The sequence below is a fragment of the Streptomyces sp. NPDC059788 genome, assembly GCF_042732265.1.
GTDB lineage: Bacteria > Actinomycetota > Actinomycetes > Streptomycetales > Streptomycetaceae > Streptomyces.
The window spans coordinates 1-56360 of the sequence record NZ_JBHWHY010000018.1 but is presented as its reverse complement, the minus strand read 5'-3'; the positions used below and the strand labels follow the sequence as shown (position 1 = coordinate 56360).

Below are 56360 nucleotides of genomic sequence, written 5' to 3'. Positions count from 1 at the left end.
ATGTTCGGGAATCCGGGGGCGGGCCCCCGGGTGAGCGCCGCGCCGCGCGCCGGCGCGGGGTGTCCGGCGCGGCATCGGCGTTGGGGGCGCTGCTGCTGCTCTCCGGGTGTTTCTCGTCGTCCGACGACGGCGAGGGCGACGGCGCGTCCGCGTCCACGCCGCGCCAGCAGCCCAAGTCCACCGTGCCGTACTGGGTCAACCCGGACGGCAAGGCGGCCCGGCAGGCCGCCGCGTACGCCAAGGACGGCCAGTCCGACGACGCCCGCCAGATCGAGAAGATATCGGCGCAGCCGGTGGCCGAGTGGCTGGGCGTAGAGGACCCGCAGGGCCAGGCCCGCGGCTTCACGGAAGCGGCGGCCAAGGCCGACCGCGAGGCGCTCCTCGTCCTGTACAACATCCCGCACCGCGACTGCGGCAGCTATTCCAAGGGCGGCGCCTCGGACGGCAACGCCTACCGTGCCTGGCTGGACGGCGTCCTCAAGGGCATCGGGGACCGCCCGACGACGGTCGTGCTGGAGCCGGACGCGCTGCCGCACATCGAGGACCAGTGCACCCCCGAGCAGTTCCACGAGGAGCGCTACGCCCTGCTGACCGAGGCCGTCGGCAAGCTCAAGGCGCTCCCGCACACCAAGGTCTACCTGGACGCGGGCAACCCGCACTGGATCAAGGACCCCGGCCGGATGGCCGAGCCCCTCAAGCGGGCCGGCCTCGACCGGGCCGACGGCTTCGCGCTGAACATCTCCAACTTCCAGACCACCGAGGAGAACAGGAAGTACGGCAAGCGGCTCTCCGCGATGGTCGGCGGCAAGCACTTCGTCATCGACACCAGCCGCAACGGCAACGGCCCCGCCCCCGGCGGCGACGACCCGGAGAACTGGTGCAATCCGCGCGGTCGGGCCCTGGGCGCGACACCGACGGCCCGCACCGGCGATCCGCTCGTGGACGCCTACCTGTGGATCAAGCGGCCCGGCGAGTCCGACGGGACGTGCAAGGGCGGTCCCAAGGCGGGCGAGTGGTGGCCCGAGTACGCGCTGGAGCTGGCCCGCAACACGAAATAGCCGTACGGGACAGCCGTACGGGCCGGACCGCCGCCGCCCCGGCCCGTACGTATCGCCGCAGACCGCCCCGCCCCGTACGCGACGGCGCGGGGCCCCGGCCCGTAGGGAACGCCGCGGGGCGCCCCGGAGTACCCGGAGCGCCCCGCACCCGTCACCGGCTCAGTTCAGGCCCAGCCCCTTCAGCTCGGCCGCGGACGCCGTCGGCACCTTCACCCACACCGCCTCGGACGGCGTGCCCTGGTCGTCCACGGCGTTGAGCATGTACCAACCGGGCGGCACCAGCGTCGGGTCCTTCGGCAGCGTGACCGTGACACCGTCCTTGGACGCGGTGAAGTCCAGCGCGACGGACCGCTGTTCGATGTTGGTGACGTGGGTGAACGAGCCCGGCCGGATCAGCCGCATCTTCTTGATCGACGACGCGTGCCTGGTCCCGTACGTGGCCTTGCCGCCCAGCTTCACCGTCTTCGGCCCCGGGTCCGTCAGCTGCGGCCGCGAGTCCCGATAGCGGTACGGCGGCGTCCAGATGTCGATCTGCTGCTGGAAGACGCCGGGCTTGGTGTTGTCCTTGTCGGCGAACAGCGAGTCGGAACCGAACGTCATCACCCGCCCGTCCGGCAGCAGCAGCGCCCCGGAGTGGTAGTTGCGCCCGACCAGCGGATCGGCCACCGCCCGCGAGGTGTTGGCCTTCGGGTCGTACAGTTCGGCGCTGAGGACGTTGCTGTCGCTGCGCCCCCGGTAGTCGCCGGAGCCGTTGGTGGTGAGCACCGTGTCGTCGGGAAGGATCACGCTGCTCGGGTAGCGCGCCTTCGCGTACAGCGGCGGGCCGTCCTTGAAGCGCGGCCGGTCGGCGTGCAGGTCGACCAGCCGGGTCTTGTCGGTCGCCTTGGGGTCCTCGCCGACCCCGCCGCCGCCCAGCACCATGTACCGCTGCTGCTGCGCCGGCGGCAGCAGCACGGACATCGAGGTCTCCAGCACGTCCGGGTCGCTCATCCCGGGGATGATCTGGAACTTGTTGGTCTTCAGGTCCCAGATGCCGGGGGTGCGCCCGATGTTGTCGGGCCCGTACCCGGCGTTGGACCCGGTGTAGAGCAGCCGGCCCTTCTCGGTGAGGAAGAGCGCGGGGTAGGTCGGGAAGAAGCGCTGCTTGGGCAGGTACGTCCACTTCTTCGTCTTCGGGTCGTAGATCTCCTGCTTGCCGGGGACGACCTGCCCGATCTCGTCGAGCCCCGAGGTGGACAGCACCTTGCCGTCCTCCAGGCCGGTCAGCGTCGGATACCAGCGGGCCTCGTTCATCGGGTCGACCGGGAGGTAGCGCTCGGCCACCGGGTCGAACTCGAACGAGTCCTTGATCCCCTGGAAGTCCTTCTTGTCGAAGGACAGCTTCTGCGCGATGCCGTAGAAGTTGCGGGCGTCGGCGCCGGTCAGGCCGTGGATACGGTAGTTGTCCTGGGCGCCGGTGGAGTACGCGCGGCCCTCCTTGAGCGCCTCCACGTAGACCCGGGCCTCGCTGTGGGTGACCGTGACCTTGCCGGTCCTCGGGTCCGCCTTCTTCTTGGCGCGCGGGACCACGACCGGGTCCTTGGACGCGAAGGTCTTCCCGTTCTTCTTGCCGGTGAACAGTGTCCCGGCCGGGAACGTCTTCGGCGCGTCCGGGTTCTCGTTGTAGACGATCATCAGCCCGCCGGCCTTCTTCACGTCGCCGCCGAGCTTCTCGTAGCGCTGGGTGCCGCCGGCCACCAGCAGCTTGCCGTCCGGCAGCTGGGTGTGGCCCGCGCAGAAGAGGTCCTTCGGGGTGGGGATGTTCTTGAAGGTGTTCTTCCGCGGGTCCCACAGGACGGTACGGAAGGACTTCGCCGCGAAGTTCTTGGCGTTGTTCCCGGACCCGGCGACCAGCAGCACCTTGCCGGTGTGCAGCAGCGCGGCGTGAATCGTGTTGATCTTGTACTCGGGCGGTACGTCGACCACGTCCCAGTGGCCGTTCGCCGCCTTGTACTCGGGCTGGTTGATCTTGTACTGGTGGTACTGCTCCGAAACGAACCCGAACAGCGCCGGGCCGTTCATCCCGGCCAGCGCGGCCACCACCGCCGCGCCGATCGCGATCCTCCGGGTGCGACGGCTCGGACGGTACTTCATGTGTGGCGTCCCCCAAGGGCGATCTGCGCGGTCTGGTCGGCGGAGGCGGTACGGCGGCCCCGGTCGTCAGGGGCCGCGTGCCCGCCGGGCCCGGCCCGGCCGCCCGGCGCGGCGGAGCCCGGTGACGAGGCCGCCGGACCCGGTACGACCCGGCCGGAGCCGGTGCCGTCGTCGGCCGCCCAGCTCGGCTGCCGCTGCGGATGCGGTGCCTGCTGCGGCCCGTCGCCGGACGCCGGCGTGTCCCCGCGCGACTTCCCGCGCCTTTCCTGCCGGATGCCCCAGCGCCAGGCGAAGACGGGCGCCGCGGTGATCAGCAGGGCCAGTACGGCCCAGGTGACCATCGCCGGATGGCTGTGCCCGAAGTAGAACGAGGCGCTCAGCGAGCCCCCGAAGACCAGGATGAAGAACAGGTGCACCCGGAACGTGCCGAAGAGGGTGTCCGGGCTGGAGGAGTCGCCCTTCGGCGTCACCACGAACTTGCTCTTGCGGCGCAGCGCCGCGTCGAACAGCGACCGCGCGTAGATCGGCGCGGAGAGCGCGGACATCACCATGCCGGCCACACCGCCGGAGCCCTCCGGCTCGTGCGGCGAGACGTTGTGCCGGCGGTTCCACACGTACAGCCCGATCTGGAGGGCCGAGGCGTTGCCGTACAGCATCATCCACACCGACGGGTCGATCTGGACACCCGAGGCGCCCAGCCCCAGGAACAGCGCGCAACTGAGCGCCGCCAGAATCCAGTTCATGGCGGACATCGGGTAGAAGATGACCATCATCGTGTAGTTGAAGAACGTGCCCGGCGGCAGCGTGAAGGGCGCCTTCCAGAACTGCTTGAGGAGGGTCTCGTACGTCCCGCGCGACCAGCGCAGCTGCTGGGTGAAGAAGTCCGTCCAGGCGGTGGGGCCTTCGCCGACCGCCAGCACGTCCGGGGTGTAGACCGAGCGCCACTTCTTCCCGGTGTCCGGGTTGCGGTGCCGGTGCATCTCGAAGCCCGTCGCCATGTCCTCGGTGATCGAGTCGTACAGGCCGCCGATCTGCTTCAGGGCCTTGATGCGTACGGCGTTGGAGGTGCCGACGAACATGGGCGCGCCGTAGCGGTTGCCGGCGCGCTGGATCAGCGCGTGGAAGAGGAACTGCTGCGACTCCGCCGCCTTGGTGACGAACGTGTCGTAATTGCCGTACACCTGGGGGCCGATGACGAAGCCGACGTTCGGGTCGCGGAAGAAACCGAGCATCCGCTCCAGGTAGTTGGGCAGCGGCACATGGTCGGTGTCGACGGAGGCGAAGTAGTCGTAGCCGTCGCCGTGCGCCTGGAGCCAGGCGTTGTAGTTTCCGTGCTTGGTCTTGGCGCGGTGCGGCCCCTTCTTCCGGTTCCACTGCGGGATGCCCTTGCGGGTGAAGTGGTGTACGCCCAGGCGTTCGCATACCGCTTTGACGTCCGGGTCGTCGCCCTCGTCGAGGAGCCAGACGTGCAGCAGGCCGCGGTGGCGCACCTTGACGGCCGCCTCCAGCGTCTTGGTCACCATCTCCAGCGGCTCCTTGCCGGGCACGAAGGAGGTGAGGAAGGCGACGCGGGTGCCGTGTTCGGGGACGACCGGGATGGGGTCGCGGGCCACCAGGGTGGCGTGGGCGTTGGACAGGACGTTCATACACCGGAAGAACTCGATCAGTCCGATCGAGACCAGCATGACGATGTCCAGCACCGGCAGGAAGTCGTAGGCGGGGTGGTCGCGTTCGGTCCAGTGGGCCGGCTGCATCAGCCAGGCGAGCAGGCCGAGCGAGAGCAGGGGAGCGGCGCCGAGCAGTAACGCCGCCCGTATTCGGTGCGGTTCGTCCGCCAGCAGGCTGCGGTAGCGCACGGTGTAGGGCTTGTCGGGGTCCGGCTGGGTCAGCGGCCCGGCGAGGCGGCTGTAGTGCTCGTAGTCGTAGCGCGGCAGCGGTTTGCGCTGTGGCCGGCGCTGCCAGTGCTGGCGCGGCACGCGCAGGCGTGTCGTCGTGGACGGGTCGTACTGGTGCTCCTGTCGGGCGCCGGTAGGCGGCGACGTCATGAGTCCATCCCCCCGGCACGCTTCTGGCTGCGTGCCCGTCTTCTCATGGCCCGGGCCCTCGGTCCCCCTCGACCGGCCCGGGCGCAAATGGTGTCGGCCGCCTACGTCTTGGACGCGTGACGGCCGCCTTCCGGTTGCATGATTCCCGTTTGCATATGCATTTCATGCAGCGGGGTCCCCACTCCCACACTCATCGCAACCGGTGTGTCGTCCAACATGAGCGTGCACAGGCTCAGTTGGGCTCCAGTATCCCGTCAGGGTCCCGAACCTCAATCTTGATCGCAAGGGTGAAACGAGGTGTTTACCGGGCATGTGAGTGCAATGATGGACGGGTTGGGTCGCAGGGGGCATTACTTCGGTCCTGAACTGCTCAGCCGCCGGCGGATGTTGTCGAAATGGCTGCGTACGGCCCGCTCGGCCCGCAGCGCGTCACCGGCCCTGACCGCCGCGAGGATCTCCGCGTGCTGGCGGTGGGTGACCCGGGGATCGGCCCCCAGTCCGGCCAGGTCCGTACGTACGCGGTGGAACGCCTCCCAGAACGCGTCCAGCACCTCGCTCAGCAGCCGGTTGTCCAGCCCCCGGTAGAGCGCGGCGTGAAAGGCCCGGTCGGTGTCGGCCCGCACCGCGCCCCCGGCGGCCTCCGCCGCCATCCGCTCCACCAGCTCGTCCAGCTCCGCGAGGGCCGCCCGCGGCACCTGGCCCGCCAGCCGCGCGATCAGCCCGGTCTCCACCGCCTCGCGCAGCTCCAGCAGCTGGAGCAGGCTGTCCTCGCCGCGGTAGTGGCCGGCCACCGTACGGAAGGCCAGCCCCTCGGTCATCGGGGCCATCGACATCGGACCCACGTACGTGCCGAAGCCGTGCCTGATCTCCACGATGCCCATCGCCTGCAACGCCTTGAGCGCCTCGCGGACCGAGTTCCGGCTGACCCCGAGCAGCTCCATCAGCTCCGTCTCGGTGGGCAGCGGGGCGCCGGGGGCCAGCCGCCGGTCGATGATGAGCTTCTTGATCCGCTCCTGGTTGTCGCGCGCCATTGTGCGACTGTGCACCTCGACCACCGTTTTGACCAGCGATACACCGGCCCGGCGCCGGGAAAACGGCGGGGGAGTGGCGGCGGGGGCCGGGAGGGGCGGGAGGAAAAGCACCGAGGCCCCTCGCAGCTGCGAGGGGCCTCGGTGTGACGTGCGCCGCCAGGGACTCGAACCCCGGACCCGCTGATTAAGAGTCAGCTGCTCTAACCAACTGAGCTAGCGGCGCGCGCTGACGTAGAAAACTTTACACGAACTCCAGGGGTGCTCCTGACCACCTGCCCGGCCGTACGAACCCGCCGAATGTGTGACCTGTGTCACCGAAGGGGTGGAGCTCCGGGGGTGTTGCCGCCGCCCCGGAATATCCGGCCTTCCGGGGCGAAAGTCCCGTGACCTCGGGACCTTCGTCGGGGCGGATGTCCCATTTGGTCTGTGAGTATGCTTTCGTATTGACTGATCATCAGTTGCCCCGTCAGCATGCGATATCTCCTATCAGTTGAGAAGCTGTGGCAGGTGCGAAGGCGAACGGGAACGGATCGGACCTGGAGGGGAACTGGAATGACAGTGCCGGGATTCGTGGAATTCGACCCCGCGGGCGGCTGTCCCTGCGGTGGCTGCGCCCAGGAGCGGCGCGTACTCCAGCACGCGCTCGCGGTGCGCGACGGCGGACACCCCGGCGCGCACGGCGCCCGCCGCGCGCTGGTCCTCATGGCGACCGCCGGAACGGTCCTGAGCAGCGGTGTTTCCGGGCCGGGAGCCGCCGTGGCGCTTGCCGCCGGGGCCGGTACGGGCACGCCGGGCGGCTCCGGACGGGCCCTCCTCGCGCCCGCGGCGGGGCACGGGACCGGCCTCACGAAGGCCCCGGGGCCGGCCGCCGGGCCGGACCTGTCCATGACATCCGGGGCGACCCCGCAGGGGCAGGTCGGCGGGCTGTTCGGAGGCACCGGCAGCGGACGGGGCCTCGTCACGGCCGCGTCCGCCACCCGGTCCCTCACCCGGGAGCAGATCATCGCGCGCGCCCAGCGCTGGATCAGCGCCCAGGTCCCGTACGACATGAACCGCTACTGGTCGGACGGCTACCGCCAGGACTGCTCCGGATTCATCTCGATGGCCTGGAATCTCGGCCGCAACCAGTGGACCGGAAGCCTCGCCCAGTTCGGCATCCGTATAACGAAGAGCGAGCTGCGGCCCGGCGACATGCTGCTCTTCCACAACCCGGCAAATCCGGGTGCCGGGTCGCACGCCACCATCTTCGGCGGCTGGACCGATTCCTCCCGTACGCGTTACGTCGCCTACGAGCAGACCCGGCCGCACACGGTGAAACGGCCGACTCCGTACGCCTATTGGAGCAATTCCACGCGGTACGTCGCCTATCGCTACCGCGGGCTGGCCGACGGCGGGGACCCGGGCGACGGAACGGGCGACACCTCGGCGTTCCCCGGCGCGGGGAAATTCGGGCCGGGCGCGGACAACGCGTACGTCACCCGGCTGGGCCGGATGCTCGTGGAACGCGGCGGCGGCCGGTTCTACACGTCCGGGCCGGGCCCGCGCTGGAGCGAGGCGGACCGCCGGGCCACCGCGGCCTTCCAGCGCGCCCAGGGCTGGAGCGGCGCGGCGGCGGACGGCATCCCCGGCCCGTCGACCTGGTCCTACCTGGTCAACGGGACGGGCCGGGACATCGGCGGCGGGACCTCCGGCGGCGGTGGCGCGACGGCCTTCCCCGGCACGGGCTGGTTCCGGCCCGGCCAGTCGAACGGATACGTCACCAGCCTCGGGAAGCGGCTGGTGAGCAAGGGCTTCGGCAAGCACTACACCTCCGGCCCCGGACCCCGGTGGACGGAGGCGGACCGCCGCAACGTCGAGGCCTTCCAGCGGGCCCAGGGCTGGACCGGCCGCGACGCCGACGGCTACCCCGGCCCCGAGACATGGCGGCGACTCTTCCGATGACGGAGCGCACGATGGCAACGAAGACCCAGACGACGCACACCAGGAACAAGATCACCGACACGGGCGCGAAGGCCGGGGCGGCGGGCGCGGGGAGCGGCACGGGGGATGGCGGCCGTCCGGGCGGGGAGCCGGAAGCGGTGCCGGGCGCGCCGCGTGAGGAGGCGGAGCAGGAGGCCGACTCAGGGGCGGGGGCGCGAGGTGATGCCACATCAGGCAGGCCCCGCGACGCCATGCCTGACAAGGCATCAGGGACTGGAGCGCCACCCGGGCCCGCGGCCGACGCCGCCCCGGAACCGGAGCACGCCCGCGCCCCGGCCTCCGGCGCAGCCCGCACCTCTGGGCCGCCCCTGTGGTCCGCGCGCCTGCGCCCCGCCGGGCACGGCGACAGCATCCCCATGGACATGCTCTTCCGCGCCGAACAGGACGCGGACGACACGCGGCGCCCGGACGACACGCGGCGCCCGGACAGCACGCGCCTCCCGGACGCCCCGCCCCGCGCCACCGGCGTCACCTCCGGCGAGGCGGACACCGCCGAGCAGCCGCGGCTGACGGTCCCGCCGCCCGACCCGCAACCCGCCCGCATCACCCCCGCCGACGCCGCCGTGGCGGGCATCACCGCCGCGACCGGCCTGCTGGGCACCGCCGAACGCGCCGTGCTCGACGGCGCCCTCGGGGTGGTCGACGCGGGCAGCCGCTGCCGTACCGACGACGGCGCCGCCCCCCGCGGCGACCGGGACGCGGAGCCCGGCACGACCGCCGACGGCAGGCCCCTGTGGTTCCGTGAGCCGTCCGGGCCGGCCGAGCGGCGGGCTCCCGACGAGGACACCGGCGTCGCCGAGCGGCGCGGCTTCTCCCTGTCCGGGTGGCTGGCCCTGTTCGCCGGCCTGCTGGCGATCGCCTGCTCGGTGGCGTTCCTGTGGTGGCGGGGCATGCTGCCCGCCTCGGTGGTACGGGCCCTGGGCCTGCACATCGGCATCCGCCCCGCGCCGCACCTGTGGGAATGGGCCCTGGCCGGGCTCGGCGGCGTGATCGCGGTGTACGCCTTCGGCGGGCTGGCCCGCGGGCGGGTCGGCAGCGCCTGGGTGCTCACCCTCTTCGGTCGCTACCGCGGCAGCGTACGCCGTACCGGACTGGTGTGGATCAGCCCGCTGGTGCTGCGCCGCCGGGTGGACGTACGGCTGCGGCACTGGCGCAGCGAGGCGATGCCGGCGGTCGACGCGCAGGGCATCCAGCTGCGCGTCGTGGTGCTCGTCGTGTGGCGGGTCAGGGACACCGCGCGGGCGCTGCTCACCCTCCACGACCACACCGCCTACCTGCGGGAACAGGTGGAGTCCGCGATGGCGCGGGTGCTGTCGCAGCTGCCCGCGGACGCGTTCCACGAGGAGGCGCCGACCCTGCGCGACGCACAGGCGGTCGGCGAGGCGCTCACCCGCGCCCTGTCGGCGGACTGCCGGCCGGTCGGTATCGAGGTCTTCTCCGTCCAGCCGACCCGGATCGAGTACGCGCCGGAGGTGGCGGCCGCCATGCAGCGCCGGCAGATCGCGGCCATCGACGCCAAGCACCGGGACAGCGTGCTGACCTCGGTCGTGGACGCGGTCGACGACACCGTCAACCGGCTGACCAGCAGAGGCCTGGTCGAACTGGACGACTACGAACGGAAAGCCCTGGTCAAGGACCTGACCGTGGCCTTCTACACGGCGCGCGGCAGTGCCGCCGCCAAGAGCTGACAGATACAGCGGAGAGGCAGGCAGAACATGCGGACACCGGTCTTCGTCGACGTCACGGCGGCCGACTGCGGATGCGCCTTCTGTAGCGGAGCCGCGGTCGAGTCCGCCCCGCGCAACGGCGGCAGCCCGCAGCGCTGCACGCTGCGGGGCGTGGTCGCGGCAGCCGTGGGAGCGGTGACGCTCGTCGGCGCGGCGGCCGGTTCGGCGGGCGCCGAACCGGCACCGAGCCACGCGGGCTGGGACGGTGCGAAGTACTGGTACCAGGACGCCACCGGCTGGTGGCGGTGGACCAGCCACTACGAGAAGTACGTGCGGCACGCGGCCGGTTCGGGCGGCGGTTCCGCCACGCAGTCCGCGCCGTCCGCCGCGCCCACCTCCGGTACGGCCACGCGCGGTCACAACCCCAACCCCACCTTCCGCGGCCGCTCCGGCTGGGACGCCACCGACCGGGTGTACTGGTACCAGCAGGGCGGCAGCTGGTGGTGGACCAGCCACCGGGACCGCTACCAGGCCCGCACCGGCAGACCGGGCGGGACGGGCGACGGCGCGCCCGCCGACACCGCCCCCACCGGCGGCGGGAGCGGCGAGGGCACGCCCACCCGGTACGGCACCGAGGCCGCGATCCGGTGGGCGATGGCCCAGCTCGGCAAGCCGTACGCGTGGGGCGGCAACGGCCCGTACGCGTTCGACTGCTCCGGCCTGGTCCAGCAGGCGTACCAGCGCGCGGGCATCTCGCTGCCGCGGGTCGCCGACGCCCAGTACCGCGCCTCGGCCCCGATCACACGCTCCCAGCTGCGCCGCGGCGACCTGGTCTTCTGGTCGTCCGACGGCACCTCGTCCGGCGTCCACCACGTGGCGATCTACCTCGGCGGCGGTCAGTACCTGGAGGCACCGCGCCCCGGCCGGACGGTCCGGGTCGCGTCCTTCGCGTCCTACCACCCCACCTTGTACGGACGGGTCGGCTGACCCCACGCCTGCCGCCGGCCCGCGCACCGCCCGCCGCGCGGGCCGCCCCCGAAGAAAGGTCGACCGTCATGACGCCGACAGTGCCCGCCACCCTCCCGGCCCCGCCCGGCGAGCCGTCCGTGGGCCCCGCCACCGCCATATCGGACCCCGCCGTACCCCACCCCGCCACATCCGGCCCCGCCACACCCGAATCCGTACGGGCCCCCGACCCCGGGGAGCACGGCTTCCTGCCCGAGCGGCCCCCCGTACGGACCATGACCGGCACCTGGGCGCGGCTGAGCGAGCTGGCCGGCGCGGCCGCCATCGCGCCGGACCGCGACACCGCCCGCGGCCTGGTCGCGCGGGCGGGCCGGGACGGCGAACTGGCGGCGCTGCGCCAGCGCGTCTCGCGCCTGTCCCCGCGCAACGCCGACGCCGCGTCCCTGCGGGTCGCGGTGATCGCGGCGGCCTGCGGCTGGAACGCCCTGGACCCGCTCGCCCCCGCCTCCCTGCGCTCCGCCGACGAGGCTTTCCTCGACCTGTGGTCGGCCGTCGCGCACCGCGTCGACCACCAGCAGTTCGTGGCGCTGCCCACACTCGCCCTGCTGAACTGGGCACCCGAGCGCAAGCCGCGCCGCCACCTGCCCATCGACCAGCTCGCCCGTACGGAGGCGCTGGTCCCCGTCGTCCGCTGGTCGCCGCAGGGTCAGCCGCTCGCCCGGCTGGACCGGCTGATGCTCGCCACGACCCGGCTGGAGGCGCACGGCATCTGGCTGTTCCGGCTGGCCGGGTCGCTCGCCGGGCGCGACCCCTCCGACGCGTCCACCCGTACGGCGCTGCGCCGTCTGGTCCGTATCCAGCACGCGCTCCGTGCCCAGCTGCGCGGCGAGGCGGCAGGGCTGCGGGCGGCCCCGGCGCCCGTGCGGCACTGCGCGGTGCTCGCCGGGCTCGCGGCGCAGGGCGCGTTGGAGCCGCCGGTGTTCCAGGCGGCCGACGCGGTGCTCGGCACGGGGCGCCGGGCGGGGGACGTCAGCCGGCACCAGCTGCGCCGCCATCTGCCGGCCGCGCACCGCGCCCGGCTGGCCGCGCTGGACCGGCACTGCGCGCCCGTACGCACCCTCGCGTACCGCGGCGGTCCGGACGCCGCCGTCTACCGCGAGGCCCAGGAGTCGCTGATCGCGCTGCGGCGTACGTACGCGGGCCTGGTGCGGTGCGCGGCGCATCCGGACGGGGGCCGGCTGAGCGCTGTGGCCTGAGCTGTGGCCTGTTCCGAGGGGGCCGGTGGGGGGCCGGGGTGCTCCGGGGAGGGGAGCGAGGGGGCTGCCGCGGCCGGTGGGGAACCAGGGGCGGGCGGCCGGTTGTTGGGGCGGCCGTATGGAAGCGTCAACCGACCGTCCGCTTGTTATTGGTCTGGACATGTCCAAGCGGCGTCACTAGTCTTCGCTTTGGTCTAGACCGCACAGCACGCAAGTCAGCAGCTCAAGGAACACCCCCCTCGTTCTTCAGGAGCACAACATGCGTAAGAAGCTCAGCGCTGCCGTGGTCGGTCTCGGCATCGCCGGAGTGTCCCTGTTCGCCACGGGCAGCGCTTCCAGCCACGGCTACAGCGATGCACCCCCCAGCCGTCAGGCGCTCTGCGCCAAGGGCACCGTCAAGAACTGCGGCGCGATCCAGTACGAGCCGCAGAGCGTCGAGGGCCCCAAGGGCTTCCCGGCGGCGGGCCCCGCCGACGGCAAGATATGTTCCGGCGGCAACAGCGGGTTCAAGGAGCTGGACGACCCGCGCGGCGGCAAGTGGCCCGCCACCAACCTCAAGGGCGGCCAGGGCTACACCTTCCAGTGGCGCCTGACGGCCCGGCACGCCACCACCGACTTCCGGTACTACATCACCAAGGACGGCTACGACCCGAGCAAGCCGCTCACCCGGGCGGACCTCGAACCCGAGCCGTTCGTGACGGTGCCGATGGGCGGGCGGCAGCCGGCCGCGACCGTGCAGCACCAGGGCACGGTGCCGACCCAGAAGACCGGTCACCACATCATCCTGGGCGTCTGGAACATCGCCGACACCGGTAACGCGTTCTACGCCTGCTCCGACGTCAACCTGTCGTAACCGGCGCCGGAGCCCGAACGGGCCTCCCCGCCCTTCCTCCGGGGAGGCCCCCTCCGGCGGCGCGTGCACCGGCGCCCGCCCGGAGGGGACACCCCTGCCGGGGAGGCCCCGTCCGCACCATCCGCTCCCGCCGCACCCCGTCCCCCTCCCGCTTCCCGCCGCACCCCCCGTCCCCTCACCGCACCCCCTCCCCGCCCCCGCCGCATCCCGTCCCCATCCGCCGGTCCGTTCCCCTAGGCAGCGCCGAACGGCGGGAATATTCTGCTGGTTGGTCTGGACCGCAGTGCACTCGGCTCGCAGGAAACCCCCTCATGTTCCGGGAGCGACCTATGCGCAAAAGGATCAGTGCGGCCGTCATCGGCCTGGGAATCATCGGCGCGTCCGTCCTGTCGACGAGCGGCGCGAGCAGTCACGGTTACACCGATTCCCCCATCAGCAGACAGAAACTGTGCGCGAACGGCACGGTGAAGAACTGCGGCGCCATCCAGTGGGAGCCGCAGAGCGTCGAGGGCCCCAAGGGCTTCCCGAACGGCGGACCCGCGGACGGGAAGATCTGCGCCGGCGGCAACGGCCGCTTCAAGGAGCTGGACGACCCGCGCGGCGGCCAGTGGCCGGCGACCAAGGTGAGCGCGGGCTCGTACACCTTCTCCTGGCGCTTCACCGCCTCGCACGCCACCACGGACTTCCGCTACTACATCACCAAGGACGGCTGGAACCCCAACCGGCCGCTGACCCGAGCGGACCTGGAGCTGACCCCGTTCCTGAAGGTCCCGTACAACGGACAGCGCCCCCCGTACACGTACACGCACCCCGGCACGCTGCCCAGCGGGAAGACCGGACGGCACCTGATCGTCGGTGTGTGGACGATCGCCGACACCGGCAACGCCTTCTACGCCTGCTCGGACGTACAGTTCTGACCGGGCGCGGCATGGCGTGCAAAACACGAATGGGTCTCCCGAAGCTGTGCTTCGGGAGACCCACTCCCAGGTGCGCCGCCAGGGACTCGAACCCCGGACCCGCTGATTAAGAGTCAGCTGCTCTAACCAACTGAGCTAGCGGCGCGCGCTGACAAAAGAAATACTACCTGGTCCGGAGGGGTGCTGATGACCACCGCCCGGCCGACCTCCCCCGCAGGGGCGCCCGGCTCCCCCGCCGCCCCGGGATCAGAGCGTCAGCGACAGCAGTACCGGAGCCGCCCGCCGGTTCAGCGCGTCCGCGGCCTGGCGCAGCCGGTGGGCGTGCTCCAGCGGCATCGACAGGGCCAGGCAGCCGACCGTGGCGCCCGCGGTGATCGGTACGGCCGCGCAGACCGTGCCGACCGCGTACTCCTGGAGGTCGAGCATGGGGACCGTCGGCGGCTGGCTGTCCAGCTTGTGGAAGAGCACCTTCTCGTTGGTGATCGTCCGGGAGGTCAGCCGGGCGGTCTTGTGGCGGGAGAGGTGATCCATCCGGCCGTCGTGGTCCAGCTGCGCCAGCAGGCACTTGCCGACCGCGCTGGCATGTGCCGTGCGGCGGAATTCCGCCCACTCGTTGACCTTGGGGGCCCGCGGGCCGTCGGCGTAGTGGAGGATCTTCACCTCGCCGTCGATGTAGCGGCTGATGTAGACCGCGGCGCCGACGGAGTCGCGCAGCTCGACGAGGGTGCGCTGCAGTTTGTCGTGCAGCGCTTCCGCGCGCTCGCCGCCCGAGCCGAGCAGTATGAGCGACTCGCCGACGACGTACGCACCGTCGGCGACCTGCGCCACGTAGCCCTCGCGGCGGAGCATCGCGAGCATGTGGGCGAGGTGTCCGGTCGGCAGGCCGGTTTCGCGCGCGATCTGGACGTCCGTCACGCCGTGGGCATGGCGGGCGATGGTTTCGAGCACGCGAAGGGCGTACTGCACCGAGTGGAACGGCGCGGTCGGCTCGGGCTTCAGCGCCACGGTGTCCCCCTAGCAGGTTGTGACCGTTTGCGTCGCTGCCGTCGCTGGCGGTCACGACCGTCGAACAGTACCGGCCGTTCCCGGGCAGCGGGGCACGTACCACGATAGCGGTCAAAGCCGCCCGCCGGAGGGGGTCTTGACCGAAAAGGGGTGCCGGGCACGCACCTGTACTGGGGCGTGGTCCGAAGGCATATGCCTACGTCATTCCGGGGCGCTTCCGGGAGGCGCGTACGCCGCCCGGTGCGGCGCCCCGGCCCGGCCACGACCGTGCCCGGGGCGCCGCGCCGCGCCGACCGCGCCTCACAGGAGCACCTGCGGAACCGCGCCTGACGGAACCGCGCCTTACAGAACCGCGCCTTACAGAACCGCGCTCAAGAACTCCCGCGTGCGGTCGTTCTCCGGCTCGCTGAAGATCTTCTCCGGCGACCCGAACTCGATCACCCGCCCCTGGTCGAACATCATCACGCAGTCGGAGATGTCCCGCGCGAAGTTCATCTCGTGGGTGACGATGAGCATGGTGATGTCCGTGGTGTGCGCGATGTCGCGCAGTACGTCGAGCACACCGGCCACCAGCTCCGGGTCGAGCGCGCTGGTCACCTCGTCCAGCAGCAGCACCTGCGGCCGCATGGCCAGGGCGCGCGCTATGGCGACCCGCTGCTGCTGGCCACCGGACAGCTGGGACGGGTACTTGTCGATGTGCTGCGTCAGGCCGACCAGGTCCAGCAGCCCGCGGGCCCGCTCCTCGGCGGCGTCCTTGCTCAGGCCCAGGACGTGCACCGGCGCCTCGGTGATGTTGCGCAGCACCTTCATGTTGGGGAAGAGGTTGAACTGCTGGAAGACCATGCCGATGTTCTTGCGCACCTCCCGGCAGTGCTTCTCGCCCGCCGGCACGAGCTTGCCGTTCTTCTCCTCGTGGGTGAGGTAGGCGTCACCGACCTTTATCTTTCCCTCCTCCGGCTTCAGCAGCGTCATCAGCAGCCGCAGGATCGTGGTCTTGCCGGACCCGGACGGGCCGATCAGCGTCACGTGCTTGCCGGAGTAGACCGTCATGTCCAGCGAGTCCAGGACGGTGTGCGCGCCGAAGCGCTTGGTGACCCGGTCGAAGCGCACCAGCTCGGGCCCGTCCTCCTCGGTGCCGACCGTGGGCTGCGCGGGTTGTGTGGGGTTGCTGTCATCGGACAAGGCGACGCTCCAGGACTCGCAGGAGAAGGGAGGTGGGGTACGAGATCACGACGAACAGGACGCCGACGACCGTGATCGGCTCCATGTAGTCGAAGGTCGTCGCGCTGATGCTGTTCGCCTGGAAGAGCAGCTCCGCGACGGTGATCGCGGCCAGCATCGGCGTGTCCTTGAACATCGCGATGACGTAGTTGCCGAGTGCCGGGACGACCCGGCGGAGCGCCTGCGGCAGGATCACCGAGGTCCAGGTGCGCCGGCGCGGCAGGCTCAGCGCGGTCGCCGCCTCCCACTGGCCCTCCGGCACCCCGTCGATACCCGCCCGGTACACCTCGGCGGTGTACGTCGAGTAGTGCAGCCCCAGGCCGATCACGCCGGTGGTCAGCGGATCGAAGGTCAGGCCCCAGCCCGGCAGGACGAAGAAGAGGAAGAACAGCTGCACCAGCAGCGGCGTGTTGCGGACGAACTCGACGAAGGCGCTGACCGGCCACGTCACCCAGCGGCTGGGGGAGCGCAGCAGCAGGGCCCACACCAGGCCGAGCGCGAACGCCACCAGCGAGCCGAGGAGCGTCGCCTGCACGGTGATCCACAATCCGCTGAGCAGGTCGGGCAGGATGTCGCCGACGTACTCCCAGGACCAGTTGTTCACGGCTTACCTCCGGGGGCGGTGGTCACCTGCGGGCCCGGCCCGCCGATCGGCAGCCGCCGCGAGAACCAGCCGGAGCGCTCCGGCGCGCGGCCGATCGACGCCTTGGCCCGGCGCTCCAGGAGGCGCATGATCCGGGTCACCACGAACGCGATCACGAAGTACAGGACGAGGATGATCCCGTAGACCTGGGCGCTCTGGCCCGTGGAGAGCCGGGCCAGCTTGGCCTGGAAGGTCAGCTCCCCGATCGACAGCAGCGAGGCCAGGGCGGTGCCCTTGAGCAGCTCGATCAGCAGGTTGTTGAACGGCGGCATCATCTCCGGCACGGCCTGCGGCAGGATCACCTTGCGCAGCCGCTGCCAGGGCGTGAAGCTCAGCGCGATGGCCGCCTCACGCTGCGCGGGCGCCACCGCCTGGATGGCGCCGCGCACCACCTCGGAGCCGTACGCCCCGTACGACAGGCCGAGCGCCAGCGTGCCCGCCCAGATGCCGGCGAGCTGCCAGCCCAGCAGCGGCAGCGCGAAGAACAGCCAGAACATCAGCACCAGCGCCGAGGTGCCGCGGAAGAACTCCACATAGACACCGGACAGGAAGCGGACGATCCACAGCCGCGACGTCCGGGCCAGGCCGATGCCGAAGGCGACGGCGGCGGCCAGGACGGCGCTGTAGACCATCAGCTGGACGGTGATCCACACCCCTTTGAAGAACAGTTCCCACAACGCTCCGGTCACCGGGCACAGAGCTCCTTCGCCGTGAGGTCGGTCATGAACTCCTCGGTGAACCCGAAAGGCCGGGCGATGCGCAGGAGTTCGCCGCTCTTCTTCATCTGGTGCAGCTCGCGGTTGAAGGCGTCGCGCAGCTTGGTCTCGCCGATCCGGAAGCCGTAACCACCGCCGTCCCGCTGGGGTTTGCCGTCCACCTGGGGCGTGAAGGGGTGGGTCATCTCCACCTTGGGGTGCTTGCCGGTCTTCAGTGCCTCCATCATGGTCAGCGCGGTGCCGGCGAAGCAGTCGATGCGGTCGGCCTCCAGTGCCTCCATGCCGGCGATCTGGTCGCCGTAGGTCTGGATCTTCCCCTTGGCGACGCCGTTGCCGACCGCGTAGTCGATCTCCGCGTACCCGATGCCGGTGCCCATCCGGAAGCCGCCCTTGGCCACGTCCCCGTACGAGTCGATCTTCTTGGGGTTGCCCTTCGGGACGAGGAAGCCGTCCTTCGACTCGTAGTCCGGGTCGGAGAACAGCACGGCCTGGCAGCGGGCCTTGTTGATGAACATGCCGGCCACGATCACGTCGTACTGGAACGAGTGCAGGCCGGGCACGAGGGCGCCGAACTCGACGGGCACCGGCTCGAAGCGCTCCACCCCGAGCCGCTGGAAGATGGTCTTGGCGACGGCGGGCGCCTCGCCGGTCAGTTCGCCCTGGCTGTTGATCGAGGCGTACGGCGGCTCGCTGGCGATGCCCATCCGTACGACTTTCCTGCTGCGAAGATCCTCAAGAAGGTGTCCCCCGTCCGTAGCCCCGGTGACGTCCACGCGCGAGCAACCGGCGGTCGCCCCCAGCGTCCCTGTCAAACCCAGCGCCGCCGCTCCTGCGAGCAGTGAGCGGCGGCGGAACCTTGATGCGGTGTTTCCTGAGCTGTTCCCCTGTGGTGGAGCCATGGGCGCGCGGATACCCGAGCTCGTTGAAAATATGCCTATCGTTTCCGGCCCTTGACGTAAGCGGTGCGGCATCGTGCCGCATGTCGGTCATGCGTGCATGCGACACCCGTGCGGGGACTCCAAATCCGTTACGCGGATGGCTTGTTGACGCCGGTCACCGGCCACCCGCCACCCCGCTTCGACGGGCGGGGTGCCGCGCCCGGCGTTCCCGTGTGCATCGCGTCGCCCGCTGGTCCACCATGGGTCCGCAAAGCACCGTAAGGAGGCAGAATGACCGACCGCTTCATCGAAGTCTCCCTCGACAAGCGGGGCGTGCGCTGCACCGCCCAGCTGCTCGACGACCGCGCGCCCCTCACCTGCAAGGCCGTCTGGGACGCGCTGCCGCTCGGCGGCGACGTCTACCACGCCAAGTACGCCCGCAACGAGATCTACGCCCTCGTCCCGCCGTTCGCCCCGGAGGAACCCCCTCTGGAGAACCCGACCATCACGCCCATCCCCGGTGACCTGTGCTACTTCACCTTCACCGACACCCAGTTGGGCACCGCCTCGTACGGCTACGAGAGCCGCGCCAAGCACCAGGGCCGCGCCACCGTCGTCGACCTCGCGCTCTTCTACGAGCGCAACAACCTGCTGATCAACGGTGACGCGGGCTGGGTGCCGGGCATCGTGTGGGGCTCGGTGGTGGACGGCCTGGACCGGATGGCCGACGCCTGCCAGGACCTGTGGCGCGCCGGCGCTCTGGGGGAGACCCTCAACTTCCGCCGGGCGTAGGCAAGGCGGGCAGGTCCGCGGCCCCCGACGTGTAGAGGGCGTGCGCGGCGCGCAGCACCAGCGCGTCCGCGTGCCGCGCACCCACCAGCTGCACCCCGATCGGCAGCCCGTCCCCGTCCACGCCGCACGGCACGGTCGCGGCGGGCTGCTGCGTCATGTTGAACGGGTACGTGAACGGCGTCCAGCCCGTCCAGCGCCGGTGCCCGGACCCGGCCGGCACCTCGGCCCCCGCCTCGAACGCGGTGATCGGCTCGGTCGGCGTCACGAGCAGGTCGTACGTGCTGTGGAAGCGGCCCATCGCCAGGCCCAGCGCCATCCGTACGTCCACCGCCGCCAGGTAGTCCAGCGCGCTGCGCCGCGCGCCCTCCGCGCAGATCTCCCGCAGGCCCGGATCGAGCAGCTCCCGCTGCGCGTGGCTCAGGTGCTGCACCACCCGCGCCGCGCCGCTGAACCACAGCGTGTGGAACTCCTCCACCGGGTCCGCGATGCCCGGGTCGGTCTCCTCGACCTCGGCGCCCAGCTCGGCGAGCCGGTCCACCGCGCGCCGCACCGCCGCGGCGACCTCGGGGCGTACCGCCACGTCCCAGCCCAGCGAGGGGCTGTAGGCCACCCGCAGTCCGGCCACCGGCCGCTCCAGCTCCTCCCGGAACGATCCGGCGGGCGGCGCCAGCTGCGACCAGTCCCGCCAGTCCGGCCCGGTGATCACGTCCATCAGCAGCGCCGCGTCGGCCGCGTCCCGGGTCATCGGCCCGACGTGCGCCAGCGTCCCGAACGGGCTCGCCGGGAACAGCGGCACCCGCCCGTACGTCGGCTTCAGCGCGAAGATCCCGCAGAAGGACCCCGGGATGCGCACCGACCCGCCGCCGTCCGTGCCCAGGCTCAGCGGCCCCGCGCCGAGCGCGACCGCCGCCGCGCTGCCGCCGCTGGACCCGCCCGCCGTACGGGACGGGTCGTACGGATTGCCCGTCACCCCGTGCCGCGGACTGTCCGTGACGCCCTTCCATCCGAACTCGGGCGTGGTGGTCTTGCCCACGACCACCGCGCCGTGCTCGCGCAGCCGCGCCACCGACGGCGCGTCCGCGTCCCAGACCGTGCCCTCCTCGCGCACCGTCCGCGACCCGCGCAGTGTCGGCGCCCCACGGGTCAGCAGCAGATCCTTGACCGTGACCGGCACCCCGTCCACCAGCCCGGCCGGCCGGCCCGACCGCCACCGCTCGGCGGACTCCTTCGCCGCGGTCAGCGCCTCGTCCGCGTCGATCCGGGTGAAGGCGTTCACCCGCTCCTGCGCCCACGCCGCCCGCTCGGCCACCGCCTGCACCGCCTCGACCGGCGAGAACTCGCCCGCCGCGTACCCGGCGACCAGCCGCACCGCCGAGCAGTCGGCCAGATCCGTCACCTCAGCCATCCCGACCTCCATCCACGAACGCTCCGCCTCCACGGTCCCGGAAGATCAGGCGCCCGGTACGTACCCCAGCCGCTTGTCCACCACATTGGTGAGCGGTTCGCCCGCCGCCCACCGGTCGAAGTTGTCCGCGAACTGTTCGGCCAGCGCGTCCCGCCAGCCCAGCGTGTCGCCGCTCATGTGCGGCGAGACGATCAGGTGCGGCACGTCCCACAGGACGCTGTCCGACGTCAGCGGCTCGTGCTCGAAGACGTCCAGCGCCGCCGCCGCGATCCGCCACTCGCGCAGCGCCGCCACCAGGTCGTCCTCGACGACGAGCGGCCCGCGGCCCACGTTGACGAAGCGGGCCCGCTGCCGCATCCGGTCGAAGGCGGCCCGGTCGAACATGCCGCGCGTGTCGTCCGTGAGCGGCGCCGCGCACACCACCCAGTCGGCCGTGCCCAGCAGACCGTGCAGGGCGTCGGTCGCGTGCACCCGGCCGAAGTCGGGATCGTCCGCGCGCCCCCGGCGCCCGACCAGATCCACCGTGACACCCAGTGCCAGCAGGGTCCGGCCGATGGCCCGGCCGATCGGCCCCGACCCCACCACGACGGCCCGGCTGCCCGCCACCCGCAGTGTCTCCCGGTGCCGCCAGCGGCGCTGCCGCTGGAGCTCCCAACTTCCGTAGAAGTCCTTGGCCATGGCGATCACCAGCCCGGCCACGTACTCGGCGATCGGCTGCTCGAAGACCCCCCGCGCGTTGGTCACCAGCGTCTCGTCCGCGACGAGCTCCGGGCACATCAGCCGGTCCACGCCCGCGCTCGCGGTGTGCACCCAAACGGGTCGCGGGCCGTCGCCGGGCCAGGCGTCGCGGACCGCGTCGGAGGTGAAATCCCAGGCCAACAGTACGTCGGCGGAAGACAGTTGGCCGGCGAGGGACGTGTCGTCGGCATACACCAGCCGGGCCCGGCCGGCGAGCCGGTCCAGCTGCGGAGGCGGGTCGGAACCAAGGACAAGGACGGTGCTTTCGGACATAGGCCAGAAACCGTTCTGAAACGTGAGCCCCTTTAAATGAAAGGAGGCGCCGACAGATGCCTGAGATGCGAGGATTGACCACGCTAAGAAGTCGTAACTACCGTGTCAACAACGGCTCTGTCCCGACGTCCCCGGCTAGTGCCGGTCGCACCACGAACCCCTGGCCAATGGCCTTGCCCTTACCAGCCCTTCGCTCTTCTGGGGGCATCATGGACGTCTCATTTCTGGGGGGACCGAGGCCTCAGCTCGGTGTGGGTGTCGTCGCTCCGTTCGACTTCGCCCTGGACCGCGAGCTGTGGCGCTGGATTCCCGACGAAGTGTCCCTCCACCTCACCCGAACCCCTTTCGTACCCGTCGAGGTGAGCCTCGATCTGGCCCGCCTCGTCAGTGAACACGAAACCCTGCACGCCGCCGTCCAGGCGCTGTGCGCCGTCTCCCCGCAGGTCGTCTCCTACGCCTGCACCTCCGGCAGCTTCGTCGGCGGCGTGGCGGGCGAGCGTGCCATGTGCGCCGCCATGACCCGGGCGGGGGAGCAGCTCCCGGCGCTCACCACCTCGGGCGCGCTCCTGGAGGCGCTGCGGGAGATCGGCGCGCGGCGGATCGCCGTCGTCACCCCGTACACCAAATCGGTGACCGACTCCCTGGAGGAATATCTGAAGGAGGCCGGCGTCACCGTCACCGGCCGCGCCTACCTGGGCCTGACCCGGCACATCTGGAAAGTGCCGTACCGGGACGTCGTCGACATGGCCCGCCAGGCCGTCGTCGGGGCCGCGGACGCCCTGTTCATCAGCTGTACGAACCTGCCGACGTACGACGTCATCCCGCAGCTGGAGGCCGAGCTGCGGATGCCGGTCCTGTCCGCCAACCAGGTCACGATGTGGGCCTCGCTGCGGGCCATCGGGGCCGACGCGATCGGCCCGTACCAGGCGCTGGTGGACCCGGTCGCCAGACGCGGACCGGCCTCCATGACCGCCTCCTGGGCCCCGGAGGAAGGCGCCGGGATACCGAGGCGGGGCGGTCTCACCGAGGCGGCGTTCGCCGGCTCGGCGGTTCCTTCGCCGGAGGCGGAGCAGGCCGACGGGCTGGACCTGCCGCCCTTTCACCCCCCGGAGGAGCCCGGCCCGCCGGCGCCGCGCTGAGGCGCACGGGCGGCGCTCCGCCGGACGGCACCCCGGTCGTACACCTGCCCGCACGCCCGGCGCACGGGCGCCCGGACCGGCGCACACACCGCGGCATCCGCCCACGCGCCCCCTACGCGCATCCCCGCGCGCACGCCTATACGCATCCCCGCACACCCCCACCCAGTCAGGAGACGTGCATGGCATCCACGGTCGGCTTCCTCTACCCCGGCCACTCCGCCGAGGACGACTATCCCCGGCTCGAAGCACTCCTCGGCAGCGGCCTGCGCCTGCCGCTCGTCCACACCGACATCGGCGAGGACGCCCACCGCGTCGACGCGCTGCTGGAGATGGGCTCCGCCGCCCGGCTGGCCGCCGGCGTCGCCGACCTGAAGAGCCGCGGCGCCGAAGCCGTCGTCTGGGCCTGTACCAGCGCCAGCTTCGTCTTCGGCTGGGAGGGCGCCCAGGCGCAGGTCCGCGAGCTGTCCGCCACGGCCGGGCTGCCCGCCTCCAGTACCTCCTTCGCCTTTGCGCACGCCGTACGGGCACTGGGCGCCGAGCGAGTGGCCATCGCCGCCACCTATCCGGATGACGTCGCCGAGTGCTTCCGCGCGTTCTTGAAGGACGCGGGCACGGACGTCGTCTCGACGTGCGGCAGCGGGATCATCACGGCAGCCGAGGTCGGCACGTGGGGTCTGGAGGAGATCCTGCTGCTCGCCCGTACGGGAGACCATCCCGACGCCGACGTGGTGCTGCTCCCCGACACGGCACTGCACACCGCCGACTTCCTGCCCGCCATCGAGGCCGAGCTGCGCAAGCCGGTGCTCACCGCCAACCAGGTCACCGCCTGGGAGGGGCTGCGGCTGCTGGACCGTACGGTGGCCTGCCCGGCGCTGGGCACGCTGTTCGCGGGGGCGCCGGTGCCGTCGGTGCCGTCCGCCGTCGGGTAGCGGCGATCGCCGAAGGGCCCCGCGGCCGCCCGGGAATAACCGGAGAACTGCTCCGGTTATTCCTCCGGCAGACCAGCGACGCGAGGAGGCCCGCACCGTGAGCGGCGACCACGACGAGATCCGGGACCACGACGAGAACCGGACCGATGAGGCGTCCGGGGACGCCGACGGCATCCGGGGCACGGCCCCCGGCACCGCGCCCGTCCCCCTGTCCGTACTCGACCTGGTGACCGTCGGCGCCGGGCACACCGCCTCGGAGGCCGTACGGACCGCCGTCGGCATCGCCCGCACGGCCGAGCGCCGCGGCTTCCACCGCTACTGGGTCGCCGAGCACCACTCGATGCCCGGCGTGGCCTCCTCGTCGCCCGCGGTCCTGCTGGCCCACCTCGCCGCGCACACCGACCGCATCCGGCTCGGCTCCGGCGGCGTCATGCTGCCCAACCACGCGCCCCTGGTCATCGCCGAACAGTTCGGCACCCTCGAAGCGATGGCCCCCGGCCGCATCGACCTCGGTCTCGGCCGGGCACCGGGCACCGACGGCGCCACCGCCGCCGCGCTGCGCCGTACCGAGCGGCTCCGGGAAGGCGCGGACGAATTCCCGCAGCAACTCGCCGAACTGACCCGCTTCCTGGACGACGACTTCCCCGACGGGCACCCGTACAGCCGTATCCACGCGGTGCCGGGCCCGGTCCAGGCGACGTCCCCGGGCGGCGTCCAGTCGGCGCACCGGCCGCCGCTGTGGCTGCTCGGCTCCTCCGGCTTCAGCGCCCAGCTGGCCGGCCGCCTCGGCCTGCCCTTCGCCTTCGCGCACCACTTCTCCGCGGCGAACACCATTCCCGCGCTGGACCTCTACCGCGAGTCCTTCCGCCCCTCCGCGGTCCTGGACGCGCCGTACGCGCTGATCGGCGTCGCCGCGCTGGCCGCCGAGGACGAGAAGGAGGCACGGCGACAGGTCATGACCGGCGCGCTGTCCATGATCCGGCTGCGCACCGGGCGCCCCGGGCTGGTGCCCGGCCCGGAGGAGGCGGCGGCGTACGCGTTCAGCGGGATGGAGCGCGAATTCGTCGACAGCTGGCTGTCCAACATCGTCCACGGCACGCCCGACGCGGTACGCACCGGCCTGGACGACCTCGCCAAGCGCACCGGCGCCGACGAGCTGATGATCACGGCGAACGCGCACGGCGGCGAGGCCCGGCTGCGGTCGTACGAGCTGATCGCGGACGCCTACGGGCTGCCGGCCGCGTAACGGCGGGAACGCCGCCGCGGATGCGCCGGAGCGGGGACGCGCCGAAGCGGGCGGACACCTCGGCGGCGGGCGGACGCATCGGAGCAGGCGGGGAGCGCGACGGAGCCGACGGGGGAGCGCGCGGGTCCGCCCGCTCCCTCGGCGGCCGCTACGCGCCGGCCTGCCCCGCCCCGATCAGATCGCAGACCCGGTCCGGGGGCACCGGGCGGGAGTACAGCCAGCCCTGCCCGGTGTCGCAGCCGATACGGCGCAACCGTTCCGCCTGCTCGGCGCTCTCCACGCACTCTGCCGTGACCGTCAGGCCCAGCCGGTGCGCCAGCGCCACCAGCGCCTCCACGATCGTCTCGTCCGCCGGGTTCGGATGCTCCTGTGAGCGGAACCCCCGGACGAAGGAGCCGTCCAGCTTCAGCACCGACACCGGCAGCCGGCTGAGGTAGGCGAGGTTCGAATAGCCGGTCCCGAAGTCGTCGATGGCGATCCGTACGCCCATCTCGCTCAGCGCCTGGAGCGCCTGGAGCGGGCGTCCGGCCGATCCCATCACCGCCGACTCGGTCAGCTCCAGCTGGAGCAGGGCCGGCGGCAGCCCGGTCTCGGCGAGGATGCCCGCCACATCCGCCACGAGGTCGGAGTCCCACACCTGCCGTACGGCGACGTTCACGCTGACGAACAGCGGCTCGGCGCCGGGGCGGGCCAGCTGCCAGGCGCGCGCCTGGTGGCAGGCGCGGGCCAGCACCCAGCGGCCCAGTTCGACGATCGAGCCGTTCTCCTCCGCCAATCCGATGAACCGATTCGGCGACAGTGTGCCGAACTGCGGATGCCGCCAGCGCACCAGCGCCTCGACGCCCTGCGCCCGCCCGTCCCCGAGCCCGACCAGCGGCTGGTACTCCAGCGTGAACTCGCCGCGGTCCACCGCGGGCCGCAGGGTGCTGGACAGCGCCTGGCGGGTCATCCGGTGCGCGTTGCGCTCGGGGTCGAAGAGCGTCCAGCGGGCCTTGCCGTCCTCCTTGGCCCAGTACAGCGTGGTGTCCGCGGCCTGCATCAGGCCGGTCGCGGTCGTCCCGGTCGCCGCGCGCTCCACGACGCCGATGCTCGCGGAGACCGACAGCCGCTGCCCGGCCAGGTCGAACGGCCGCTGGAGCGCGTCCAGGACGCGCTGCGCCAGTTCGGCGAGCTCTTCGGTGCCGGCCGAGTCCTCCACCAGGAGCGCGAACTCGTCGCCGCCCAGCCGCGCCACGAGGTGGCCGCTGCGGCCGCGTACGGCGCCGCGCTCGGCCAGGCTCTCGGCGCAGTGCGTCAGGCGCTGGGCCACCGCGCTCAGCAGCCGGTCGCCGACCCGGTGGCCCAGGGTGTCGTTGACGGCCTTGAAGCCGTCCAGGTCGAGATAGCACAGGCCGACCCGGCCCGTACCGTGCTGCTCGAAGGCGGCCGTCTCCAGCGCGCCCGCCAGCCGCTCGAAGAACAGCGCGCGGTTGGGCAGCCGGGTCACCGGGTCGTGCATCTGGAGGTGGCGCAGCCGGGCCAGCAGGTCGTGCCGGTCGCTGATGTCCGAGACGGACAGCAGGACGCAGTCCTCGTCCGGCAGCGGCTCGACCGTCACCTCGGCCCACAGGAACTGTCCGTCGGGATGTTTGAGTCGTCGGGTGCACCGCAACCGGTCGCTGCGCCCGGAGAGGACCTCGCGGTACGCGGCCCAGATACGCGGGTCGGTGCCCAGTTCGGTCAGGTCGGCGGCGGTCGCCGCGACCAGGTCGTCCGGCGCGGCGCCGACCAGTTCGCCGAAGGCGGGGTTGGCGGTGAGGACCAGGCCGTCGCGGTTCAGGACGGCCAGTGGGACGCGGGTGGCCCGGAAGGCGGCGCGGTAGTCGCGCAGCGAGGCCGCGGAGCCGTCGCCCGCGTCGGGCTCGCCGCGGGCGCCCGCCGGCGGTTCGCCGTGCCCGCCGGGCCGGGCCGGTCCGTCCGCCGCCGCGGGGCCGCCGGTGTGTGCCGGGCCCGTGGAGTCGTCCCGGCCGTCGGTGGATTCTTTGGTCGGTTCATTACGCTCCGTCACCGCGGAGAGCGTCGTTCCGGGCGCGCGGCCCGTGCCGCCGGGGTATCCGCTCACTGCTCGCTCCCGCATGGCGCTTGTCTCGTGATGGAGGGGGGAATCCGCGCTGGAAAGTGTGGCGATCATAGAGGCTGCCGCAAGGGCCTATCCAGCGACGTAACCGTGATCATCGGCACCCATGGCGGAAGTTTGGCCATTTTCGTCCGGCTGTGTTCGTGCGTATCCGGTCAACGATCGATAGTGACTTTCCGTTACGGGGTGGGGAGTTGGGCCGGTCACTCGTCTGGGGCCCCGGAACAGGACGGAAACCGGCGTATCGCCACAAAGTGGGGAGGGTGCTCCGAATCCGTACCGGGAGGTCGATGTGCCACGTGCCCAACAACCTCCGGAGGTGGACCGTCAGGTGCTGCGCCGGGTGGCCGCGGTGGCCACCTCCCTCAGCGCGGTCATAGCCACCTCCGTCGTCGCGGGCCCCGCCACCGCGTCCGAGGGCGCGCTGCCCTGCGCCCTGACCCGCACCGACGCCCACCACTCCGAAGGCCTGGACACCTGGAACCACGCCTACCCCCGTCCCGCCCGCACACTCGACGCCGTCATGGTCTTCCTGTCCTTCCCGGACTCCGAGCCGGTCGCCGACCCCCGCGAACTGGCCGCCGACTACTTCCCGACCACCTCCCGCTTCTTCGAGCGCGCGTCCTATGGCCGATTCACCCTGCGGCCCGACGTCCGGCACCACTGGGTGCGGATGCCGCAGGTCTCCAGCTCGTACGGCATACGCCGGGACTGGGACGCCGACCGCCGCGCCGCCTATCTGCGTGACGCGGTCGCCGCCGCCGACGACTCGGTGGACTTCAGCCGCTACGACGTCGTCTACCTCGTCGCCGACCCGGACGCGGCCGGCGTCGACTCCGACGCCACCAAGGTCGTCAACCTCGACCGGCCGCTGCGCGCCGACGACGCCGACCTGCGCCGGTTCGTCACCGTCTTCGAGCAGAGCCCGCCGGACCGCAACGTACTGGCCCACGAGACCGGCCACGTCTTCGACCTGCCGGACCTCTACCACCGGCCCCGGGACGGCAAGGGCGACTGGGACACGTACGTGGGGGACTGGGACATCATGGGCAGCCAGTTCGGCCTGGCCCCGGACCCCTTCGGCTGGCACAAGTGGAAGGTCGGCTGGCTGGGCGACCGCCAGGTGACGTGCGTCTCCCTCGCCCGGGAGCGGCGCTCCACCCTGCACACCCTGCGGCCGCTGTCGGCCCCCATGGAGCCGGGCGACGAGCGGCAGGCGCGCCTGCTGGTCGTGCGCACCGGTCCGCGCAGCGCGCTGGCCGTCGAGGCGCGCGGCGCGACGGGCAACGATCACGGCGTCTGCACCGAGGGCGTACTGGTCTACCGCGTACGCAGCGAGACCGCGTCCGGGAGCGGACCGGTGGAGGTGCTGGACGGCCACCCCGGTACCGAGGCGTGTTGGGGGACTTCCGTATATCCCCGGCTTGCTGATGCGCCGCTCGGCGAAGGGGAGAGCCTGGACGACGCCGAGGACGGGGTGCGGGTGCAGGTGTACGGGCGGTCGTCCTCGGGGGACTGGACGGTCAAGGTGGCGCGCAGCTGAGGCGGCGGGCGGCCCGGCTGCCGGCTTCTTGGCGCTCCGCTTTCCGGCTCCCGGCTTTCCGGCGCACGAAGAAGGCCCCCACCGAGGTGGGGGCCTTCTTCTGTCGGTGCGCCGCCAGGGACTCGAACCCCGGACCCGCTGATTAAGAGTCAGCTGCTCTAACCAACTGAGCTAGCGGCGCCTGCTGACGTGGAAAACATTAGCATCCTGATCGGGTGGCGCAAAAATCGATTCCGCGGGGACGGGGCCGGGCCTGCGGGGGTGGGGTGTGCGGGGGCTCGATGGAGGCTCTGCGGAGGCTCTGTGGGGCCGATGTTCCGGGTCTGCGTAGCCGTGATGGCGGTAGTGGTGCTGGTCACAGGGCCGGGGTGGGGCGGCCCGGGGCGCCGAGGGGCGGCGCCGATCCGGTGCCGGGGGCGCGGCGGGCGGCACGTATGCAGGCCCAGAGCAGCGTGCCCGGTCCGGGGAGCCACGGATGGCGTACGTCCGGGGCGACGAGCCAGCGGGAGGTGGCGGGGTCCGGGGGGAGGGGGCCGGCGGACTCGGGTGGCGCGGGGGTCGTGTGGCGGGCGGTGTGGACGGGGTGCGCGGGATGAGCCGTGCGGGTGGTGCGAGCGGTGTGGTGCGGGCCCGGCTGCTGGGGCCGGTGCGGGAAGAGCGGCGGGACGGTCACCGCGTCGCCGGTGCCGTGGCACAGCAGCGGCGGTACGGACCCGGACCACTCCTCCCAGCCGAGCAGGGCGGGCAGCCGCCCGGCCGTACCGGGCTCGGCGAACAGCAGGATGCGGCCGCGGTGGGTGGCGACCGGCCCGGAGCCGGGCCCCGCGGTCCATAACCGGTCCACCAGGTCGCGGCCGAAGAGCGCGGGCGCGTTGATCACGTCGAAGACGGTGCCGCACGGGAGCGTGCTCGGCGCGTCCGGGCAGGCCGCCCACCGGGCGTGCACGCTCTCCGGGGACGGGTCTGCGGAGGCGAGCCAGTCGGCGCCGGCGAGGGTGACGTACGACGCGGCGTGGAACGTGGCGGACGCGGGACGGCGAGGGTGCTCGGAGGGCCAGTCGCTCATGGACCCAGGTGTACCGGTGAGCGGCGTTCCGTTTCTGCGGAATGGCTGAAATCCGGACAGGACGGGGCGGTGTGGGGTATGTTTCCGCGCGCGCATATGCCAGGGGCCCATGATCGACAGGGGCGATCACGGGCCGGTGCGGGCCGATGGGCCGGAGGGCTGGTGCGGGCCGGTGGGCCGGAGGGCTGGTGCGGGCCGGTGGGCCCGGCTGGTGTGGACGGGTGGGGCCGTCGGGGCGGCGTGGGGCCGGTCGGGGGCCGGGGCCGCCCCGTTCGGTCAGTCCGTGGGGTCGAGGTTGCTGCCACCGCCGCTGCGCAGCAGGCCGCGGCCGAACTCGACCATCTTCGCCGCGTAGTCCTCGGTCCAGTCGGCGCGCTCCGCGATCACGGAGAGCGGCAGCCGGTCGAAGCGCTTGGGGTCGGCGAGCTGGGCCGCCGCCATCGCCTGGAACTCCGTGGCCCGGTCCGCCGCCGCCCGGAAGGCGAGCGTCAGCTCGGTGGAGCGGGTGAGCAGCTCCTTGGGGTCCTCGATGGACTCCAGGTCGAAGAAGTGCTCCGGGTCCGACGTGGCTTCCGGAGGCTCGAAGAGCAGCGGAGCCGGTTTCAGGCGCCGGGGCGCGGGGGCCGTCCCGCGCGGGTCGGAAGCCGGTTGCGGCTCGGACATGTACGTACCTCCTGGATCGTGTGCCGCGTTCCATTGTCCCGCGTCGCGCAAGTGCGCCTGAGGGTGCGCCCGTCCGCCCGCCGGGGGACGGCGCGCCTCGTGGCGCGCGCCCGAGTGTCGCGCCGGTACCGCGCCGCCACCGTACGTCCGTGCGCGGCGTGCGGCGGCGCCAGTGCGCCGTGCCGTCCGATACACGCCCCTCCACCACGTCCAAGTCCGCCAACCGCCGCACAACTCGGCCACGACGCCACCGGTCCATGGCCCGCTGCCGCCGGGGTGCGCCGGGAGGCAGGTCAGGGGCGCCAGGCCACCCGGTGCTCGTTCAGATGCGCCAGCACCGCGTGGTTCGCCTCCCAGCCGTCCGGGAACTTCACCGTGACGCCGAGTTGTACGGGCTCCGCCGACGGGTGCTCGTCCAGCAACTCCGGTACGCCCGCCCGGCAGACCACGATGCAGGCGTGGCGGTGCCGGGAGGCCAGCACGCACAGGCGGCCCGTCTCCAGGTGGAAGGCGGTCGCGTCGGGCCGCCCCGAGAGCGGGTGGAGGAAGACCGTCACGTCGAACTCCCGTCCCTGGAGGCGGTTGGCGGTGTCCACCGCCACGCCCCGGACGCCGAGCCCGGCCAGCGCGGCCCGTACCGCCGCGGCCTGGTCGCGGTGGGCCGTGCCGACCGCGATCCGGTCGGCGGTCAGCGGCGTGGGATCGGGGCCCCGCTCGCTGGTCGCCGCGCCGCCCCGGTCCAGCAGCCGCCGCACCACCTGCGCGATGGCGCGCACCGCCTCCGGGTCCGTACGCGGCGTGTGGCGGGCGGGCAGTTCGAGCAGGCCCCAGCCGGATTCGGCGGCCTCGTCCAGCACGCGGTCCACCCCCGAACCGTCGGAGGGCACACCGAAGGCGAGCCGCCGGTCGCCGTGGTCCGTACCGCTGCGGAACGGCGTGTACGGGTAGAACGCGTCGGAGACCAGCCGCGCCGCGGAGGCGGGCAGCCGCCACGACACCGGCAGCCGGTGCTGCGGAAGGCCGGGGTTGTGCGCGAGCAGGGTGGTCACGGCGCTGGCCGACGGGTCGTAGGCGAGCCCGGCCCACTGGTCGGCGCCCACCACGCTGAACGGGTCCAGCTGCCCCGGATCGCCCACGAACAGCGCCCGCTCGAACAGGCCGCCGACGGCGAGCAGCGCGTCCGAGCGCATCTGGTACGCCTCGTCGACGATGGCGTGCTGCCACGGCTCGTCGACCTTCGTGTACGCCCACTTGGCGGCCGTCGAGACGACGATGTCCAGCCCGGCCAGATCGGCGACCTTCGACGACGTACGGACGGCGGGCAGCTCCGCGAGCGCCGGGTCGAAGGCGCCCGGCTCACTGCTGTGCAGCCGGCCCACCGGCAGCTCGGGGTCCTTCTCGGCGATCCGCAGGACGAGGTCGTCGACCTGCGCGTTGGTCTGCGCGACGATCATCAACGGGCGCCCGGCCGCGGCCAGTTCCCGGGCGGCCCGCACCACCAGCGTGGACTTGCCCGCGCCCGGCGGCGAGTCGACGACGACGCCGCGGTGCGTGCCGTGCAGCGTGCTGTGCACGATCGCGTCGGTGGCCGCGGCAGCCGCCACGCCGGGATCGAAGGGCGCCGCGCCCGGGGCGGAGCGCGCCGCGCCCGGAGCGGAGTGTGCCGTGGCGTCCGGCCGCCGCGCGGCGGGCACGTCGGAGGACGCGGGGCGGGCCTCGGTCACAGGAAGTCCTCCGCGGTGACGGGGTCGGGCTGATCCACAGGCAGTACGGCGTCGTCGGCGGCGGGCGGGCCGCCGTGCGTCCACGGTGTGTCCTCGGGGGCGGGCAGCTCCGGCCCGCCGCGCGGCTGGTGTTCGAACAGGGTCCAGCACACCTGGTCGCCCGGCTCGGGGACCGACCCGGGCTCGGGGGTCTTGCCCCGCCCCATTCCGCCGGTCAGCCGGACCACCAGCCCGCCCGGCCCGTCCGTCGTGTACGCGACGAACTCGGCGGGCTGGGCCTTCCCCTCCGGCAGCGGGCGGTACAGCTTGCCGCCCTCGGTCAGCTGCGGCCGGTCGTCCGTCCACAGGGTGACCAGCGGGCGCGGCATCGGCCGCTTGCCCTGCGAATACGCCATCTCGACCCCGGTCACCTCGCCGACCAGCGCCTCTCCGGCGAGCCGCCGGCCCGCCATGACCAGCGGGTCGTCCAGCGCCTCCTGCGCGTCCAGCTGCGCCTGGGCGGTCTCCCGGGAGGACAGCTTCTGCGCGGCCGTGATCGCGTCGTCCCGCTTGGGCTGCGGCGGTTCACCGGCCCGTACCCGGTCGCGGTGCGCGGTGTAGGACCAGCGGTCGCGCTTCCAGCGGTCGGCCACCCGCGGGCCTTCCGGCAGGGACCGCAGCAGGTCGAGGCCGTGCCACACGGCGTCCCAGGTCGGCCGCAGCAGGCTCTCGACCAGGTCGCGGATCTCGTCCTCGGCGCCGGGCAGCCCCGCGTCGTACCGGCCCATCGCGGGGGCGAGGAGCTTGTTGTCGAAGGCCGGGTCCGTGGCGGGGCCGGCCGGCGGGCACAGCAGCTGGCCCGCCGCGTCCCGCGCCGTCTCGGCGCGCTGCGCGGCCGTCGCGCCGTGCTCGCCCTCGGGCGGGTCTATCCAGGAGAGCAGGGCGCCCAGGTGCTGGTCCTCCAGGTTGCTCTGGCCGGTCGCCCAGTGGCGGGCGAGCAGCCCGGTCATCGGCAGCAGCAGACTCGCGCCCGGCACCCGGGCCCGCTCGCCGAAGTGCGTGAACCAGCGCCCCAGCAGCGGCACATGAGGAGGCGCCGGATGCGGCGTGTCCGGCTCCTGCTCGGCGGTCCGCCGGAACCGCATGGACCGGCCCAGCAGGCGTACGTACTCCACGCCCGCCGCACTCGGCACGATCACCTGCGGCGCGTCCGCGCACAGCTCGACCTCGACCGGGACCTTCTTGCCCGTCTCGGGGTCGGTCTCCTTGCGCTCCTCCGTCTCGACGGTGTCGGCGTATCCGTCCACGTACGGCAGGACGGACTCGGCCAGCTCGGCGAGGAAGCCGAACCGCAGGTCACGGTCGCGCGGCTGGGGCACGGCGAGCAGCAGCGGCTTCTCGCGGTCGGTACCGACCAGCGCGCCCAGCGGCGCGCCCGCCTCACCCGAGGTCGTCAGCGGCACGAAGACGAGCGGGTGCGCGGACAGGTGCCGGTGCCGGACCGTCGTCAGCGGCTGCGCGCGGCCCGCCGCCACGGCCTCCATCCTGGCGAGGACTTCGATCAGCGACATGGCGACACCCCTTCGGAGCCGTCGGTCCGGTCCCCACCCCGGGCCCCGCGTCCGGCGCAGGCCAGGGCCTCGGCACGGAGTGCCGCCGCACGGCGCAGGGCGTCGACGGCGGGGGCGTCCAGGGAGGGGGTGCTGGTGGTGTCGGTGTCACCGGTGATGCCAGTGGTGCCAGTGGTGCTGGTGCCGGTGGGAGAGGTAACCGGGGAAGCGGTGCCCGGGGAAGCGGCGTCCGGGGAAGCGGTGCCCGGGGAAGCGGTGCCCGGGGAAGCGGTGCCCGGGGAAGCGGTGCCCGGGGAAGCGGTGCCCGGGGGAGCGGCGTCCCGGGAAGCAACGGAGCCGGCCGTCTCGTCTTCCGTTTCCGTACGCGCTGCCGCCAGCACCTCCTCGACCGTCCGCAGCCCGCCCAGCTCGCCGCGCACCCCGCGGCCCAGCGACTCCACCGCGCCCGCCGCGCGCGCCCTCCCCCGGCAGTGGAAGGCCAGCTCGCAGGCGGCCAGGCACTCGGGCGCGTAGGCGGCGTCCACCGACTCGACCGCCTCCGTCAGCTCGGCGGCCGACCGTGTCACCGTCCGGCCGTCGTCCGCGAGCCGGAGATCGAAGGACGTGCCGGGCGGGAGCTGCCCGGCGATCTCCTCGACCTGGGTCAGGCGGCGCAACTGGCGCTCCGTCGTCGCCATTTGCTTGCGGATGTCGACGGCCTCGGCGGTGGGGAGGTTCGCGAAGTCCTTCGGGCAGACCAGCAGCACCTGGTCCCGCACCGTCACCGCACGGCCCGTACTGGCGAGCACCTGCGCGGCCACCCGCCGCAGCGCGAGCGCGTACACGGCGGCCTGCCGGGCGGCCGCGCCCACCTTGGCCGGATCGGCGGAACCGTCGATCATCGGGAAGGACTTGATCTCCACGACCGTCCAGCCGCCGTCCGGATGCACCACGACCGCGTCCGGCTCCAGGTAGGCGGGCGACCCGGCCACTTCGAGGGTGATCAGCGGATGGTCCAGCAGCGTCCAGCCGCCGGCGGCCGTGGCCTCGCGCAGCGCCAGGGCCGTACGGGCGGCACGCCCCTCGGGACCGGCGGCGGACAGGTCCGGGACGGCGACCCGGCCCGGCTCGGGTGCCGGGGCGGCGCCGCCCAGACGCTCGTACAGCAGGCGCATCAGGTCCGCGCCGTCGTCCGCCTTGACGCGGGCCTCGAAGGAATTGCCCCGGGCCAGGGCGAACTGCGACTGCCCGAAGGCCGCCGGTGAACCGAGGGCGCCCGCGAGCGCGGCCTTGTCGACCCCGGCGCCGTCGAGCAGCGCGCGGCGGCGGCAGCCGGGGTTGGCGGCCAGCGCGGCGAGCGCGCGGGCGTCCATCGGCCGCGGCCGGACGCCGGGGCCGCGCAGCTCACTGAGCCGCTGTCGCAGCCCCGTCGCCGGCTGCGGCACCGGCGGCTGCTCCGGCGGCCGGTCGGCCGCGGCGGGTCGGCTGTCGCGGAATACGTTCACCCGCGGAAGTCTCGCATCCGCCACTGACATTCGCGTGGGTGCCCGGCGCCCCAGCAGCCACGAGTCCGGGCACCGCACCGGCGGCCGGGCCGCCCGCCGCCCCCGTATCCCGGCTGTCCGAGCCGGTGGCCGGGCCGCCCGCCCGGAACCGTCCGCGCAGGCGGTCCCCGGCCCGCAGCGCCGGGCGGGTCAGCAGCAGGCCCAGCCCCATCACGGCCGTACCGGCCAGCGCGTCGAGCAGGTAGTGGTTGGCGGTGCCCATCACCACCAGCACGATGACCAGCGGATACGCCACTCCGAGCACCCGCGTGGCGCGCGAGCGCCCGTGCCGCCACAGGACCACCCCGCACCACAGCGCCCACCCCACATGGAGGCTGGGCATCGCGGCGAACTGGTTGGTCATGCCGCCGAGCCCGCGCGGCGCGCTCGCGTCGTCGCCCCACCAGCCGTACGAGGAGAACTGCGCCATGGTGTCCGCGAACCCGCTGCCCGCCTCCAGCAGGCGCGGCGGCGCGGTCGGCAGCAGCGTGAAGCCGACCAGCCCGATGAGGGTGGCCAGCATGAGCCACGTACGGAAGGCGCGGTAGCGCTCGGGGCGCCGGTTCCACAGCCAGACGAGGACCGCGGGCGTGACCAGGTAGTGCAGCGAGGCGTACGCGAAGTCGGCGGGTACGCCGATGGCGGGAGTGGCGGTGAAGAAACGATTCAGGGCACGTTCCGGATCGAGCCGCAGCAGTTCTTCCCACCGGAGGATCGCCAGGCCGTGCCCGGTGGCGGCGTGCGCGTCGCCCCGGGCCACGAGGCGTCCCGCGGAGTAGGCCGCGTACACGAGGGCCAGCAGTGGCAGTTCCGTCCACCACCGCGGCCGGCTGCCGGCTGCCGCGGGGCGGCGCGCTGCGGCGTCCATCCTGGTCGTACTCCAACGTGCTCGGCCCGGGGCGGATCGGTCACGGGCCTGGTGAGAGAGGGTGCGGCGCGATGCGGCACCCGTAGGCGCGGAAAACGCCGACCCTCCACCGTACGTTGTACGGCTCGCCGGTCCGGGCGGGGGAGGGCCCGCCCCGGAGAGCCGGGGCGATGCGCGATGATGGAACGGACGGACATCGCCGGACGCCGGCACGATCCGGACGTCGGGCGATCATCGGTCGAACGCCTGTCGAGCAAGTCGAGCAACAGTCGAGCAACAAGAGCCCCCAAGCGGACTCCGAAGACGGAAGAGCCGAGCAATCGGCCCGAGGTATTCCCCATGGCACCGCGCATTCTGCTGGCCCGGCACGGGCAGACGGAGTGGTCCCTGTCCGGCAAGCACACCGGCCGTACGGACATTCCGCTCCTGGAGGAGGGCCGCCGCGGCGCCAAGCTCCTGGGAGAGCGGCTGCACCGCGCCCCCTGGGGCGGCCTGCCGGACGTCGAGGTCCGCACCAGCCCCCTGGTGCGCGCGAAGGAGACCTGCGAGCTGGCCGGCTTCGGCGACCGGGCGCAGGACTGGGACGCGCTGATGGAGGTCGACTACGGCGCGTACGAGGGCCTGACCCCGGCCGACATCAAGGCCGGGCGCCCGGACTGGTTCATCTGGCGCGACGGTGTCCCCGAAGGCGAGACGCTGGCCGAGGTCGCGGCGCGGGCCGACGAGGTCGTGGCGTGGGCGCGCTCGGCCGACCGCGACGTGCTGGTCTTCGCGCACGGCCACATCCTGCGCTCCCTGGGTGCCCGCTGGCTCGGCCTGGACGTCTCCTTCGCCGCCCGCATCCGTCTGGAGCCGACGTCCCTGTCGGTGCTGGGCTGGGCGTACGGGGAGCCGGCGATCGAACGCTGGAACGACACCGGCCACCTGGGCTGACCCGCGCACCACGCGCACCACGGGAGGCCCAGGAGCCGCGGAGGCCCGCCGCGGCGCGCTCCGAGAGGCGTGCCCCTGAAGGCGCGTCCCGAGAGGTGCGGACCGCCCGAGGGCCCCGCCGCAGCGTGCCCAAGCAGGCCTCACGCCCAAGCCCGCCCCCACACCCTGGGCCCGCGCCCCACGCCCCGGCTCCCAGGCGCTCCCGCACCCCGGCTCTTCGAGGCGCGCACTCCCGGCTCGCCGCCCTCGTCAAGCCGTGCACACGTCAAGCCGTATGCACGTCCTCCTGCTGCCCCGGCCGCGCCCCGGACGACCGCCGCCGGCCCTGCCGCACCAGCGCGCGCCCCAGAGGCCGGGTGGCGGCGTGCCGGTCCAGGAACGCGGCGACCTCGCCGCCCGCCCCGCCCGCGCCGTCGCGGTACGGCCGCAGCGCCCGCGCCGTCGCGTCCAGCATCGTGCGGATACGGGCCGACCGGACGTCCTCCAGGAGAGCCAGCGTCCGCGTCCCGGCCGCCGCCGCCTCCTCCGGCGCCCGGCTGAGCGCGAGGTCACCCGCCAGCTCCGCCGTGAACAGGGCGATGTTCCGCGTGAAGTGCGGGTCCTGGAGCGCCACCGCCCGGCGCGCGTGAGTCGCCGCGCGCCCCCGTTCGCCCAGTGCCGACCAGCACTGCGCCTCCAGGCCCGCCAGCTCGGCCTCCCCGTAGAAGGACATCCACTCCGGGTCGCGGTCGGACGCCCCCTGGGCGAACAGCCGCTGAGCCCGCAGCAGCGCCTGCTCACAGCTGCCGCGATCGCCCAGGCCCGCCCAGCCGCCCGCCTCGCGCAGCGCCAGGAGGGACAGCAGGCGCGCCGAACCCAGGTTCTTCGCGGCCTGTTGGGCGGCCTGCGCGGCGCGTACGGCCTCCCGGGGGCGGTTCGCGTCGCGCGCCAGGAAGGCGGTGTTGCAGAACGCGTGCGCCTCAAGGGCGGCATCCCCGGCGACCCGGGCGGTGGCCAGAGCTTCGGCGTAGTGCGACCGCGCGTCGCCGAAGCGCCCCGAGTCGTGGGCCAGCCAGCCGACGGAGATGGCCAGTTCGCCCGCGCCCGCGTGCAGGCGGTCGCTGACGGAGCGGCGGTGCACTCCGGCGTCCAGCAGTTCGTACGCGGTCCGCAGCGGCTTCGTGGCGCGCCGGTACAGGCTCTCCCCGCCGTGCCGGTCGTCGAGCAGCCGGATGCGGCGCACCGCCTCCTCCACGGCCGCCGCCTCGGACTCACCGGCCCGCCCCGGGCCGTCCGCGAGGGAAGGCCCCGGTACGCGGTGTACGGCGCCCGGTGTGCGGGGCCCGGCGACGGCCTCCGGGGCGAACGGTGGCAGGGCGGTGAGCCCCAGTGCGGCGGCCGGGCCGCCGGTGATGAACGCGCGACGCAGCACGTCGCTCTCCTTGCCGGTCTGGATGGTCGGATCGCGATGCCGGGGGCCGGACCCGGGCTCCGCCGGGCCTCCGGCCCCCGGTCCGGGACGGGAAGCGGCTTCGGCGCCGGCCCCCGGCCCGCCGCCCTCCGCGGTCGTACGGGCCCGCCGCCCGCGCACCGTCTCGCGCGGCGCGAACCCCATGTCCGTGAGCGTGAGCCCGGGGAACAGGTGCCGGAACACCCGTTCGTAGGCGTAGTTCGGGCACCGGATCTCCCCGGCCTCGACGCGGCCCACGTACCGGGCGTCGCACGCGACCTGTTCCCCGATCTCGCGCGCGGCACGGCGCACCGCCGCCGCGAACTCGCCCGGCGACAGACGGCCGCGCAACTGCCGGAAGGCGCGGTTGGGCTGTACGGGGACGTTTCGGGACGACGGTGATTGCGCGGCTGGCGACGCCATGGCAGACCCTCCGAGCCATCTCCGTGGCGGTGCCGCGGCCTGGCGGTGCGGCGGGACGACGGTACTAGCTGTGATGGGTCCGACACGCAGGGTTTGGCTACAAACCGGATATCTCACGCACGATCCGCCATGAAATGCCATTCTTTGCGGCGTCCTGCCGCCGTAGCCGTTGACGTGTCCGGACGTTGAACACGGCGTTAAGGCAGTGTCGCGTACAGAGGAGGGGTTTTTGTGCGGGAGACCGGCGTGGGCAACGTCAAGACGGCCGTCGGCGGCGAGGCGGGTGCCGGCAAAGCGGCGCACGGCGGTGCCGGACGCGCCGGGCGCGCGGCGCACCCCAACGGCCGGGCGTCCGGGCACGCTTCACCGGCCGCGGACCGGCGCTGGCCCTCCACGGAGCGCAGCGTGCTCCCCGAGGCGCCCCGGACCTGCGACCTGGTGACCGTGCCGGCCCGCCAGGGCCTGGAGGCTGTCGACATTCTGCGGCTGCGCGCCGGCGTCGGCCCGGTCCTGCACGACGACGCGTGCGACACCCTCGGCTTCCTCGTCCCGCCGGGCACGGCCGACGGCTGGGACCTGCCGGGCAGTGCCTGTACGCAGACGTACGAGCGCGAGGTGCCCCCAGGGGGCGCGCGCGACGCCGACAGCGCCCCCGCCGGGCCGCCCGTCACGGGCACCGACTGGCTGGTGTCCCCGGACGGCGCGTGCGGCACGGCCACCGATCCCGTCGTCCTGCGCGAGGCCCTCGGCGAGGCGGCCCGCACGATCGAGGCAGTCGACCGCTGCCGCTGAGGCCTGCCGCCCGCCGCCACTCTGACCTGGGGATACGCGGCATACTGGAGGCATGGCGAAGAGCAGGCGCGGCCGGTCCCGTACGGGGCCCGAAGCCGTGGTGGAAACCGTGGACGGCGGCGTCGCCGAGCTGCGCCCCGACCCCGACCGGCCGCGCGGCTGGACCCTGTTCCTCGACGGCGCCCCGCAGTCCCATGTGGATCTCGACGACCCGGCGTACCTGGACTTCGCGTACCAGCGCCGTCTCGGGCACATCGTCGACCTCGCCGCGCCGCCCGGCAAGCCTCTCCAGGTGGTGCACCTCGGTGGCGGGGCGCTGACGATGGCGCGTTATGTGGCCGCCACCCGCCCGCGCTCGACCCAGCAGGCCGTGGAGATCGACGCGCCGCTGGTCCAACTGGTCCGCCGGGAACTCCCCTTGGAAAGCGGCTGGCGGATCAGGGTGCGCGGCGCGGACGCGCGCGCGGGGCTCGCGAAGATCCCGGACGGCTGGGCGGACCTGGTGATCGCGGACGTGTTCCGTGGCGCCCGCACCCCGGCGCATCTGACCAGTGCCGAGTTCGCGGGCGGGGTCGCGCGGGCGCTGCGGCCCGGCGGCTGGTACGCGGCGAACCTCGCGGACGGCCCGCCGCTGGCCTTCGTACGGGCGCAGGTCGCCACGGTCCGTACGGTCTTCGCCGAGCTGTGCCTGACCGCCGATCCGGCCGTGCTGAGGGGCAAACGTTTCGGCAACGCCGTACTGCTCGCCGCCGCCGGACCGCTCCCGGTCGCCGAGCTGACCCGGCGCGCCGCGACCGACCCGCAGCAGGGGCGGGTCGAACACGGGCGCGCGCTCCTGGACTTCACCGGGGGAGCGCAGCCGGTGACGGACGCGACCGCGGTGGACTCCCCGTCCCCGCCGCCCGCCGTCTTCAAGTGAGGGACGGGCCGCCCGGCACTTCGGGGCGGCCGCCGGACAACGACGGGCTCACGACGCGTGGTTGTCCGTCTCGACCGTCGGCGCGTGGCCGTTCCAGGCGCAGATGACCGACGTGTGTCCCGCGCCGCCCGTGAAGTCGACGCGCAGCCACTGCTCCTGCTGCCACACCTGCATCTGCCAGCCCGCGTCAGGAGTGGCCGACACCAGCTGGGCGGACCGGGTACCGAGGTCGATGACCACCCGCCCGCCCGCGGTGGAGAAGCTCTTGACCATGCTGCCCGAGGCCGGCGGGGTGCCGTCGCCGGAGGGCGGACGCGGGCCGGCACCCGAGCCTTTTGCGCCATCGCCGGACCCGCTGCCGCCGATTCCCTTGGGCGGACCGACCGGTTTCGTGGACTGTTCGGGGCGGGGCGAGGGCGGCCCGGACGGCTTGGGCCGGTGTGTGGAGGAGGCGCGGGGCGAGGCCCCGCCGTCAGTTCCGGCGTGCGCGGACGGCGCGTTGTCGGAGAGCGGCAGCGCGCGCGGCGGGTCGTACGCCGTGCCGGCCAGCACCGTGTGCACGCCGAACCACGACAGCGTGACGGCGGCTCCCGTCGCCATCGTCCAGGCCGCCGTGTGAACCAGTCCTCTGTGCATCTGGCTCATATTGCACCACGCGCCCGGCCGGGACAGCGGGCCGGAGGGCCCGGGACGAGCGGGACAAAGGCGGTGCGGCGGGAGGTTCCCGGACGGGGTGGAGATCGCGGACAACGCCCCCTGGACGGAGGGCCGGAGACGGGCCCGTCGGCGTCAACCTCAGGTAAATAAGAACACTCGAATGGCGTACGGTGCCGCCCATGGCAAGTGTGCTCGTGGTCGAGGACGACCAGTTCGTGCGCTCGGCCCTCATCCGGCATCTGACCGAGGCGTCCCACACGGTACGCAGCGTCGGTACGGCCCTGGAGGCGCTGCGCGAGGTGGCCCACGTCGGCTTCGACGTCGTCATCCTGGATCTCGGCCTGCCCGACCTGGACGGGGCCGAGGCCCTGAAGATGCTGCGCGGGATCACCGACGTCCCCGTGATCATCGCCACGGCGCGGGACGACGAGGCCGAGATCGTCCGGCTCCTGAACGACGGGGCCGACGACTACCTGACCAAGCCGTTCTCGGTGGAGCACCTCTCCGCCCGGATGGCCGCCGTACTGCGCCGTTCCCGCGGTGCCGCGGCGGGCGGCGAACCGCCCTCCCGGGCGCTCCAGGTGGGCGGGCTCTGCATCGACCCGCTGCGCCGCCAGGCCGAACTGGACGGCGCGGCGCTGGACCTGACCCGCCGCGAATTCGACCTGCTCGCCTTCCTCGCCGGCCGGCCGGGTGTCGTGGTGCCCCGTAAGGAGCTGCTCGCCGAGGTCTGGCAGCAGTCCTACGGTGACGATCAGACCATTGACGTCCACCTCTCCTGGCTGCGCCGCAAACTGGGCGAGACCGCCGCGCAGCCGCGCTATCTGCACACCCTGCGCGGGGTGGGCGTGAAACTGGAGCCGCCGCTGTGACGCCCGCGCGGACCGGGCCCCGCAGGGCGCACGCGCCGGAGCCGCCCCCGCGGGCCGGGCGCTCGCTGCCATCCGCGCCGGAGCCTGCGCCGTGAGATGGGCCCTGGTCAAGGTGTGCCTGGCCGTCACCGCGATGGTCGTGGTGGCCTTCGCCGTACCGCTCGGGCTCGTCGTCAAGGAGATGGCCAAGGACCGCGCGTTCTCCAACGCCGAGCGGCAGGCCGCCACCATCGGCCCCGTCCTGGCCATCACCACCGACCACGCGCAGCTGGAACGCGCCGTCGCCAGCGCCGAGAGCGGGCCGGGCGGGCGCATCGGCGTCCACGTACCGGCAGACGACAAGGGCGGCGAGCCCGCCGAGATCGGCTCCCGGCGGGCCAGGCCCGGGGACGTCGACGCCGCCGTCGAACTCGGCCGCGCCTCCATCGCGCCCGTGCCCGGCGGCTCGGTGCTGCTCCAGCCCACCGCCGTGGCCTCCGGCATCGCGGTGGTCGAGGTGTACGTGCCGGACGCCGCGCTCACCAACGGCGTCACGACGTCCTGGGCGCTGCTGGCGGGCGTCGGCCTCGCGCTGATCGTCGGTTCGGTCGCCGTCGCCGACCGCCTCGGCACCCGTATGGTGCGGCCCGCCGAACGCCTCGCCGGCGCCGCCCACGACCTCGGCAGGGGTGAACTCGGCGTACGGGTACGGGAGGACGGCCCCAAGGAACTGCGCTCGGCGGCCGCCGCGTTCAACGCGATGGCCGACCAGGTCGTCCAGCTCCTGGCCAACGAACGTGAGCTGGCCGCCGACCTCTCCCACCGCCTGCGCACCCCGCTGACCGTGCTGCGCCTGAACGCCGCCTCGCTCGGCGAGGGACCCGCGGCCGACCAGACCCGTGAGGCGGTCGCCCAGTTGGAGCGCGAGGTGGACCAGATCATCCGTACCGCGCGGCAGCAGAAGGCGCACGCCCAGCAGGCGGCCGCCGCCGCGGTCGGCTGCGACGCGGCCGAGGTGATCCGGGACCGGATGGAGTTCTGGTCGGCGCTCGCCGAGGACGAAGGGCGCACGGTGCGCGTGGCGGGCGTGGACCGGCCCGTACGCATCCCTGTCGCGCGCCCCGACCTCGCCGCGGCGCTGGACGCGATGCTCGGCAACGTCTTCCGGCACACCCCCGAGGGCACCGCCTTCGCGGTGGACGTGCACAACGCCGAGGACGCGGTGATCGTGCTGGTGTCGGACGCGGGCCCCGGCATCGACGACCCGGACGCGGCCCTGCGGCGCGGCCACGGGGACGGCGGCGACGGGTCCACGGGCCTGGGCCTGGACATCGTGCGGCGGCTCGCGGAGGCGACCGGCGGGGACGTGCGCATCGGCCGGTCCGTGCTGGGCGGCACCGAGGTACGGGTGTGGCTGGCACTGAACGGCGCGCGGCGGGCGCGCGCGGGGCGCCGCGGGCATACGGGGCACCGCCTGCGCCGGCGGTTGGGGCGGCGGCTGGGCCGGTCGCGGGGGAGGCGTGCGGCGGGCCGACCGCAGGGCGGCAGCGGCGGAGAGTGAACGTTTCCACCGGTGCCGTGGCCGTGTTTTCGCCGGACCGGCTGCGGTGCTCCCGACGAGCCGGTTCGCCCCCTGCGCTTAACCGTTCCCTTTCGGTCCCTTAACGGCGCCATAAGGCTTCCATCTGCCGCGCCGTAACTGGCATTTGTCCGTTTCCTGATCGCTAGCGTGCGAGACGCACCACCGCACCCCCTGACGAACAGGCAGGCACCACATGAGTTCCTCGGCACACCGCCGTCGTAAGAGCCGCACGGCCAAGCTGATCGGTACGGCCGCGGCGGCCGCGCTGGCGGCGGGCGGCGCCTTCGCCGTCGCCGGTTCGGCGCTGGCCACCAAGGCGCCGGAAGCCGGTGCGGCGGCCAAGGCCGGCGGAGTCTTCTCCCCGTATGTCGACACGTCCCTGTACCCGCCGTACGACATGGCCGACACCGCGAAGAAGACCGGTGTGAAGACCTTCAACCTCGCCTTCGTCACCTCCGGCGGCGGCTGCGAACCCAAGTGGGGCGGCTCGGGCGCGCTGGGCGACGACGCGGTGGCCGGGCAGATACCGGCGCTGCGCAAGGCCGGCGGCGACGTACGGATCTCCTTCGGCGGCGCCAACGGCTCCGAACTGGGCCTGGCCTGCAAGTCCGCGAACGAGCTGGCCGCCGCGTACGGCAAGGTCATCGACAAGTTCGCCCTCAAGAAGGCCGACTTCGACATCGAGGGCGGCGCGCTGCCCGACGCCGCCGCCAACACCCGCCGCGCCCAGGCCATCGCGCAGCTCCAGAAGAAGCACCCGGGCCTGGACGTCTCCTTCACGCTGCCCGTCCTGCCCGAGGGCCTGACGCAGGACGGCGTGAACCTGGTCGCCGACGCCAAGAAGAACGGCGTGAAGATCTCCGCCGTCAACATCATGGCGATGGACTACGGGGCCTCCTACGACGGTGACATGGGCAAGTACGCCATCCAGGCCGCCACCGCCGCCCAGGGGCAGCTGAAGAAGACGCTCGGTCTCACTGACGCGGCCGCCTGGAAGGCCGTCGCCGTGACGCCGATGATCGGCGTCAACGACGTGCAGAAGGAGATCTTCACGGTCGAGGACGCCAAGGAACTGGTCAAGTTCGCTCAGTCCAAGCATCTCGCCTGGCTGTCGATGTGGTCCTCGACGCGGGACAAGGCCTGTCCGGGCGGCCCGCAGAACTCCGCGCAGCCGACCTGCAGTTCCATCGCGCAGGGCCCGCTCGACTTCACCAAGGCGTTCGGCGCCTACCAGAGCTGACCGGAACCCCCACCGAGCCACACCCCCGGGCGGGACACAGCGGCCACCCCCCACCGCTGTGTCCCGCCGCTCTCATGAGGTGCTCACATCGGTGCTCAGCGCGGGCAGTTCGTTCGTGCGCGCCACGTCCGCGTACCAGTGGGCGCTCGATTTGGGCGTACGCGCCTGCGTCGTGAAGTCCACGTACACCGACCCGAACCGCTTGCTGTAGCCGTACGCCCACTCGAAGTTGTCCATCAGCGTCCACAGGAAGTAGCCGCGCAGGCCGGCGCCGTCGGACAGGGCGCGGTGGGCGGCGGCGAGGTGGGCGTGGAGGTAGGCGATGCGCTCCGGGTCGTGCACCGTGCCCTCGGCGTCGGGCCGGTCCTCGCAGGCCGCGCCGTTCTCGGTGATGAACAGGGGCAGGCCGGGAGCCTCCCGGTGGAACCGCATGAGCAGGTCGTACAGGCCGGTCGGATCGACGGACCAGCCCATCGCCGTACGGTCCCCCGGCGGCTGGTGGAAGGCGACCCGGTCGGCCCCCGGCCAGGGGGAACCGGCGCCGGCGCCGTGCCCGTCGTGCCGTGGCAGGGGGGCGTTGTCAGTGCCGCCTGATACCACTGTGGGTGTGTAGTAGTTGATGCCCAGCGCGTCGAGGGGGTGCTTGATGACGGCGAGGTCGCCATCGCGGACGAAGGTCCAGTCGGTGATACGCGCGGTGTCCGCGAGGAGATCCGCGGGGTACGCGCCGCGCAGCAAGGGCCCGGTGAAGATACGCGTCGCCAGCGCGTCGATCCGCCGCTGAGCGTCCAGGTCCGCGGGTGCGTCGGAGCGGGCCCGTACGGCCGCCGGGTTGAGGCTGATCATGATCCGGCCGCGGGCGGGCAGCGCGGCGCGCAGTGCCTGGGCCGCGAGTCCGTGCGCCAGGTTGAGGTGGTGCGCGGCGCGCAGCGCGGCCTCCGGATCGGTGCGGCCGGGCGCGTGTACCCCAGACCCGTATCCGAGGAACGCGCTGCACCACGGTTCGTTGAGAGTGGTCCACCACTCGACGCGGTCACCGAGGGCGTCCGCCACGATCGCCGCGTAGTCGGCGAAGCGCTGTGCGGTGTCCCGGTGCGGCCAGCCGCCTCCCGAGGCGGAGCCGCCGTGGATGTCGGCCTCCAGTTCCTGCGGCAGGTCCCAGTGGTAGAGCGTGAGCACCGGCCGGATGCCGTGGGCGAGCAGGTCGTCGACGAGCCGGCGGTAGAAGTCGAGCCCGCGCTGTACGGCGGGCCCGCGGCCGGTCGGCTGCACCCGCGACCAGGAGACGGAGAAGCGGTAGGCGCCGAGTCCGAGGGCGGACATCAGCTCCACGTCCTCGTGGCGCCGGTGGAAGTGGTCGACGGCGACGTCGCCGGTGTCGCCGCCGGCGACCTTGCCGGGGGTGTGGCTGAAGGTGTCCCAGATCGACGGGGTGCGGCCGCCCTCCCGGGCGGCGCCCTCGACCTGATAGGCGGCGGTGGCCGCACCCCAGACGAAGCCGGGCGGAAAACGAAGGGGGCAGGACATGGCGGTACTCCCGTTCACGAGGGCGCGGTGCACGGCACGGGCCGTGCGTGGCGCGTGGCGCGAGTGGTGCAGGTGGTACGAGCGGATCGCGGGAGCGGCCCGGCCCGTACAACGGCTCGTACGGGCCCGGGGGCGGGGCGCGGCACTGATTCACGGGTCAGCCCTTGACCGCGCCCTGCATGATCCCCCCGACGATCTGCCTGCCGAACAGGACGAACGCGACGAGCAGCGGCAGCGTGCCGAGCAGCGCGCCCGCCATGATCACGGACTGGTCGGGGATGTAACCGCGCCCCAGGCCGGTCAGCGCGACCTGCACGGTCGGATTGCCGTTCTGGGTGAGCGCGATGATCGGCCAGAAGAAATCGTTCCACGCCTGGACGAAGGTGAGCAGCCCCAGCACGGCCATCGCGGGCCGGGCGGCCGGGAAGACGACGTGCCACACGACGCGCCAGCTGTTCGCGCCGTCCGTGCGCGCCGCCTCGATCAGCTCGCCGGGCAGCGCCTGGAGCAGATACTGCCGCATGAAGAAGACCCCGAAGGCGCTGACGAGCGTGGGCAGGATGACGGCCTGCAGCTGATCCGTCCACTCCAGCTCGGCGACGGTCATGAACAGCGGTACGACACTGAGCTGCGGCGGCACCATCATCGTGCCGATCACCAGCAACAGCAGCAGCTTCTTCGCCCGGAAGCGCAGCTTGGCGAACGCGAACCCGGCGACCGTGGAGAAGACCACCGTCCCGGCCGCGATGGTCGTGGCGACGACCGTGGTGTTGAGCAGCGCGGCGCCCATGTTCGCGTCGCTCCAGGCCGTACCGAGATTCTTGAGCAGGTTCCCGCCGAACCAGAACGGCGGCGGCGTCTGGGCGAGCCGGGTGTTGTTGCGGGAAGCGGCGACGGCGGTCCACAGCAGCGGGAAGAGCGAGCCCGCGGTGAAGAGGATCAGTACCGCGTAGGTCACCTTGCCGCCGTGCAGCTGCCGGCCGGCGCGTCGGGCTGTCATGGCTCCTCCTCACTCGCTCGATCGCAGCCGGCGGGCGACCAGCGCGTTGACCGCGGCGACCACCAGCAGGATCAGGAACATCGTCCAGGCGATGGCCGAGGCCCGGCCGAGATGGAGGTTCACCCACCCCTGCTCGTACAGGTACAGCCCCAGCGTCTGGTACTGGTGATCGGCGCCCCCGGTGGCCCCGGCGCTCCCGCTGAACAGCAGCGGCTCGCCGAACAACTGCGTGGCACCGATCGTCGAGACGACGCAGGTGAACAGGATCGTCGGCCGCAGCGACGGAATCGTGACGTACCGGAACTGCTGCCATCGGGAAGCGCCGTCCAGCGCCGCCGACTCGTACAGGTCGTGCGGGATGGCCTGCATGGCGGCCAGGTAGATCAGCGCGTTGTACCCCGTCCACCGCCAGACGACGATCGTGGAGACCGCCAGCTTGGCGCTCCAGGAGCCGTTCTCCCAGTCGACGCCGTCGACGCCGACCGTGCTCAGCAGCCAGTTCACCAGCCCGTAGTCGCGCCCGAAGAGCAGGACGAACACGAGCGTCGCGGCGGCCACCGAAGTGGCGTACGGAGTGAGTACCGCGACGCGGAAGAACATCGAGCCGCGCAGCCGGTAGTTGAGCAGATGCGCGATGCCCAGCGCCATCAGCAGCTGCGGGACGGTGGACAGGACACCGATGACGAAGGTGTTGCCCAGGGCGTTCCAGAAGAAGTCGTCGCCGAGCAGCCGGGTGAAGTTGCGCAGTCCGGCCCACTCCATGTCGGTGGGCGCGGTCAGCTCCACGCGGTGCAGTGCGGCCCACCCCGTGTAGAGGAGGGGGAAGAGCCCGAAGGCGGCGAAGAAGAGGAAGAAGGGGGCGATGTAGACGTACGGGCTCCAGCGCAGGTCACGCCGGTAGCGGCGGCTGCGGCGCTCCCGCGCGCGGACGGCGGCGGCGCTTTCGGGGCCGCCCGCGCGGCCTGCGGCGAAGGCGGCACCGGCCCGTCCGGAAGAGCCGGGCCCGGCCGCGGCCTTCCGGGCCGCCGTGGCCGATGCCTCGGCGGGTGTCGCGGACGGCGGCGCGGGGCGAGGGGTTCGGCCGTCCACGGCTCACTGGTCCAGCGCGTTGTCGATCGATTCGACCGCCGCCCGCCAGCCCTGCTCGGGCGTCTTGCCCTGCTGGTCGACCTGGAGCACCCCCACGTCGGTGATGTTCTGGTTGACGGTGAGGTCCTTCGGGCCGAGCACCTGGTTCGGAATGCCCTCGGCCGCCGCGGCGAAGATCTTGCCGATCGGCGCGTCACCGAAGTACGGGTGCTTGGCGCCCGCCACCGCCGGCAGACCGTACGCCGCCCGCGCGCTCGGGAAGCTGGCCTGCTTCGTGAAGAGCTTCGCCTGCTGTTCGGGCGCGGTCAGCCAGGCCGCCAGCTTGACCGCCTCGGTCTTGTGCCGGCCCGCTTCCGGTACGGCGAGGAAGGAGCCGCCCCAGTTCCCCGGCTTGGGCGCCGCCGCCACGTCCCACACGTCACGGCCCTTGTCGCCGGACTTCTCCTTGATGTAGCCGAGCATCCACGGCGGGCAGGAGACGGTCGCGAAGCGCCCGTTGGCATACGCCTGGTCCCAGGACTTCTGGAACTGCTGCAGCCGGGCGGTCAGCTTGCCCGTCGCCGCCCGCATCGCCGCGTCCCACGCCTGCCGCACGGACGGGCTGTCCTTGTAGACCAGCTTGCCGCCGCGGTCGTAATAGCGTTCCGCGCTGCTGGAGATCACCGCGTTGTAGACGCCGGAGGCGGAGTCCACGAAGGCCGTGCCCGCCGGGGCCTTGGCCTTGTAGCGCTCGCCCACGTCAAGGTACTTCCCCCAGTCGCCCGCCCAGAGCGCGGCCACCGCGTTCCGGTCGGTCGGCAGTCCGGCCTTGGCGAAGAGATCCTTGCGATAGCAGACCGCCATCGGGCCGATGTCCGTGCCCAGGCCCACGGTCTTGCCCTCGGCGTCCGTCGCCTGCGTCCATTTCCAGGGAATGAAGTCCGCTTTCCGTACACCCGGCGCCTTCGAGAGGTCAACGAGCTTGCCCGCCTGAGTGGCGGTCAGTTCGGCGATGTTGTTCACCTCGACCGCCTGGATGTCGGCGAGCCCGCTGCCCGTGCTCAGGTGGGTGAGCAACTGCGGGTAGTAGTTCTCGTTCCGCTCGATCGAGGTCTCTTTGATCGTGATGTCCGGGTGGAGCTTCATGTACGCGTCGTAGAGCCCGGCCTGCTTGTAGCCGAAGACGCCGAAGACACCGACCGTCAGGGTGGTCTTCCCGGGGCCGGGGCCGGACGAGCCGGCCGCGCCCGGCCGCTCGCTGTCCTCGGCGCAGCCGCCGAGCAGTCCGGCTCCGAGCACGGCGGCGGCCGTGAGGGCCACCGCCCGCCGACGGGTACGACGGATCGTCGTTCGCATTGCGTCTCCTCCTGGTGCCCTGCCGACCGTGCGTGCGGGATGTGGCGTGTCCAGTACTGTGGGAGCGCTCCCAGACGTGATGAGGTGAAGGGTCGCCGTTCCCCGGGGCACGTGTCAAGGGCCCGCGCGTCAACGCCCCTACGGCGGCGCGTTGTTGAATGTACGGCCAGGACGTCGAGCGGAGGCGGCGATGACACCAGGCGGACGACGAGGGGGCGGCAGGCCCACCCTCGAAGAGGTCGCCGCGCGCGCGGGCGTCGGCCGCGGCACGGTCTCCCGCGTGATCAACGGCTCGCCCCGGGTCAGCGAACGGACCCGCACCCTGGTGCAGCAGGCCGTCGCCGACCTCGGCTACGTACCCAACCGCGCCGCCCGCGCCCTGGCCGCCAACCGTGCCGACACGGTCGCCCTGGTCGTCCCGGAAACGGAGACCCGGCTCTTCGCCGAGCCCTACTTCTCCGGCATCCTGCGCGGCGTCAGCGCCGGACTGGCCGACCACGACATGCAGTTGCTGCTCACCCTGATCCGTACGCCCAAGGAGCGCCGGCGCTTCGCGGACTACCTCGCCGCGCACCGCGTCGACGGCGTACTGCTCGTCTCCGTGCACGGCGACGACCCGCTGCCCGATCTCCTGGAGCGGATGGCGATCCCGACCGTCCTCAACGGCCGCCGCACGGCCGGGGAAACGGTGCCATACGTGGACTCCGACAACACCGGCGGCGCGCAGAGCGCCCTGGAGCACCTGATCGGGCGCGGCCGGCGCCAGGTCGCCACCATCGCCGGGCCCCCCGACATGTACGTGGCCCACTGCCGCCTCGACGGCTACCACCAGGCCGTACGCGCCGCCGGCCACCCCGAGGACGCCGGGCTCGTGGCGCACGGCGACTTCACCGAGGAAGGCGGCCGCCGCGCCATGCGCGAACTGCTCGCCCGCCGCCCCGCCCTGGACGCCGTCTTCTGCGCGTCCGACGTGATGGCCGCGGGCGCCCGGCAGGAACTGCGCGAGGCGGGCCGCCGCATCCCGGACGACGTGGCCCTGGTCGGCTTCGACGACTCCGCCATCGCCCGGCACATGGACCCGGCGCTGACCAGCGTCCGCCAGCCGATCGAGGAGATGGGCCGGGCGATGGCACGACTGCTGATGGAGCAGATCAATGGGGCGGCGGGCGCCGGCACGCCCGGCGGACGCGCGTCGCCGCCCCCGCCCGGCGCCCACCTCGTACTGCCCACCGAGCTGGTGCGCCGGGCGTCCTCCTGAGAGCCAGGGGACGGGACAAGCCCCGTACGGCCCCTCCCGCCCCTCCGGCGCCCCCCGCGTCTACAACGCCGGATACGCGTTCTTCATCAGCTCGCGGAACTGCGCCGGGAACCAGTGACCGGACAGCGGCGCGCCGGGCAGCGCTCCCGACCGGTGGTGGTTGTTGCGCGGATTGCCCTCGTATGTCGGGTCACACATGCGGTCGAAGCCCTTGCCCTCGTCGTTCGGGACCGCCGTGCTCGATCCGTCCGACTCGCCCGGCGGCTTCATCCACACGTACGCGTCGATCCCGGACGCCGGAGCCGTCCGCGGGCGCTCGCCCAGCCCGGCCCCGGCCTGGTTGCACCAGTTGCCGACGTGCATCCGGCGGTCGTACCGGCCCCCGTCCACATACGCGTCCACGCTCGTACGCGGCCCGGGACCGGCGGGCCGCGCGCTGCCGCCCCAGCCGTTGCGCGAGGTGTCGACCAACATGCCCACGTCCGGGCGGAACCCGGCCCGCACCGCCTCCTGCCGGAACGCCCGGGCGAACGACAGCTCATCGGCGTAGCGGTTGTAGTCCACCCATTTCGATTCCCGCACCGCCCGGCCCGCCACGCTGTCGCCGAGCGCGAAGTTCTCCTCCTTCAGCGCGCTGTAGTTGGCGGTGTTGGTGATGAAGCCGTGCACCTTGTCGACCGTGCTGCCCTCGGCGGTGGCCGCCTGGTGCAGGAGCCGCGCGGAGGCGCCGAAGTTGTCGTCCCAGCCGATCCAGCCGTGGTGCCCGGCGTCCACGTAGTTGTAGACGTTGGGGACCGCGCCCAGTTTGTCGAGCGCGTAGCCGACGCCCTTCACGTAGTTGCCGTTGGCGAGCATGGCGTCGCACTGCGGTGTGGCGGTGGCGCGCCCGCCGGTGTTGGTGACGAGGTTGGGCAGCGAGTCGATCTCGATGGTCGTCACGATCCGCAGCGAGGCGTATTTCGGATCGGCGAGGACGGCCGCGATGGGGTCGATGTAGCGGGTCTTGTACGCGTCGATCTCCGTCGGGCCCAGTTCGCCGTTGGAGGCGAGCGCCGCGCAGTCCCGCCCCGGCAGGTTGTAGACGACCAGCTGTACGACGAGCGGCCGGCCCGCCGCCTGGCGTAAGGCGGTGTCCAGGTGGCCGCGCAGGCCCATGGTGCCGCCGGTGCCGTTGATCGCCGCGATGCGGTCGAGCCAGACGCCGGTGGGCTGCCCGGCGATCTTGCCGCCGCCCGGTTCGGCCGCCGCTCTGGCCGACCATTCCGGGTTCACGTAGACCGCGGCGCCCGCGTACGGGTTGTCGACGCGGGCGGCCCGCGCGGCGTGGGCGGTCCCGGCGAGGGTGTCCGCGGTCCCGGCGGCGACCAGCATCGCGCAGGCCGCGAGCGCGGCGGCGCGGGCGCGGTGCCGGCCGGTGCCGCGCGGTGCGGCATGGGGCCGGAGGGGCCCGTTTCGGCCACGGCGGAGGGTGGGGAACTGCTCAGCGGAACGTCTCATGAGTGGGTCGTCCTTTCTGAGTACGGGTTCCGGTACGGGTTCCAGTACGGCTCCGGGCGCGGGGTCCGGCACGGCCCTCGGCAGGGGCCGGGCCTCCCCGTGGAATCAAGATCGACCGGTGCCGGACCGCGCGTTCAGGGAGCGCAGGTGATCACGCAGTCCGGCTCCGTACGCGGTGGGCGTCCCCGCGTAGTCGCGGATGAGGGCGGGGCCCGCGGCGCAGTCCCAGGTGTTCCAGGTCCAGCCCAGGTACGACGCCCCGCGCCCGTCGAGCCACCGCATGACACGGTCGGTGAAGGCATGGGCGCAGGTGTTCTCGCCGATCTCGCCCGCGACGAGCGGTACGCGGCCGGCGACCGGCCCCAGCGTGCGGGACCAGCAGCTCTCGTCGGCACAGGCGTTGAAGTTGTACGCGTGCCAGGCGGCGGCGAGGTTGCCCGCCGGGTCCTTCGGCGCGTACGCGGTCCACCGGCCGAGATCGTTGGCGTACGCGAGGCCGCCCAGCAGGATCGGGTTGCGCGCGCCGGTGGCCCGTACGGCGTCGACCAGCGTCTGCATCCCGGCGACCGCGTAGCCGATGCCGGGGCAGGTGCCGCCGTCCCGCCAGCAGGCCCACGCCCGTTCGGTGTCCGGCGTCGCCCGGTCCGGGTACGGCTCGTTGAACAGGTCGAAGACCACCTCGGGCGCGTTCTTGAAGGCGGTGGCGACCGAGGTCCAGAAGGCGGGGGAGTGGCGCAGGTCCGGCATGGGTTTCTGGCAGCTCGCGTGCTCGTCGGCGCAGCCGGCCGAGGGGCCGGTGTAGCGGCCGTGGCTCCAGTGCAGTTCGAGGACGGGTGTCAGGCCGTGGGCCGTCAGCCGCCGTACGTAGTCGCGGACGGCCGAGGTGTAGGCGGCGCCCGCGTACCGGGGGTCGATGTTGGCGGTGCCCAGCCAGCACTCCTCGTTGAGCGGGACGCGGACGGTGTTGGCGCCCCAGCCCGCGATCGCCGCGACGGACGCGTCGTCCGCAGGGCCGTCGAAGATCCCGCGGCCCTGCACACAGGAGAACTCAGCGCCGGAACGGTTCACCCCGAGCAGCCGGCGGGTGACGCCTTCGCGGTCGACGAGGCGGTTGCCGACCACGTGCAGCTGCGGCGGTGCGGAGACGGGGGCGGGGGGCCTGGGTGCGGCAGGGGAACCCAGGGCGACGGGGGAACCGGTAGGGATGGGGGAGGGCGGGGACGCGCCGGGAAGGGCGAGCACCGCGGCCACCGCCAGGACGAGCAGGCGTAAGGGTCTGCGCATGAGCGACTCCTCGGTTCGTACGGGCAGCAGGGCCCGTGCCGGATGGAATCGCTCCCACTGGTTGCCCGGAGGTTAGTGGCAACTCAACGGTTTTCACAGAGCAGTTGGATAATTTCCGCCACCGAAGACGGCGTCATGTACGTGGCTCTCCCCTCTTGACGGGGCGCCCGCCCGCCCCAATCCTTGGGAGCGCTCCCACTGGTTCTCCCGAAAGCCCCCGAGCCCGCCCGCCGGGCACCTCCTGAGCCCTCCCCGGGCACTTTCCCGGCCCGCGCCAGGCCTGTCCCTCGGGCCCCACCCGTCACGCCGGGCCGCGTACCTCCGTACGGAAGGAGATCGGTGTACTGCCCGTGCGGTGCTGGAAGAACTTGGCGAAGTTCGCGGCGTCGGCGAAACCGAGGCGTACGGCGATGCGCGCGGCGGTCTGGTCCCCGTGGGCCAGCAGGCGCTTGGCCTCCAGCACCACGCGGCGGTCGATGAACTCCTTCGCGCCCACCCCCGTGGCGGCGGCGGTCGCGCGGGAGAGGGTGCGGGGCGAGTAGCCGAGCTGCCGCGCGTAGTCCTCGACGCGGCGGCTGTGGGTGAAGCCGCGCTCCACCGCGTCCCGGAAGCGGAGAAACGTCTCGCTCGCCTCGCAGACGCCGCCGCTGCCGTCGCCGTCGCCGCCGCCCTCGCCGTACGGCGCGCGACCGTCACCCGCGCTCCGTACGCCCGCGCCGCCTCGCGCCTCCCCGCTCCCACCGGAAGCGGACAGCCGGGCGGCCCGCAGGACCAGTACGGACAGCAGATGCCGCAGCACCTCGATGTGCGTCTCCAGGGGCAGGCCGCGCAGCGAACCGAATTCCTGGTGGAGGTGGCGCAGGGCACTGTCCACCGCCTGGGCCTGTGCCCCCTCCGGATGGTGCACCGCGGGGCCGAACCAGTCCTCCAGGCGGGCCGCGGCCGCCGTCGCCGGATCGAGGAAGCCGGACTCGAACAGCACCAGCCGTCCTTCCGCGCCGTCCAAGTTGCCGAAGTGGTGCACTTGTCCCGGACGCACCCACATCCAGTCATTCGCGGCCAGCTCATACTTTCGGAAGTCCACGGTGTGCCGGAGGTGCCCGCTGTCCACCACGAGGAGATGGTGGAAGTCCGGGCGGTGCGGCACGGCGAGGGCGCAGGCGTCGGCGCGGTCGCGCAGCTCGGCGAGCGTCAGCACCTCCACGCCGGCCGGCCGCCCGGCCGGCGCCGTGAAGGCCACCGCCGGGATGCTCTCCCCGGCCTCCTGCGCAGCGTGTCGGTTTTTCACCATCGATGGTCCCGTGCCTACCCCGGTATGTCGTGTTCGGACCCCTAGCGTAGAAGACGTCAGCGCGGCTGATGACGGAAAACGGAAAGCCAGACCAGGCCCCGGAAGGGGCGCAGGGAGTACCGACATGTCCAAGATCGCCATTTTCGGAGCCAACGGCACCATCGGCAGCCGCGTCCTCGACGAGGCGCTGCGCCGCGGCCACCAGGTCACCGCGGTCGTCCGCGACCCCGCGAAGATCACCAAGACCGACCCGAACCTGACCGTGACCACCGGCGACATCCTCGACCCGGCCTCCGTCGCGACCGCCGCCGAGGGCCAGGACGTGCTGGTCAGCGCGGTGGGCGGCGGCGACGGTCCGGGGCACATCGCGACGATCGAGCCCGCGGCGCAGTCCCTGGTCGCGGGCCTGCGCACCCTCGGCGAGGCCGCACCCCGGCTGGTCACCGTCGGCGGCGCCGGCTCGCTCCGTACGCCCGACGGCAAGCAGGTCTGGGACGCGGCGGGCCTGCCGGAGTTCCTGCTCCAGATCATGCACGCGCACGGCGACGCGCTGGACTTCTACCGCACCGTCACGGACGTGCGCTGGACCAACGTGAGCCCGGCCGCCCTGATCGAGCCCGGGGAGCGTACGGGCGCCTACCGCACCGCCCTGGAGGACCTGATCGCCGACGCGGAGGGCGTCAGCCGGATCTCCGCCGAGGACTACGCCGTCGCCCTCCTGGACGAGATCGAGAAGCCGCAGCACATCGGGGAGCGCTTCACCGTCGGCTACTGAGCCGACGGACGGCGGGGCCTGCGGACGCCGGAGCCCGCGGAGGGCGGCGGTGCCTGCGGGCGGGCCCCGGGCCGCCGGGCGGCGGCCACCCGTGCCTGCCGCATCGCCACACCGCCAGGCGGCCGTACGCGAGGCTGCCGCACGCCGGGCGGCCGTACCTGGGCCCGCCGTGCGCGGGGCGGCCGTACGCGGCCCCGCCCCCGCCCGCCCCGCACCCCTCAACGCCACGCCCCCAACGACTAGGGCCCCCGGACGCTTTCACGTCCGGGGGCCCTACTCGTTGGGGTGAGTAACGGGACTTGAACCCGCGACATCCTGGACCACAACCAGGTGCTCTACCAGCTGAGCTATACCCACCATGACCGGTGCTGTGTGGTGTCTTGTTCCCCACCGGCTGAGAAAAAGTGTACAGGGTCTGGAGGGGTGCTCGCTCCCGGCTTTGGGTCCGGCCGGGAGCGAGCTGCGTCACTCCGTGTCCGCGGGCAGGACGTGCCTGGCCGCGATCTCCTTCGCGGTGTCCGAGTCCGGGCCGGG

Annotated in this window: 45 protein-coding genes, 4 tRNA genes and 1 pseudogene (1 of these 50 running past the window's edge); 20 read left to right on the top strand and 30 right to left on the bottom strand. The window is 72.8% G+C overall.

The genetic code is table 11. The annotated features are described in order from the left end of the window. A protein-coding gene (locus ACFV57_RS17465; RefSeq protein WP_385232215.1) for a glycoside hydrolase family 6 protein crosses the window boundary here: on the top strand, window positions 1–1058 show its 3' portion. It extends 10 nt beyond the left edge of the window; only the last 1058 of its 1068 coding nucleotides appear in the window; the start codon falls outside the window, past its left edge; it ends in the stop codon at window positions 1056–1058. Window positions 1059–1217: 159 nt separating this feature from the next. Here ACFV57_RS17465 and ACFV57_RS17460 read toward each other — a convergent pair whose 3' ends face one another. From ACFV57_RS17460 to ACFV57_RS17445, 4 genes are all read right to left on the bottom strand, one after another. After that, window positions 1218–3191 (bottom strand): galactose oxidase-like domain-containing protein, encoded by a 1974-nt coding sequence (locus ACFV57_RS17460; RefSeq protein WP_385232212.1) that lies wholly within the window; start codon window positions 3189–3191, stop codon window positions 1218–1220. Next, window positions 3188–5236 carry a glycosyltransferase family 2 protein gene (locus tag ACFV57_RS17455; RefSeq protein WP_385232209.1) on the bottom strand — a complete coding sequence of 683 codons (2049 nt, stop codon included), beginning with the start codon at window positions 5234–5236 and terminating at the stop codon, window positions 3188–3190. Before ACFV57_RS17455 ends, ACFV57_RS17460 begins: the two co-directional genes overlap by 4 nt. Window positions 5237–5586: 350 nt before the next feature. Continuing rightward, a complete protein-coding gene (locus ACFV57_RS17450; protein WP_385232532.1) occupies window positions 5587–6267 on the bottom strand; it encodes a FadR/GntR family transcriptional regulator in 681 nt (226 codons plus the stop codon). 149 nt (window positions 6268–6416) lie between these two features. Further along, window positions 6417–6490, bottom strand: a tRNA-Lys gene (locus ACFV57_RS17445). 329 nt (window positions 6491–6819) lie between these two features. On the opposite strand from ACFV57_RS17445, the gene ACFV57_RS17440 reads away from it, so the two are divergent. The 6 genes from ACFV57_RS17440 to ACFV57_RS17415 all read left to right on the top strand — a co-directional run bounded on the left by ACFV57_RS17440 (window position 6820) and on the right by ACFV57_RS17415 (window position 13906). Beyond that, complete coding sequence (locus ACFV57_RS17440; protein ID WP_385232206.1) at window positions 6820–8208, top strand: peptidoglycan-binding protein; 1389 nt, start codon at window positions 6820–6822, stop codon at window positions 8206–8208. 11 nt (window positions 8209–8219) lie between these two features. After that, entirely contained in the window at window positions 8220–9935 is a 1716-nt protein-coding gene (locus tag ACFV57_RS17435) for an SPFH domain-containing protein (protein WP_385232203.1), read from the top strand. Window positions 9936–9962: 27 nt separating this feature from the next. After that, complete coding sequence (locus ACFV57_RS17430; RefSeq protein ID WP_385232199.1) at window positions 9963–10901, top strand: C40 family peptidase; 939 nt, start codon at window positions 9963–9965, stop codon at window positions 10899–10901. Between the two features lie 68 nt (window positions 10902–10969). Beyond that, the gene (locus ACFV57_RS17425; RefSeq protein ID WP_385232196.1) at window positions 10970–12136 is read left to right on the top strand and encodes a hypothetical protein; all 1167 of its coding nucleotides are present in this window, start codon (window positions 10970–10972) and stop codon (window positions 12134–12136) included. 259 nt (window positions 12137–12395) lie between these two features. After that, complete coding sequence (locus ACFV57_RS17420; protein WP_385232193.1) at window positions 12396–12989, top strand: lytic polysaccharide monooxygenase; 594 nt, start codon at window positions 12396–12398, stop codon at window positions 12987–12989. A gap of 329 nt (window positions 12990–13318) precedes the next feature. Continuing rightward, on the top strand, window positions 13319–13906 hold the full coding sequence (locus ACFV57_RS17415; RefSeq protein WP_385232190.1) for a lytic polysaccharide monooxygenase: 588 nt from the start codon (window positions 13319–13321) through the stop codon (window positions 13904–13906). A 71-nt stretch (window positions 13907–13977) separates the two neighbouring features. Here ACFV57_RS17415 and ACFV57_RS17410 read toward each other — a convergent pair. The 6 genes from ACFV57_RS17410 to ehuB all read right to left on the bottom strand — a co-directional run bounded on the left by ACFV57_RS17410 (window position 13978) and on the right by ehuB (window position 18390). Continuing rightward, window positions 13978–14051 (bottom strand) — tRNA-Lys (locus ACFV57_RS17410). A 101-nt stretch (window positions 14052–14152) separates the two neighbouring features. Next, window positions 14153–14911 carry an IclR family transcriptional regulator gene (locus ACFV57_RS17405; protein WP_385232187.1) on the bottom strand — a complete coding sequence of 253 codons (759 nt, stop codon included), beginning with the start codon at window positions 14909–14911 and terminating at the stop codon, window positions 14153–14155. Between the two features lie 357 nt (window positions 14912–15268). Further along, window positions 15269–16093: an ectoine/hydroxyectoine ABC transporter ATP-binding protein EhuA gene (gene ehuA / locus ACFV57_RS17400; RefSeq protein ID WP_385232184.1), complete on the bottom strand. Its 825-nt coding sequence runs from the start codon at window positions 16091–16093 to the stop codon at window positions 15269–15271. Continuing rightward, window positions 16083–16736: an ectoine/hydroxyectoine ABC transporter permease subunit EhuD gene (gene ehuD, locus ACFV57_RS17395; RefSeq protein ID WP_385232181.1), complete on the bottom strand. Its 654-nt coding sequence runs from the start codon at window positions 16734–16736 to the stop codon at window positions 16083–16085. Before ehuD ends, ehuA begins: the two co-directional genes overlap by 11 nt. Further along, complete coding sequence (ehuC, locus tag ACFV57_RS17390; protein WP_385232178.1) at window positions 16733–17464, bottom strand: ectoine/hydroxyectoine ABC transporter permease subunit EhuC; 732 nt, start codon at window positions 17462–17464, stop codon at window positions 16733–16735. Before ehuC ends, ehuD begins: the two co-directional genes overlap by 4 nt. Then, complete coding sequence (ehuB, locus tag ACFV57_RS17385; RefSeq protein WP_385232175.1) at window positions 17461–18390, bottom strand: ectoine/hydroxyectoine ABC transporter substrate-binding protein EhuB; 930 nt, start codon at window positions 18388–18390, stop codon at window positions 17461–17463. Before ehuB ends, ehuC begins: the two co-directional genes overlap by 4 nt. Before the next feature lie 270 nt (window positions 18391–18660). Here ehuB and ACFV57_RS17380 point away from each other — a divergent pair, with 270 nt between their 5' ends. Further along, a complete protein-coding gene (locus ACFV57_RS17380; protein WP_385232172.1) occupies window positions 18661–19161 on the top strand; it encodes a DUF3830 family protein in 501 nt (166 codons plus the stop codon). Here the strand turns inward: ACFV57_RS17380 and ACFV57_RS17375 are convergent. Together ACFV57_RS17375 and ACFV57_RS17370 are read right to left on the bottom strand one after the other, a co-directional pair. Next, window positions 19142–20566, bottom strand: coding sequence for an amidase (locus tag ACFV57_RS17375; RefSeq protein WP_385232169.1), 1425 nt, complete (start codon window positions 20564–20566; stop codon window positions 19142–19144). The genes ACFV57_RS17380 and ACFV57_RS17375 overlap by 20 nt on opposite strands. Before the next feature lie 45 nt (window positions 20567–20611). Further along, window positions 20612–21577 (bottom strand): D-2-hydroxyacid dehydrogenase, encoded by a 966-nt coding sequence (locus ACFV57_RS17370; RefSeq protein WP_385232166.1) that lies wholly within the window; start codon window positions 21575–21577, stop codon window positions 20612–20614. Window positions 21578–21786: 209 nt separating this feature from the next. Between ACFV57_RS17370 and ACFV57_RS17365 the strand changes: the two genes are divergently transcribed. The 3 genes from ACFV57_RS17365 (at window position 21787) to ACFV57_RS17355 (ending at window position 24891) form a co-directional block, all read left to right on the top strand. Next, on the top strand, window positions 21787–22716 hold the full coding sequence (locus tag ACFV57_RS17365; protein ID WP_385232163.1) for a decarboxylase: 930 nt from the start codon (window positions 21787–21789) through the stop codon (window positions 22714–22716). Window positions 22717–22895: 179 nt separating this feature from the next. Then, window positions 22896–23645, top strand: a complete 750-nt coding sequence (locus ACFV57_RS17360; protein ID WP_385232160.1) for a decarboxylase — start codon at window positions 22896–22898, stop codon at window positions 23643–23645. A 97-nt stretch (window positions 23646–23742) separates the two neighbouring features. Further along, on the top strand, window positions 23743–24891 hold the full coding sequence (locus tag ACFV57_RS17355) for an LLM class flavin-dependent oxidoreductase (protein ID WP_385232157.1): 1149 nt from the start codon (window positions 23743–23745) through the stop codon (window positions 24889–24891). Between the two features lie 148 nt (window positions 24892–25039). On the opposite strand, the gene ACFV57_RS17350 is transcribed toward ACFV57_RS17355, so the two are convergent. Further along, window positions 25040–27007, bottom strand: a complete 1968-nt coding sequence (locus ACFV57_RS17350) for a putative bifunctional diguanylate cyclase/phosphodiesterase (protein ID WP_385232154.1) — start codon at window positions 27005–27007, stop codon at window positions 25040–25042. Between the two features lie 292 nt (window positions 27008–27299). Here ACFV57_RS17350 and ACFV57_RS17345 point away from each other — a divergent pair, with 292 nt between their 5' ends. Beyond that, window positions 27300–28550 (top strand): M6 family metalloprotease domain-containing protein, encoded by a 1251-nt coding sequence (locus ACFV57_RS17345; RefSeq protein WP_385232151.1) that lies wholly within the window; start codon window positions 27300–27302, stop codon window positions 28548–28550. A gap of 107 nt (window positions 28551–28657) precedes the next feature. Here ACFV57_RS17345 and ACFV57_RS17340 read toward each other — a convergent pair. From ACFV57_RS17340 to ACFV57_RS17310, 7 genes are all read right to left on the bottom strand, one after another. Continuing rightward, a tRNA-Lys gene (locus tag ACFV57_RS17340) sits at window positions 28658–28731 on the bottom strand. A 174-nt stretch (window positions 28732–28905) separates the two neighbouring features. Next, window positions 28906–29616 (bottom strand): hypothetical protein, encoded by a 711-nt coding sequence (locus tag ACFV57_RS17335; RefSeq protein WP_385232148.1) that lies wholly within the window; start codon window positions 29614–29616, stop codon window positions 28906–28908. A gap of 276 nt (window positions 29617–29892) precedes the next feature. After that, window positions 29893–30279 carry a hypothetical protein gene (locus ACFV57_RS17330; protein ID WP_385232145.1) on the bottom strand — a complete coding sequence of 129 codons (387 nt, stop codon included), beginning with the start codon at window positions 30277–30279 and terminating at the stop codon, window positions 29893–29895. Window positions 30280–30572: 293 nt separating this feature from the next. Continuing rightward, a complete protein-coding gene (locus tag ACFV57_RS17325) occupies window positions 30573–31883 on the bottom strand; it encodes an AAA domain-containing protein (RefSeq protein ID WP_385232529.1) in 1311 nt (436 codons plus the stop codon). Between the two features lie 116 nt (window positions 31884–31999). Next, window positions 32000–33553 carry a hypothetical protein gene (locus ACFV57_RS17320; RefSeq protein ID WP_385232143.1) on the bottom strand — a complete coding sequence of 518 codons (1554 nt, stop codon included), beginning with the start codon at window positions 33551–33553 and terminating at the stop codon, window positions 32000–32002. Next, window positions 33544–34905: a hypothetical protein gene (locus tag ACFV57_RS17315; protein WP_385232526.1), complete on the bottom strand. Its 1362-nt coding sequence runs from the start codon at window positions 34903–34905 to the stop codon at window positions 33544–33546. Before ACFV57_RS17315 ends, ACFV57_RS17320 begins: the two co-directional genes overlap by 10 nt. A 31-nt stretch (window positions 34906–34936) precedes the next feature. Further along, window positions 34937–35944 (bottom strand): phosphatase PAP2 family protein, encoded by a 1008-nt coding sequence (locus tag ACFV57_RS17310; protein ID WP_385232140.1) that lies wholly within the window; start codon window positions 35942–35944, stop codon window positions 34937–34939. Window positions 35945–36283: 339 nt separating this feature from the next. Here ACFV57_RS17310 and ACFV57_RS17305 point away from each other — a divergent pair, with 339 nt between their 5' ends. Next, window positions 36284–36877: a histidine phosphatase family protein gene (locus ACFV57_RS17305; RefSeq protein ID WP_385232137.1), complete on the top strand. Its 594-nt coding sequence runs from the start codon at window positions 36284–36286 to the stop codon at window positions 36875–36877. Window positions 36878–37142: 265 nt separating this feature from the next. Here ACFV57_RS17305 and ACFV57_RS17300 read toward each other — a convergent pair whose 3' ends face one another. After that, window positions 37143–38729 (bottom strand): tetratricopeptide repeat protein, encoded by a 1587-nt coding sequence (locus tag ACFV57_RS17300; protein ID WP_385232134.1) that lies wholly within the window; start codon window positions 38727–38729, stop codon window positions 37143–37145. 231 nt (window positions 38730–38960) lie between these two features. Between ACFV57_RS17300 and ACFV57_RS17295 the strand changes: the two genes are divergently transcribed. Both ACFV57_RS17295 and ACFV57_RS17290 read left to right on the top strand, forming a co-directional pair. After that, a complete protein-coding gene (locus ACFV57_RS17295; protein WP_385232131.1) occupies window positions 38961–39521 on the top strand; it encodes a hypothetical protein in 561 nt (186 codons plus the stop codon). Window positions 39522–39573: 52 nt separating this feature from the next. Next, entirely contained in the window at window positions 39574–40440 is an 867-nt protein-coding gene (locus ACFV57_RS17290; protein ID WP_385232128.1) for a spermidine synthase, read from the top strand. Between the two features lie 48 nt (window positions 40441–40488). Here the strand turns inward: ACFV57_RS17290 and ACFV57_RS17285 are convergent, their stop codons facing one another. Continuing rightward, window positions 40489–41076: a hypothetical protein gene (locus tag ACFV57_RS17285; RefSeq protein ID WP_385232126.1), complete on the bottom strand. Its 588-nt coding sequence runs from the start codon at window positions 41074–41076 to the stop codon at window positions 40489–40491. A 200-nt stretch (window positions 41077–41276) separates the two neighbouring features. Here ACFV57_RS17285 and ACFV57_RS17280 point away from each other — a divergent pair, with 200 nt between their 5' ends. From ACFV57_RS17280 to ACFV57_RS17270, 3 genes and pseudogenes are all read left to right on the top strand, one after another. Further along, window positions 41277–41969, top strand: coding sequence for a response regulator transcription factor (locus tag ACFV57_RS17280; RefSeq protein ID WP_385232123.1), 693 nt, complete (start codon window positions 41277–41279; stop codon window positions 41967–41969). A 91-nt stretch (window positions 41970–42060) separates the two neighbouring features. Next, window positions 42061–43509: an ATP-binding protein gene (locus ACFV57_RS17275; RefSeq protein WP_385232120.1), complete on the top strand. Its 1449-nt coding sequence runs from the start codon at window positions 42061–42063 to the stop codon at window positions 43507–43509. Between the two features lie 373 nt (window positions 43510–43882). Then, window positions 43883–44770 (top strand): annotated as a pseudogene (locus ACFV57_RS17270) (chitinase); the annotation flags it as partial. Between the two features lie 72 nt (window positions 44771–44842). On the opposite strand, the gene ACFV57_RS17265 reads toward ACFV57_RS17270, so the two are convergent. The 4 genes from ACFV57_RS17265 to ACFV57_RS17250 form a co-directional block, all read right to left on the bottom strand. After that, window positions 44843–46297, bottom strand: a complete 1455-nt coding sequence (locus ACFV57_RS17265) for a GH1 family beta-glucosidase (RefSeq protein ID WP_385232117.1) — start codon at window positions 46295–46297, stop codon at window positions 44843–44845. A gap of 157 nt (window positions 46298–46454) precedes the next feature. Continuing rightward, on the bottom strand, window positions 46455–47297 hold the full coding sequence (locus tag ACFV57_RS17260; protein ID WP_385232113.1) for a carbohydrate ABC transporter permease: 843 nt from the start codon (window positions 47295–47297) through the stop codon (window positions 46455–46457). Window positions 47298–47306: 9 nt separating this feature from the next. Beyond that, window positions 47307–48386: a carbohydrate ABC transporter permease gene (locus tag ACFV57_RS17255; RefSeq protein ID WP_385232110.1), complete on the bottom strand. Its 1080-nt coding sequence runs from the start codon at window positions 48384–48386 to the stop codon at window positions 47307–47309. A gap of 3 nt (window positions 48387–48389) precedes the next feature. After that, window positions 48390–49721 carry an extracellular solute-binding protein gene (locus ACFV57_RS17250; RefSeq protein WP_385232107.1) on the bottom strand — a complete coding sequence of 444 codons (1332 nt, stop codon included), beginning with the start codon at window positions 49719–49721 and terminating at the stop codon, window positions 48390–48392. A gap of 190 nt (window positions 49722–49911) precedes the next feature. Between ACFV57_RS17250 and ACFV57_RS17245 the strand changes: the two genes are divergently transcribed. After that, complete coding sequence (locus tag ACFV57_RS17245; RefSeq protein ID WP_385232104.1) at window positions 49912–50979, top strand: LacI family DNA-binding transcriptional regulator; 1068 nt, start codon at window positions 49912–49914, stop codon at window positions 50977–50979. Between the two features lie 60 nt (window positions 50980–51039). Here the strand turns inward: ACFV57_RS17245 and ACFV57_RS17240 are convergent, their stop codons facing one another. The 3 genes from ACFV57_RS17240 to ACFV57_RS17230 form a co-directional block, all read right to left on the bottom strand. Beyond that, on the bottom strand, window positions 51040–52476 hold the full coding sequence (locus tag ACFV57_RS17240; RefSeq protein WP_385232101.1) for a glycoside hydrolase family 6 protein: 1437 nt from the start codon (window positions 52474–52476) through the stop codon (window positions 51040–51042). A gap of 105 nt (window positions 52477–52581) precedes the next feature. Then, window positions 52582–53760, bottom strand: coding sequence for a glycoside hydrolase family 5 protein (locus ACFV57_RS17235; RefSeq protein WP_385232098.1), 1179 nt, complete (start codon window positions 53758–53760; stop codon window positions 52582–52584). Window positions 53761–54061: 301 nt separating this feature from the next. After that, entirely contained in the window at window positions 54062–55051 is a 990-nt protein-coding gene (locus ACFV57_RS17230) for a helix-turn-helix domain-containing protein (protein WP_385232095.1), read from the bottom strand. Between the two features lie 124 nt (window positions 55052–55175). On the opposite strand from ACFV57_RS17230, the gene ACFV57_RS17225 reads away from it, so the two are divergent. Continuing rightward, on the top strand, window positions 55176–55826 hold the full coding sequence (locus ACFV57_RS17225; RefSeq protein WP_385232092.1) for an NAD(P)-dependent oxidoreductase: 651 nt from the start codon (window positions 55176–55178) through the stop codon (window positions 55824–55826). A 281-nt stretch (window positions 55827–56107) separates the two neighbouring features. Here ACFV57_RS17225 and ACFV57_RS17220 read toward each other — a convergent pair. After that, window positions 56108–56183, bottom strand: a tRNA-His gene (locus ACFV57_RS17220). Between the last annotated feature and the right edge of the window lie 177 nt (window positions 56184–56360).

What these genes read in the sequence shown, in the direction of transcription:
- ACFV57_RS17460 (WP_385232212.1), bottom strand. Translation starts at nt 3,191, where the DNA reads ATGAAGTACCGTCCGAGCCGTCGCACCCGGAGGATCGCGATCGGCGCG.
- ACFV57_RS17455 (WP_385232209.1), bottom strand. Translation starts at nt 5,236, where the DNA reads ATGACGTCGCCGCCTACCGGCGCCCGACAGGAGCACCAGTACGACCCG.
- ACFV57_RS17450 (WP_385232532.1), bottom strand. Translation starts at nt 6,267, where the DNA reads ATGGCGCGCGACAACCAGGAGCGGATCAAGAAGCTCATCATCGACCGG.
- ACFV57_RS17440 (WP_385232206.1), top strand. Translation starts at nt 6,820, where the DNA reads ATGACAGTGCCGGGATTCGTGGAATTCGACCCCGCGGGCGGCTGTCCC.
- ACFV57_RS17435 (WP_385232203.1), top strand. Translation starts at nt 8,220, where the DNA reads ATGGCAACGAAGACCCAGACGACGCACACCAGGAACAAGATCACCGAC.
- ACFV57_RS17430 (WP_385232199.1), top strand. Translation starts at nt 9,963, where the DNA reads ATGCGGACACCGGTCTTCGTCGACGTCACGGCGGCCGACTGCGGATGC.
- ACFV57_RS17425 (WP_385232196.1), top strand. Translation starts at nt 10,970, where the DNA reads ATGACGCCGACAGTGCCCGCCACCCTCCCGGCCCCGCCCGGCGAGCCG.
- ACFV57_RS17420 (WP_385232193.1), top strand. Translation starts at nt 12,396, where the DNA reads ATGCGTAAGAAGCTCAGCGCTGCCGTGGTCGGTCTCGGCATCGCCGGA.
- ACFV57_RS17415 (WP_385232190.1), top strand. Translation starts at nt 13,319, where the DNA reads ATGCGCAAAAGGATCAGTGCGGCCGTCATCGGCCTGGGAATCATCGGC.
- ehuB (WP_385232175.1), bottom strand. Translation starts at nt 18,390, where the DNA reads ATGGCTCCACCACAGGGGAACAGCTCAGGAAACACCGCATCAAGGTTC.
- ACFV57_RS17380 (WP_385232172.1), top strand. Translation starts at nt 18,661, where the DNA reads ATGACCGACCGCTTCATCGAAGTCTCCCTCGACAAGCGGGGCGTGCGC.
- ACFV57_RS17375 (WP_385232169.1), bottom strand. Translation starts at nt 20,566, where the DNA reads ATGGCTGAGGTGACGGATCTGGCCGACTGCTCGGCGGTGCGGCTGGTC.
- ACFV57_RS17370 (WP_385232166.1), bottom strand. Translation starts at nt 21,577, where the DNA reads ATGTCCGAAAGCACCGTCCTTGTCCTTGGTTCCGACCCGCCTCCGCAG.
- ACFV57_RS17365 (WP_385232163.1), top strand. Translation starts at nt 21,787, where the DNA reads ATGGACGTCTCATTTCTGGGGGGACCGAGGCCTCAGCTCGGTGTGGGT.
- ACFV57_RS17360 (WP_385232160.1), top strand. Translation starts at nt 22,896, where the DNA reads ATGGCATCCACGGTCGGCTTCCTCTACCCCGGCCACTCCGCCGAGGAC.
- ACFV57_RS17350 (WP_385232154.1), bottom strand. Translation starts at nt 27,007, where the DNA reads ATGCGGGAGCGAGCAGTGAGCGGATACCCCGGCGGCACGGGCCGCGCG.
- ACFV57_RS17335 (WP_385232148.1), bottom strand. Translation starts at nt 29,616, where the DNA reads ATGAGCGACTGGCCCTCCGAGCACCCTCGCCGTCCCGCGTCCGCCACG.
- ACFV57_RS17330 (WP_385232145.1), bottom strand. Translation starts at nt 30,279, where the DNA reads ATGTCCGAGCCGCAACCGGCTTCCGACCCGCGCGGGACGGCCCCCGCG.
- ACFV57_RS17320 (WP_385232143.1), bottom strand. Translation starts at nt 33,553, where the DNA reads ATGTCGCTGATCGAAGTCCTCGCCAGGATGGAGGCCGTGGCGGCGGGC.
- ACFV57_RS17315 (WP_385232526.1), bottom strand. Translation starts at nt 34,905, where the DNA reads ATGGACGCCCGCGCGCTCGCCGCGCTGGCCGCCAACCCCGGCTGCCGC.
- ACFV57_RS17310 (WP_385232140.1), bottom strand. Translation starts at nt 35,944, where the DNA reads ATGGACGCCGCAGCGCGCCGCCCCGCGGCAGCCGGCAGCCGGCCGCGG.
- ACFV57_RS17305 (WP_385232137.1), top strand. Translation starts at nt 36,284, where the DNA reads ATGGCACCGCGCATTCTGCTGGCCCGGCACGGGCAGACGGAGTGGTCC.
- ACFV57_RS17300 (WP_385232134.1), bottom strand. Translation starts at nt 38,729, where the DNA reads ATGGCGTCGCCAGCCGCGCAATCACCGTCGTCCCGAAACGTCCCCGTA.
- ACFV57_RS17290 (WP_385232128.1), top strand. Translation starts at nt 39,574, where the DNA reads ATGGCGAAGAGCAGGCGCGGCCGGTCCCGTACGGGGCCCGAAGCCGTG.
- ACFV57_RS17285 (WP_385232126.1), bottom strand. Translation starts at nt 41,076, where the DNA reads ATGCACAGAGGACTGGTTCACACGGCGGCCTGGACGATGGCGACGGGA.
- ACFV57_RS17280 (WP_385232123.1), top strand. Translation starts at nt 41,277, where the DNA reads ATGGCAAGTGTGCTCGTGGTCGAGGACGACCAGTTCGTGCGCTCGGCC.
- ACFV57_RS17265 (WP_385232117.1), bottom strand. Translation starts at nt 46,297, where the DNA reads ATGTCCTGCCCCCTTCGTTTTCCGCCCGGCTTCGTCTGGGGTGCGGCC.
- ACFV57_RS17260 (WP_385232113.1), bottom strand. Translation starts at nt 47,297, where the DNA reads ATGACAGCCCGACGCGCCGGCCGGCAGCTGCACGGCGGCAAGGTGACC.
- ACFV57_RS17250 (WP_385232107.1), bottom strand. Translation starts at nt 49,721, where the DNA reads ATGCGAACGACGATCCGTCGTACCCGTCGGCGGGCGGTGGCCCTCACG.
- ACFV57_RS17245 (WP_385232104.1), top strand. Translation starts at nt 49,912, where the DNA reads ATGACACCAGGCGGACGACGAGGGGGCGGCAGGCCCACCCTCGAAGAG.
- ACFV57_RS17240 (WP_385232101.1), bottom strand. Translation starts at nt 52,476, where the DNA reads ATGAGACGTTCCGCTGAGCAGTTCCCCACCCTCCGCCGTGGCCGAAAC.
- ACFV57_RS17235 (WP_385232098.1), bottom strand. Translation starts at nt 53,760, where the DNA reads ATGCGCAGACCCTTACGCCTGCTCGTCCTGGCGGTGGCCGCGGTGCTC.
- ACFV57_RS17230 (WP_385232095.1), bottom strand. Translation starts at nt 55,051, where the DNA reads ATGGTGAAAAACCGACACGCTGCGCAGGAGGCCGGGGAGAGCATCCCG.
- ACFV57_RS17225 (WP_385232092.1), top strand. Translation starts at nt 55,176, where the DNA reads ATGTCCAAGATCGCCATTTTCGGAGCCAACGGCACCATCGGCAGCCGC.